This is a genomic window from Geoglobus acetivorans (genome assembly GCF_039641995.1).
Lineage (GTDB): Archaea > Halobacteriota > Archaeoglobi > Archaeoglobales > Archaeoglobaceae > Geoglobus > Geoglobus acetivorans.
In genome coordinates this window covers 170,058-225,207 of record NZ_CP087714.1, presented here as the reverse complement: position 1 = coordinate 225,207, position 55,150 = coordinate 170,058, and the positions used below count along the sequence as shown (strand labels likewise).

Here is a 55,150-nt window from a genome sequence, read left to right as displayed (position 1 = left end):
AGGCTGTGGAGAGAGACGTTGTTATCGATGCATGTATGCCGTATGTCGAGATGTTTGCAAGTGGAGAACTTGACAATCTTCAGGTGTTTTATGAGTGCATGACAGCTCTCAAATTAGTAAATACAACTCTGAAAGGTGATACAATGGACAAGATAATAGAGAGAATTTATGGGTTCGAAAGGGATGGATACTTTTGCATAGAAAAAGATTGCAACATTGTGGAAGCTCAAAAAGAGACGATGGAGTTCATAGAGGTGCTGAACTACCTGAACGCCGAGCCGAAAAACAAAGAGAGCTTGGTGGAGTGGCTGAAATCACAGCAAAATAGCGATGGCGGATTCGGATTGGACAACAAGTCGAACATTCTAAGCACGTATTTTGTTGTGAAGAGTCTCAAAATATTGGGTGAAACGCCAGAAAATCCCGATGGAGTTCTTGAATTTCTGGAAAGATGTAAGCGAAAGGTTGGTGGATTCAGTTTTACGGCAGAAGACGAAAAACCAACGATTATCACCACATACTATGGGGTGAAGACGGCAAGGCTAATTGAAGGTGGTGTAACTTGATGTTTGCAAAATCCTTTCGAACTCTGAATACTTTTTTGAAGTTTATAATGGCATTATTGACTAAAAACAGCATATCGATTCTTGTTCAGTGGTATCAAGATCTCTTTCGAGGATGGTATGACTCCTATGAAAGCCCTGTACACAGTAAATTTGACGATCAAGATTTCTGGGGACTGAAATCAATAGCATACAACGCTCCTATCATATCTATATCCGATCCAAAACAAGCAGTGAAAGACCTTGCTAGCTATTCAAGACAATATCGAGACGATTTGGATGCACTTATAAAAATCGATCCGGATACAGGTACACCATACATTATGCCGGAGGACATGGATCAAGTGAAACAAATAACCCAAGATCTTGTGAGAAAGACTGCAGGCTACGTGAAAGGGCTTATTGAGTATTACAACGAGAATGCTTACAGCACTCCATTGGGGGTAAGTAAATGAACAAGAGGATTAAAGTTGCATTATCTCTTCTTTTTTTAGTTTTCTTCATGGGATTTCTCTTTTCAGGATTTACTCTGGCTTTCGTAAACCTGCCAGCAGAATACGATTACAGGGTAATCTACGAGATTGACGGTGAAATCCCGCAAAACATCACGCTGATGCTGCCAGTCCCATACTTTGAAGGTGAGGTTGCGAGACTCAGACCTCCACCCGGGGTTAACGTTAGCTATGTGGAAACAGAATATGGAGAGATGCTGAAAGTGACAATTACAGTCAACAGCGAGATTGACAGGATGCACATGCTGCGCATTGCCCACTTTACCAGTCATGAAAAGACGATCGATGTTGTGAAGGTGAATGCAACCCTCTCTCCCCTCCTCCGAAAAGAGCTGCAATCAAGAAAAGAAACCAAAGACGGGTTTTCAGAGGCTTACAGAATAAAGGTTCCGGTATATGCAGAATTTGATGGGAATGCCAGTATCGAAATCCTTTACAATGATGATTCTGGCTTTCAGGCACTACCATTCTTTTTCCTCCCGCTCCCATGGGAGCCGAAATACGAGTGGAGGCCGTACATTGGCCACAAAAGCTTGAAGTTCAAAATAGTATCTAAGGGCTGGCAAATTGTGGAAGGAGTGGAGAGTTTGGGAATAAGGTACCAGAGGATGTGGTAGAACGAAGCAAATTAAGTGGGTGAGTGTGTTGCTGATTTTCGTAATGATGAGCATGGCAAGTCTTGCAATGGCTGCAAACACTGCAAAAATGAAGCCAGTAATGACAACAGAAAGAAATGAGTTACACAAGAACATAAACGTCATAAAAATTGACCCCAAAATTAAGAATGCAACGCCATACTGGATCATCATTGCTGCTGGCAACATAGAAAAAGGCAGAGCAGCAACCTTCAAGTACATCGATAGCAGTACAAATCTGACAAAAGAGGAGAAAGTTGAGCTGAAGAAGTTCGTTAAAGAACTGTGGAGGAAGTACCGCGTAAGGGCAATTAAGGATGGTAACGTAACTCTGATCACTCTGAACTCAAAAGCAGGGATAAACCTTACACATGAGGAGGAAGTTATGCTGGAAAAGGTTGCTCAGTCTGATAAAATATCTCGAATCGGTATTGATTCCTGTGGCCTTCTGCCTCCTCTACAGAAAGGCGAAAACCTTTCTCGTCTTCCTGCCTATGCCTGTAATTATGGGATATCTTTTCTGGATTGTGTGATGGGGTGAGCGGGTGAGATGTATGGGTCCTGAGAGCAAAGAGGTAATCTCTAAAGCACTGCCTGTTAGAGCGGATGTTTATAATGGTACACTAACAGTATACTACAGAAATGGTGAAAAGAAGGTGCTAACGTTCTATGGAGGATCTCCATGAAGAAGTTACTGCTACTTACTGCTCTAATTTTCTCAGCCATTTTGTTCTTCATTTTTTTAGAGCCCACAAGAGATATCAAAGCTAAAAGCGGGAATCAGGACATTGTATACGTAGGTAAAATAGCAGATGCCGCACACGTAACAGTGGGAAACGCCATCTGGACTGGTAAAGATATAATCCTCACAGATGTTTTCACAATCCGGAATGAAAACATGTCTATGAAGTTTCTGAAGTTTGACCCACAGCAGAACAGCACTGAAAAAATTTTGGAGCTTGATGGGCTGGGTGACCGCAAAGCTGCAGTTTGGACAGGGAAAGAGATTCTAATTTTTGGCGGTATTGTTACAGACAGCGCTGGCAGATATCTTCCGACAGATCTGATAGTGAGCTTTAATCCTGAGACATACGAGCTAAAAGTGCTGAATGTTACTCTCCCATATCCGGCAGCAGATATCTCGGCAGTGTGGACTGGAGAATACGCGTATCTCTTCATGAAAAGCAGAAACTCGGATACTCCAGAAGTCTGGAGGTTCGACCCGAAGAACAGCTTAATGGAGAAGCTTAATGTTGATTATCCAGAAGGTTTCGACAATCCCGGCTTCACAGTCCATTCAGCAGTCTGGTTTGATGGTAGCATATTTCTATTTTACAAAGACAGGATTGCCCGCTTCAATCCATCGGAGGGCTCGTTTGTGTGGCTTGAAACAAAGCTTCCAACAAAGCAACCTGACGCTTGGACAAGAGCAGCGGTAGCTACGGATGATGGGATTTACGTTATTGGGGGAAGCAATGGCTTCACAAACTTTACTGACGAAATCATCAGATTTGATCCGGAAACTGGAGATGCAAACGTGATGAAGTCCAGACTTCCCACTCCCAGGGGTGGAGCTGTCGCGGTTTGGGATGGCAGATACGTGTACGTCGTGGGAGGATGGAGTAGCAGAATGTATCTCAACGAAATATTGAGGTTCGATTACAGGAAAAGTGGTTAACAAATATTGCAATGGAATAGCATGTTTTTAGAAAATAAAAACAAAAATATATTCTCAAAACATAGTCAAAAAGTTTTTATTTCTATAAGGTTATAATATTAGATGGCAAAAACCAAGAGGTGTGCAGCATGAGGGGTTTGAGAGAACTGGTGGTTTTATGCCTCCTTAGTGTTGTATTTGTTGGAGGCTTTGCAATGACAACGTCAAGCGGCGGACCCTTAAAGGGGACAAAATCTGATGAATTTGAGAAAGTGAATAACCGCCTTCCAGTATACTACATAGGTAAAGACGTTGGAAAATACTTCAGTTCATCAACTGAGATAAAAGACCTTAGAAAAATTAAGGGAAAGCACATTCTTGTTGTTGATGGAGGGAAAGCAAGAAAATTGCCCGGAATAAGGGATTTTCTTCGTGAAGAAATCCTGTCAGGAATACCCGTAATCGTCGTGAATGGAAGTACCGAAATAGCAAAAAATCTGTTTGAGGGTCAGTTCAGCCCCCAGATTGTTGATGGCAGAAAACCTGATGGTAAAAAAATTGGAGAAGAGAAAGTGTACGGATTTATAATATATCAGATCAACAGGACTTTGTTTAGCAAAGTATTTGTTTCGACTGATCCAAGTTCCGCCATTGTAAAGGAGGCTTACTCTTGGGCTGAGGAGAACATACACCCATATGCAGGCGATTTTACGATTCAGACGTCACCCTACTGGAACCAAGTATATCAGCTTAATTACACAACAGGAAACGACTGGCAACCTTACGGGAGACTAAATGTGAGAACCCTGTATTACAAACTGTACAATGACGGTTCTGGAACTTATGACTGGTATAATGTACATGTTAGACAACAGTCTGTGCCAGGTGAATTGCTGTGGAACTCTGGATGGAAAACTGCGGACATGTACACATGGGTTGATGCCAATTACTATCGGAGCGGTTACTTCCTTTCAGACTACTCTCCAACCACGACATCGGGTGCCTCGACGGTTACCGTTTCAGTTGGTGTCACAGCTGGAACCGATGATGCACAGGTGTCAGCATCGCAGTCTTGGAGTTACACAATCCCTGATGTTGTGGTTTACGACCAGAGCGATTATTCTCAGGAACTGGCAAAATGGTGGCATAACGTTGATGAAGGAAAGGCCGTAGGGTCAAATACCTATCAAATTGAACCAGGAGCCACTATCAGAGTTCCAGATGGTGATCCAATGGACTGGAGAGAGCATTATGGTGTAAAATACGGTAAATTCAACATACTCTTTTGGACATATACCAATGAAGGGTATGTAGAGTTCAAAATATAGAATTAAAAATATTTTTTAATTATGTGATATTGGATAAGCAGATGGGAGGGGACGATATAATGGAAAGGTCTATGAATGTTGCGTCTGAAAAAGATGTGGTCAGTCTTACGGGATATACACCAACACAAGGTCCAAACAACGAAAGTGCTTCAGTTTCTGCCTACTTGACAGCCGGAGACTATTATTCTCTCCAGCTGCAAATCCACACAAAGGGGACTGTTACAGGATTACATGATGTGTCTAGTGGCGATTCTGGATTTAATGCGTGGCCACGTGCGTCAAATGTACACTGGCAGTACGCCAGAGTCATATATTGGTGAGGAGTGAGATGGTATGAATATCGGGGTAAGTGAAGTTCTACTATTCACTCAATTTTTTGTTTACGGCATCGTGTTCTATATTGCATACAAAATTTATAAAAAAATTAAATAGTATTCGAACAGGTGGAAACACATGTTGCCAATTACTTGGGTGTATCTTAATAGCTGGATGGACTACACTGCAATTGTTGGTGTCTCGTATGAATCCTATGACGAATTGGTGGATGGTAGACTGTACCAGCCGGTGGTCACTTCGACAAATCTTCCCAATCTGGCCTTAGAATATCAGCAATTCAATAACGATTTGGGTGGTCCAGCATGGCATTATCGCAGTAGTTTCTGGGTTATTGACAGTACCCACATGTACCTGAATGTTAAGACCAAAGTTGGAAGCACTGGTACATACAAGGCGTTAATGGGTGGTGGTCCGGGATACATTCCGTATGCATACCCGTATACGGCATATCTCTATGTGAATTGACATTCAATGGAGGTGAAGCTGTGTCTCTATTATTAAAATTTTTTTTTAAGAGCATCAAGACAGACGTTAAATCCGAATTGAAGTACTTGTTTCTGTCAATCATTGTCTTGTCCTTCTGGTTTTTTGTGGTGTCCATACCTTCCATAACTGCGTTTAGTGAGGTTGGCCCGTATCAGGTTGCCCAATTCGACTTGTTTGTAACCGGCCCCATAAGTGAAGAATTTGCAAAAAAGCTGGAAAATAGTGGGAATCTGGTAGTCAAAGGCAAGATAATTGGAGGAGTTGAAGTGTGTGGCCAATCGGGCAACTGTAGAAAGCTGGACCTGTTTATTGTGGACAATCTGACGAAAGCGCTTGAATTGACGGAAATAAATTCAGCATATCTCAAAGAAAGTATCGGAAATGGTGGTGCCATCATAGATGTGGCTACTGCAAACAAGCTGAATGTAGAACTGGGCAGTTATGTGACCATACGGGTGAAAAATGTGACAGAAAACGTAGAAATAACTGGTATACTGTTCCCAACTTCTGCATCCCGAAACAGAATAGTGGTGGATGAAAGGGCTGTTAAGAACATCTCAGATATGTTCGGGGGATATTCCTCTTTATGGGTTAAGCTGTCCAACAAAAGTGATAAGGGTGATGTGGCACTCATCGCTGACGAACTGTATTTCGTTGCAAAAAGGGCTGAAATTTTGGATAAAAAGAAAGCAGAACTTGACAATCTGGAAAATGCCACGATTATGAGAACCATGCGTTATGGTGGATTTCTGGTAATTCTCGCCATTCTTCTGCGGGACATTCAGTCCACATTTAACCTGAGGTCCGGGGACTTTGCAGTTCTGATCATGATGGGCGCATCCAGGAATTTTGTGTCTCTCCTTTTTACGGCGCTGACCGTTTTGAGATGGCTGCTGATCGTGCTGCCGGTTTCATATGTTCTGGCTAAGGCATACGTCGAAAATTTCGTGGGGCTCTTCATGCCGCTGGATGCCAGCTTTATAATTTCGGTTTTCCTGCTCGTGGTATTTTCTGTCATCGTATCTTATCTTGCATCCTACTGGCTTTTCAGAAATTTTGATCTGGCCAGAACTCTTTCGGAGGTGAGATGACGGTGCTTGTGACCACAGGAGTCTACAAAAGCTTTGGAAATCATGAAGTCCTGAAAGGCATTGACTTCAGGGTTGCTCCCGGAGAATTTGCAGCAATTTTTGCTCCATCGGGATCGGGTAAAACAACGCTCCTCAACATCCTTGCAACAGTTCTCAAACCGGATAAGGGAGATGTGAGGATAAACGGTAAAAGTGTCCTGAAAATATCAGAAAATGAACTGAATGCTTTGAGGAGGGATTACATAGGGTATGCCCACCAGTCCTGCAAGATGGTAAACTCATTAACTCTGGCGGATAATCTCGCACTGCCCTTATTAATCAAAGGTGCCCCTAAAAGTGAGAGTGTCAGAGCTGCGAATGAAATTGCCGGAAAGCTCGGTTTGACAAGCAGACTTGGAAAGTACCCCTTTCAGCTCAGTTTTGGTGAGCGGAAGAGGGCAGTTATAGCAATGGCCCTGTGCAAAAAGCCCAGGCTTGCAATTATTGACGAACCGACAGCGAATTTAGATGATTCAAATGGCAGGGTAGTTCTGGAATTGCTTGACGAATTCAGAAAGGGTAATGACGCTGCGGTGGTGGTGGCAACACACGATGAGCGTGTAAGGGAGTATGCTGATAGGGTGTATTTCCTGCATGAGGGTGGGCTGCACGCAGATGCTGAATGAGCGATGAATGTAAATTTCTACTTTAAACTTCTGATGAACTCCTCTTTCTCGATTTCTGCCAGCTTCAGGATTCCCAGGAGCGTTCCGGGCCTGAGCTCATCATGCAGTGGGACAACAGTGGTAATCTTCCTTCCACCGGCGTACTTAACTAAGGATACATGGCTACCTCTCTGCCTGCTGACTCTGAACCCGAATTTTTTTAGGCCCCTTCCCAAATCACATTTCAGCCAACCTTTGTAACTCCTTCTTTTCTCTAAAACCCAAAGCTACAACAATCCCAATCAAAAGGACATTCAGAGCTGCAAACTTATACACAGATCTCATCGTATATCTATGCAATTTCCTCAAACTGAATGATTTAGCGAGTTTAAAAACATCCTCAATCACAGATCTCACAGACTTAAAACTCTCCCATTTCCCCAACAAATTCATCAGCTTAGCCTTTAAACTTTTAAACAGCTTCATCTCCTTCTTCAAATTCCTGGAGCTGAAAATACTCAAAGGGTAGCTCAGCAAACCGTCAAGCCTTTCAACGTCAAAGTTAGAGCGAGGGAATATCAGAGGAACGACTCTGTACTCATTTAAGCCAATCAGGTAGTTCCTGTAGGCGTAAAAGCCTTTATCCATAATGATAACGTCTCCTTTTCTGGTTATTCTCCTCTTTCTAAGCTCTTCCATGACCTCTCTAAATATCCGTGCTTCATGCTTATTTGCTGGATGCAATAAGAACAGTAAAGGCTTCATGGAAGGATATTCCAGAACCAGAGTCAGTTTCATGCCAATAAACTTCCCTTTGGCTGAGTATCCCCATTTGTAGTCTTTTCCTTGCAGATCCTTCTGTTTAACACGCCTTCTGAACCAGTTTACGTCTACGCTCACGTCAGTGCAATCGATGATCATTCTGGTGTTTCTTGCCCTTTTCTTCGTTATTGAGTTGAGAATCCTGAGAATCATGTTTATGAATCCATTTAGGCTGAACTTGGAGAGGAAAGCGTAGACATAGCTTTCCTTTGACACCTCTTCCTCTTTTATTCCCATAAACTCCCTTAGTTCTTTTCTCTGCCTTATTTCTCTGATGACATGAGAGATTCTGGTTGAGAAGAACATTGAAGTTGTCACGATCTTCAACACAGGAATTGCTTTAAGGCTGGTGTATCTTGCCACTATTCTCTTCACTTTCCTTAAAGCGTAAAACTTCGTTTTACTGTCCTTCAGCTTTCGCTGAAGAAATCGAAAATGTTAAGTATTTTTGACAACAGCTTCCATCTGTAGTCGCTCTGGTCGACTACGAGGGGGATTTGCATTGAAACCACCGGAGGAGGCTTATGCCTCCTCCTACTTATGTTTTACGGTTTTTGGTAGGTTTGTTTCCTTTGAAGAGGTATTTTGCAATGTCTCTTTGTGTGGTAAGGCTGGATTGTCTGTTGTTTGTTGATTAGATAGATTAGAGAAGAGATTAGGCTGGAGGTTGTGTAAGGGCCCTAAATTTTTTGGTGAGAACTTTAATGACGTCTTCACCCGACAATCTCGGCAATTTCGACATTCAGCACACCTACGACATCCCGTCTTTCAAGCTCCTCCCTGATTTCCGGCATTTCCTCCAGATATAGCTCCACAGCCTCCTTTATGTTTTCAACTGCCTCCTCTATCGTCTTGCCCTGCGTCGTAACGCCTGTGAAGACTTCTGTGATGATGTACCACTCCTCTTCTCTCCAGACAATTACACTGAGTTTCATATTGAGAATATTGGCTCTGTAGTTTATAAATCCTGTTTCCGGAATTAGAGCGTTGCTAGGACATGAGCTGCAATGCAATTATTTATGGATGCCTTGGGTCTTTAAAAGATGCATTTTCCCAGCACACATCTTGTGTACTAAATAAACTTTATGACCATGTTTTGAGAATATTAAATTAGAAAAATAATTCTGAAAATATGGTCAGAATATTTTTATGTCTGAAAGTATAGTAATATTATGTGGGCGAAGGTGTGATGCGATGAGAGGAGCATTGGCGGTGTTGCTGGTTTTTGTAATGCTGGGAAGTTTAGCGAGCTCAGCAATTGCTACAAATACAAACGCAAATGAAAAACTAAAACTCCCAGAAGAACTTACAAAAGAGGAATTGATGCAGCTATACAGGAAATACAACATAACAGAGAACGACATTAAGTTCGCCAAAGGGGAGCTGCCACACTACTTGGAAGGAACGATTTTGTATGGCAAGGTTGTAACGATGGGAAAAGTGATCAAAGAAGGTAACAAAATCACTGTACAGAACTGGATTGATCCTAAATTTTACAGATGGTCCATAGATAACGGATATAGAGTCGTGAACGCTACTGATTACTTTGAAATAGAAGAGAAGGCAAGAAAGGAATATATCAGGAAGTATGGTATAGACCCTATGAATCCAAAGGTTGACATTGTGAATGGTGTTCCGCTACCAAAAGAATACGTAGCAGAGTTAATTAAAAGTGGAAAACTGGATATGAAGTTGAGCGGAGCTGGACAACTGGCATCAAGCAGTCCAGAGGGGCCTTACGCAAAATATGGCAAGTTGTATCTCTGGATTTATGGAGCAACTGATGACGGTCATAAACCTCTTCAACCTTATTTGATTGAAACTCTCGGTGCTTACTTCCGATTTAGACAGTTCGGTCCTAGCGATCTCTATTACTATCATATATCAGACTACTGGGATGCAAGCGATGTTTCGCCATACGATAATTCTTCAAAACTTCTTGATGATCTCAAACAGGATACAGACTGGGTCAGATATTACCACAATGATGGTGACCCAGTAAACGACATCGTTATTGGATGGGTCAAGTATGCAGACCATAATGGAATGGCTTATAGGAATGGGTCTTTCAGCGTTGCTGCAACTCAGGCAGCTGGTGAAGACTGGCCTCATGACAGCATCGCTCAGCATGAAATACCCCACAATTTTAACGCACCTGATCGGGGAACTTGGTGGTGGGAACATCCTGAATGCATTATGAATTATGGATGGGCGTATCTTGGAACGGATAAATGGGATACTGAGGACTGGTGGATAGTCTATGGCAACATAAACGGACTGTGGGAGTAGAGGGTGTGAAGAGATGAGCAAGCTCAAGTTCATATCGTCAATATTTTTATTCTTTTTAGCTGGAGTACTTTCTTTTGTTATTGGTCTGGCAATAGCTGAAACCAGACCGCCATTTGAAGCGAGAAGTGAAATAAATGTGCCAGTTCTGATCTGGTTTGCCATCACAATCCTCTCATTCATCAAGCTCAAAGTGAGTCTTAGCAGGAAAATTGTTTATGCTGTAACATCATTCTCAGGGTTGCTTGTTGCTTTCTTCCTCTGGCTTGCCCTGATAGCTTTTCCTGCTCACGACGTGGTTTTTCTGAGCATACACAAACTTGACTACGAACCGGGAAGCTACTTTGTACTGACTGAAGATGACTTGAACAGATACCCTGAATTGCGAAAAGCTCTGGAGATGATGAGAGAGAAAGGGGAAGAAAGTATAATATATTCCCTCCCGAAAGACAGAGGTAACGAAATCTTCGGATACCTGAATAAGAGACAGAAAGACGCATTAATAGGAAATCCCGCCTCATACTCCCTATACGCCATCCGGTTCAAGTATGAAGGAGAGTTTTACGGAGTTGACTTGATGGTAACGTAGTGTGCTGGTTCAAGTTTTATGAGCTTGATATATAATCGACAGAAAACGATAATCCATTGCCTACCAATATCAAAATATGGGGGTTAAAATTGTGGAACAGAAAAATCTGTTAAAGTCGTTAGGGTGTAAGGAAAATGAAGCAGATGAAGTCAGAAAGTTTGAAAAGAGGCTTTAAAATAACGATCGGGTTAATTTTGATTTTATTCTTACTCCCGATGGTATCTGGCAAAAGCTTATCAGAATCCATTTCTGGAATTTTGAGCATAACTTCGATACTTTTTGCAACGCTATTTCTCTCATTGCATTTAGAAGATAGAATAAAATTTGGAATAGAAAGAGGTAGATATTTCTGGCTTTATTTACTTCTCCTGTCAGTACTTGGCGTTTTGATTGCCGTTAATCTGCTAATGGGAGTTAAACTCGAGAATCTGATAAAACTCGCCACTTTCTCTTTACTGATAATCCTTGCCACAGCAGTTACACCAATCTTGCTCAGATGGGTTCGTTTCGAAAAAAAGGCGGATCTCAGTTTTAAAGACGTAGTTAAGCTTACTGGTGTAGCTTTACTTCTTGCCCTGCTTGTAGGTGGGGTGGTGGTATTATTAAAGCTTTCAAGTTATGTGCTGTGAGGATAATACGTGACACGCCTTTTTTAGAAACTAAATATTAAAAGGGATGGGATATAGGTGGTGTAGAGTTTCACTGCTTTAGATACTGCCGTTGGGAAAGATACTGCAACGCTTTTCACGACATTTCTTAAGTCAGTTATATATTTTTAATTCGGAACTAAAGTTTTTAGCCATTAACTTAAGAGTTTAGTTGATAGCTAAATAGTTTAATTAGTAATTAAAATATTTAGATAGTAAATAAACGAAAATAATAAATATGTTTGATGTTCAATGCCTTCTGAGGTGACGCGGTGAAAAGAGCCGTGGCGGTGTTGCTGGTTTTTGTGATGCTGAGCAGCGTAGTGAGTCCGGCAATGGCAGACAAACCAAAAGTAACAGAGCAAAAACCTGTTAAAACGATTGGTTTTGCAAAACTAAAGCCAGTTAAGCCACCAAAAGTAATAAAACCAGCTAAAAAGCTTAAACCAACAGAAGGGGACTGGAAATTCGTAAAGGATGTTATGTACGATCTAACAGAAAAAGAAAAGAATAGAATAATCAATGAAGCAAAAAAGATATACGAGGGAAATTCAAAATTATCCAAAAAGGAACAAACCAAAATTTTGCAGACCATAGCGTACTACATAACTATAGCAACAGAATCTTCAGGGGATGTTGGAATTCTATGGAGTTATGATACTCATGAAGACCTGTCTTACACTGCTGGAGACAATTTGAATTATGTGACGAGTGCTCATAAAAACACCTTAAAAAGTTATGCTACTTGGGCTGACGATCATAGAGAGGAGCCAACTGAATTTAACGTTACCCAAAACAGACATAGTTGGGTAATTGGAGACATTCCAGTTCCAGGATACGATAATTACGGCCCAGATTCTTTGGAGTTATATTTAAACAGAGCTAGAAACCAATTCGAGCAGGGAAATGTCGAGGAGGCATACGTATACATTGGAAAAGCCCTACACTACATTGAGGATTTAGGAAATCCTTTTCACACCTCGTCGGTTTATGGCCAAGCCCACCATATAGGATACGAAAGTTGGGTTAGCAATCACTGGAGCGAGTTAAAGTCGGCGATGTACGTTAATGAATACTACATTATCACAGATCCAAGCGAAGATGCAAAAAACTTTGCAGCTTTCTCACATCAATACTTGCAGCAGATCTGCGACATAATGAACACGCCAGGATGGGAAAACAACCAGCAATTAAATGAACAATTGAAGAGCATTACGAGAACGCTAATAAGTGAAACCATGAAATATACAATGGGTATGATCGTTTACGCTACCAAGTTTGAATCGCCTGATACTGCTGGTTCTAATTATGTTCCAATCTATGACCATCAGACTTCCTACGTCAACATAAATGATGTTGCCTGCAGCGATCAGGTTTTGGCAATTGTAGAGATAGACCACACTTATCCGGCAGATTTGTCGAAGACAGCAGGTTTGAGCTGTTGAACGAGAACATCTGGGGTATAAGTCTGGCGAAGTTTGAAGGTGATGAGGCCATACTTCTGTACGGTCCGAAGAGCATGTATCTGCTGGATCTTGGCGGTAAAGGGGTTGTGAAGCTCTACGAGGCGAAAGAGGGGTATTGTCTTACTCCCGTAGAAGTGAGCGACGGTGATGGTGATGGACGGGATGAAGTTTTTGCTGCACTTCACAACGAAACCGAGAGCCTTTTCACCGAGCTTGAATACGTGAACGGCAGGCTGTGGGAGAAGCTGGAAGTCCAGATAAACGCCAAAGTTTTCTCGATACTGTCCTTGGGCAGCAGAGACTTCCTGCTCGGATCGAGTGCTGGGCTATACCTTCTTAAATTACCAAAATGAAAAAAGGGTGTTGCTGGCATCAAATTCCTATCAAAATCTCCATCAGCCTCAGCCCATCGACCCTCCCCAGCTTCCCCCTCTTGCACTCCTTCTCCGTGAACCTGCTGACGTCGTCTCTTTTACCATCCCTGATCACGAACGGCACCTCCTCGGCCACATGAGTTCTCAACTTCACCGGCGTTGGGTGATCGGGGATGAGCATTATCTTCGTCTCGTCCAGATCGAGCCTGTCCAGCAAGTAGCCAACAATCTTCTCGTCGTACATCATTATTGCCTCGACCTTCTTCTCTGCCTCACCCTCATGCCCGACCTCGTCTATCCCTTCAGTGTGAAGCACGACAACGTCGTGGCTCTTTAGCGCCTTCAGCGTCGCCCTCGCGAGTCCTCTGTAATTGGTGTCCACGTATGCAGTCACCCCCGGCACATCTATGACCTCCATGCCCATCGCCTTTCCAACGCCTTTCAACAAGTCTACCTCGCTTATCATCGCCCCCCTCAGGCCGTACTTCTCCACAAACTCTGGAAACTCCGGCCTCTTTCCACCGCTCCACGGCCATATCATGTTCGCCCTGCTCCCAATTTCTGCAAGAACTTCCACGCTCCACTCCATCAGCTCGTTGAGCAGCCTGGCTAAATGGCCGTTTGAGGGAAGGTACTTCTCGTATCTCTCACCCATGATGTCATGGGGAGGGTAGGTTTTTGGAATCTCATCGAAATCCTTGTGGAGCGCAAGTATTCCCCTGAAGCTCACGCCATGGTGGAAGCTGACGAAATCGTACTCGCACTCTTTGTTTAGAGTTTCAAATGCCCTCCTCGCCTCCTCGTCTCCAATCCTGTTCCCGCTGTAGTCCACCATCACGCCGTTCTCCACATACACAAGATTGCACCTGAAGAATGTCCTGCCCTCGACGCCCATCGCCACTGCCTCTATCGGCCCCCTGCCGGTGTAGTACCTCCTCGGATCAACTCCGAGGATCGTCATGTTGGCTATGTCGCTCCCCGGCTCGAAACCATCCGGGATGGTCTTTGCCACACCGCAGACACCCTCTCTCGCAAGATAGTTCATGTTCTCGGGATCAGCATAGTCCAAGGGCGTTTTGTGCCCGAGGCTCTCCACCTCCCAATCAGCAAGCCCGTCGGGAATGAGGATGAGGTGCTTCATCCACTACCTCCCCAGAATCATTGTTCTGAATGTGTTCGCAGCCCTCGCGGTGCTGTTTGCAATCTCTCCTAACTTGACAACAATCTCGTTCAGAAGTATGAGGTCGAGAACATTCTCCGATTCAGAATTGAAGATTTTTCTGTGCAGTCTGATCTGTATTTTGTCGCATCTGTGTTCAAGCTCCTCTATTGCCGGGACATGGTCAAGAGCTTCGTTTATCTCTTTCTTTGAGAACGACGACTCAATGAGGCCTTTGAAGTGACCTACAAGTTTTTCATACTCCTTTACAGTCTCCCTCACTCTGGAGAGCAGTTCGAACAGCAATTCCCAGATTTCTTCATTGGCAGAGAGTATCTTGTATGAAATCATGTGGGTTACGTGTTCGCAGTTATCAATAATCTGATCCTGCATTTTCAGAAAGTTCAGCAGATCCTGCCGGTCAACAGGCATTAACAGTGATTTCGTAACATTCGCCCTGATCTCCTGCTTAATCAGGTCAGCCTGATACTCCATGCTGTCTATCTCTTTTTCAAGTTCTCTCACCTTATCGCATTCACCATTTTTACTGAACCTGAACTGCTCCATGAGCTTTTCAACCGCCCTGTCACAGAGTTCAGCGTGCCTGTGAAGGTCCTCGAATGGAGAATATCCAAATACATCTGCGACACTTCTCACAAACCTCATAAGAACACCACCATCAGGGTGTAGAACACTATCGCCAGACCTGCCGCCACAGGAACTGTAAGTAGCCATGAGGCTATAATTCTTTTCACCACCGAGAGGTCGATGCTTGCAATACCTCCTGCAAGACCCACACCTATGACACTCCCCACAAGAGTGTGTGTTGTCGATATGGGCATGCCGAGTGTGGAGGCCATTATGACAGTGGTGGCAGTCGCGAATTCCGCCGAAAACCCTCTCGTGTACGTGAGCTCTGTAATCCTTTCACCGACAGTCATTATCACCCTGTACCCCCATGTCGCAATTCCGATGGTTATTCCAATACCTCCGAGCATCAGTATCCATGCGGGGGTTTCTGTGCCAAGATACCCCAGAGCAGCAGCCATTGGACCGGTGGCGTTGGCAACGTCGTTGCTTCCATGCGCAAATGCCATATAACCTGCAGTAAGAACCTGAAGATACCTGAAAACATGTTCCACAGACTCGTTGCTGAACCTTGAAAGAAGAGAGATTTTTATAATCGTGAAAAGCAGAAAGGCGATTACCGCACCCGCAATTGGAGAGATAATCCAGCTGAGTACGATTCTATAAAGGGCGCCCCACTGTATGTCTTCAAGCCTTATGTAATCCTGACTTACCGCAGCGAGTCCAAAGCCAACCATCGCCCCCACAATTGAGTGGGTGGTGGATACGGGGAGATGGAAGTAGGTCGCCACGGTGATCCATATGCTTGCTGCAAGAATGGCCGAAAGGGCGCCGATAACAACAAGATTGCTATTGAGAGCATCGATGGGGACTATGCCTTTTGCGATGGTATGTGTAACCCTCTTTCCGTACAGAAACGCTCCAAGAAACTCAAGAATACCTGCCATTATTATGATCTGCCTGAGCGTTAGCGCTTTACTTCCGTACGACGTCGCCATGGAGTTTGCGGCGTCGTTTGCCCCGATATTCCAGGCCATGTAAAGGCCAACAGCTATTGTAAGCCAGATAAACACGTCCGTCATGGGCTCACCTTCTCCGCCTCAAGAACCTTTTTCACGCTATCTGGAATGGGCACTTTCCTATTCTCTTTCAGATCCAACCAGACCTGAATCGTTCTGGCTCTGAGAACCTCCCGTCCAGTTTTCTTCTCCCTTATCGTGTATACAAATTCCCAGCTCGTGTTACCAATCTCGCCCACACCCATTTCAACCACAGCAGTTTCTCCAAGGAACATTGGAGAAATGAAGTCGATTTCAAGGTGTCTCAGCACAAAGGTGGGTTCGATGTCTCCAAACTTCTCTCTAAAAAATTTAACTCTTGCAGTCTCAAGAAATCTGGCAAAAACGGCGTTGTTAACGTGCCCGTAGGCATCAAGGTCTCCGAACCAGATCTCAATCTCGAACTTCAATTCAGTATCACCTCTGAGATCAGTTCCGCTGCACTTAGCTTACTGACCTGTCTCTCCACAGTATCAGTTGAAATGACCTCAGAGATTCCAGCAGAATACAGTTTGTTCAGAGCGTTTGAGGCAAGGACTGCATGCACACAGGCAGCTTCGACGCCTTCAGCATTTCCCATGAGCTGTTTTGCTGCAGTAACCATCGTGCCCCCTGTGGAGATGATGTCATCAACTATCACGACCTTCCTGCCCCCAACATCCAGATTTTTTGGCTGTATCACAACATTTTCGGCATCAATCCTGGTTTTTTCGAGATAATCAAAATCACAGCCCGCCACCTGTGCAGCAACCTTAACCCTCGAGAGCGAACCCCTGTCCGGCGAGAGCATAACAACGTCCCTTTCCAGGTAATGCTCTCCAATCAGAGGCATAGCATCGACCTCAACAAGCTTTCTGAAGTGGTTTTTCGCCTCGTTGCTGTGGATGTTCACCGTTATTACCCTCTCAGCATAGCTCTCAATCAGCCTCGCAATCGCCCTTATGCTGACGGCCTCGCCTTCAAGAAACGCCCTGTCCTGTCTGGCATACCCCATGTACGGGATTACTGCAATGACTTCTTTCTCAGAAAGAGCTTCGAAAATCAGGAGAAGATAAATCAGATCCTCATTTGAATTTATACTGTTCACAACAACATATCTGTCATCGGATGCATCGTTTACCCTGACGTAGAGTTCTCCATCAGGAAACTTTCTGTATGTTGTGTCAGCGATATCAATTTTTGCCGCCTCAGACAGTCTCTTTGCAAGCAATGGAGAAGATGGGCCTGCAATGAGTTTCATATCCTTCCGTACATTCAAGGAGTTAAGTTTTTTTCTATAATTTTCCCACTCTCAAAACCTCGACATCTATCATGCCCCTGTGTATCGCTGTGGCAATCAGTACACCGCTGATCCCCATATCCCTGGCAATCTCCAGGTCCTCATAGCTGGAAAAACCACCTCCCGTCAGCACATCATGATCTGAGATCCTGAGAGCATCCTCAACTACTGAGAAATCGAACTTCATGGTTCCCACACTGTGAATGGGCAGAACGAGAACCCCCGAGAGCCTGAACGAATTGAGGTATTCGAGCACCTCTCTGACATTCCGGAATTTTCCGCTTCTGTCGAGCAGCCCGGATTTTATGTCAATGCTCACGATGTAGTTGCCATTTTCAAGTCCCATGAGATTAAAAGTTTCTGTACCGATGACAGGGGTGAAGGGCAGGTTTTTCACCTCATCCAAAGTCCTGTAACCCTGATCAGCAATCAGTTTAACCGGCATGTTGGAAATTCCAGAAACTATGTCCGAATTGTCTCCTCTGCTCTCAATTCTGTCGAGATCCGCCACATAGACATTTTTGGGCTTCAAAATCTCAAGAATTTTCAAAGGGTCGCTCGTGTTAACTGCGCAGCTTACTTTCTCGACCTCGACGTACTCATCCCTTCTTCCCGCCTTGCCTGCAACTGCCCTGCCATTCTTGATGTCCATCACGAAATAAATGTCCATGGAAAATTTTCAACATCTATATATACTGCTTTATCTCATGTGTTGCGATGAAGGTGCTCGTATCACCCATGAATCTTGAGGAGGCGTTGGAATCCTTAAAGGGAGGTGCAGACATAATAGATGTAAAAAACCCTGCTGAGGGGTCCCTCGGGGCGAATTTTCCGTGGGTTATCCGGAGTGTTAAGGATCTGGTCGAAGAACACGGAAAGCTCCTGAGCGCCACTGTGGGAGATCTCGATTTCAAGCCAGGAACTGCAAGCCTTGCGGCTCTGGGGGCAGCAGTTGCCGGGGCAGATTACATAAAGGTCGGGCTTTACGGAGTTAAGAGTTCAGAACAGGTTTACAAGATGATGGAGAAGGTCGTAAAGGCAGTTAAGGATTACAACCCCTCAGCATACGTTGTTGCGGCAGCATACGCTGATCACTCGAGAGTGGGATCTGTTTCACCTCTTGCTATTGCCGAGCCTGCATCCAATGCCGGATGCGATGGAATAATGGTCGATACGGCAATAAAAGACGGCAAAAACCTGTTTGAGTTCATGAGCAGAGAAGATCTGGAGAAGTTCATCGATTCTGCAAGGGACAGCGGACTGTTCTGTGCGCTTGCTGGCACACTTTCCTGGGAACACATAGACATTCTGAAGGACCTCCGCCCTGATATAATTGGCGTCAGAACAATGGTGTGTGAGAGCGGAAGAAACTCAAAGATAAAAAGTGAACTCGTATCAAAGCTCATGCAGGCAGTGAGATAGAACAAAGTTGCGTGAGTGCTTTTTCCCCTTCTTTTGGCCCTTTTACAAAGAGCAGATCTCCCGCCTCGATTTTTGTTGACGCTCTTGGCTTGGTTATCCATCTGTTGCCTCTTTTAATTGCAAGCACGTGCATTCCGGTGTTGGTTTCAACTTTCGCCTCTCCAAGAGTCTTTCCATCAAGCTCGCAGCCTTTAAGGACTTCAACAACCGCTATAATCTCATCACTCTCAAGCATTGCGGTTTTGAAAATCGGGTGTATTTCAAGCTGATTAACAACAATTCCGGCAATGTCCTTTGCGGCATCTGCAATAACCTCCGAAGAGTATGCGATCTCTATGAGGGACATCAGAATCTTTATTTCGTCATCACCTTCCGCATTTTTCGCTGCCTGAAGAGTCCACTTCAGCAATTCCATCTTCAGATTGTCTATCTTCTCTTCAAGATAGTATACCTCCTGAGCAATATCCTCGTTGTAAAAGATTATGGACGAGTAGCCCAGATCTACCGACAGTTCGGAGAGGTCCTTTATCTCGATCAGAATGCTCACAGTCTTTTCAAGCCGTTTATCCTTGATCTCAGAGCTTTCCATGTGAATCTCCTTGTTGCTTGCAAGTCTGAAGAAGTCCTTAACTCCCGAAATGTCGCCTCTCGCAAAAAGCACATCCCCTCTTCGTATTTTTACATCTCTGTCCGGGTCAAATATCCAGTCAAATCCCCTTTTTATGGCTATCACTTTCATGCCGGTAATGCTGTGAAGCCGTATTTCTCCGAGTGTTCTGTCTGCTATTTCTGAATCCTCAGAAACCACTGCCCTGACGAGAGTTTCCTCGCTTTCCAGCAGAATTTCGTTGATCATTTCCTTGGGTAGCTTGAAACCCCTCAAAACCAGAGTGGCAATATCTCCTGCAGATTCGCCGATTTTCTGTGCTGCTGAGGCTATGTGCAGGACGGATGATACCAGCTCTGCCTCCTCTGCCCTTCTTCCTGCAAGAATTGAAACTACCCTGAGCTGCCTGATCAGATCGCTTATCTTTCCTTCGAGATCGAGAACCTCCTCGGCAATATCTTCGTTATCGAACAGAATAGCGGAATATGCCAGGTCAACCATCAGTTCGGTGGTGTCTTTAATTTCAACGAGCAACTCCTTTACGGTTTTGGGCATTTGGGAATAACTTGATTCTGGATTTATTTAAGCTTTTGCATGGCTCTGGCCATATTCAGGAGAACGAGCAGAAAAAGTGAAAAGGTGAAATTTCCATTTTCAATCGTGGGCAGCACTGTCCACAGGTTCAGATTTAACCACCGCACTGATCGAGTCTCATTCCCATGCAAACTGCACCGTCTTCCGCAAATTCATTACAATCAAACACTCCGTCAAATCGTGTTTTGTATGGAATCCTGCAATGCAATGGGTGGTCTGAAATCTTCTTCAGAAGATACACATGCAGAATTTGAGCGAATCAGAATTTTTTTAACCTCAACAGGATAAAATTGATAAAATCTTAAATATTATCGGCGTTTAATTCCTGTGATGAAAACACCATGCGAACTCTATGCCTCAAAGATAGTCCCCGCAATCAGAGGAGAGCTTGCAAGAGAACTGGTGGGGCGAGGACACAAAAAGAAAGATGTAGCCAAGATGCTGGGGATCACCGTTGCAGCAGTAAGCCAGTACGTTCACAGAAATAGGGGGGTGGCTGAAAATGAGTACATCAAGAGCAAGATAAAAGAAATTGCTGACGCGATTGAGGAAGGCACGATGACTGAAGAGGAGAAGTCCTCCTTGCTGTGCGAGATTTGCAGCATATTCAGAAGGGAGGTTGATGTTAAGCAGATATAAGGCTGGCCTGACTCCGAAGCTTGGCTTTTTAACAGGACGGTTAAGCACTCTCGGCATTCGTCCAAATCACCTTTCTGTACTGGGTTTTCTGTTCGGCATCACATCGGCATTGCTGCTGATTTATGGCATGCGTTTTCCCGGTGTGTTCTTTTTGATACTGAGCGGCTTAATGGACGCTCTCGATGGAGCACTTGCAAGGAATGAAAATCTCAAGACAGAGTTCGGTGGATTTCTGGATTCTGTTCTTGACAGATACGTGGATATAGCCATAATTATTGGGGCAGGAGTTTACTCGGGACACATTTTGCTTGCGACAATAGCCATGGCAGGGGCGCTGCTCGTGAGCTACACCAGAGCGAGAGCCGAGGCAATAATAGAAAAATGCGATGTGGGATTTGCGGAAAGGGGTGAGAGGACCATAATCCTGATTATCGGCCTTCTCACAGGATATGTTTACCATGCTCTCCTTCTGATAGCCATTCTTGCTCACATCACCGCAGTTCAGAGGATATACCACACCTATTCTCAGAGCAGATAATAACTTTCAATCCCCAGGATTATAAGCAGCGAACCCATAACGATGTTCCTGCTAACCTTCTCAATATTTCTGAAAACCAGACCGGTAAGGATGAGTGTAAAAAGCGGATAAATGCTGAGAAACGGCTCCACAACACTTACAGGGTAGCTTATCAGTGCCCTGTACCTCAGGTAATGTCCCGCACCCACAAAAATTCCTGCCAGAATGAAGTATCTCTCCCCGCCCTTCCGTTCAAACCTGAAAACAGAAGGCAGAATTGCCGTGGATGCCACATACCCAACTGCACTCCCAAAAACAGGGTCTGGACGTATTTGCATCCCGTATTTCACAACACCAGACGAGAGGGCAGTAATGAATCCCGTAACAACCGCAAGAACAATGCCCCTTCGATCCCTGACTCCTGCTGGAGAGGATATGAGCCAGATTCCCACAAATATCAGTGCAGACATCATGAGCACTTTGAATGTGACGCTCTCTCCCAGCATTATGCCTATGAGCGAGGCAAAGAAGACTCTCGTGGCAGACAGGCTGCCTGCACTATTGGCCCCAATCCTGCTGATAGCGTTGTAAAACGCCACTCTCGCTATGAAAAAGTGCAGTAGGCCCGCAACAACCATAACTCCGATAAAAAGCCAGTTAAAAACGACTCTGCCGTACGAGAGGATGGTGAAAATTACCGACGTGGTAAGGAGGCTTATGAACGCCCCGTAGTTTGCGTCGCCATAAGAGACTCCCTTCTTTATGCAGATCTGATGAAGGCTGAAAAGCAGAGCAATCAGAATCAGATCAATCATTCTCCATCATTCTTTCAGGGCAGTAATCAGCTTGACGTTTATCACTCCCTTTGTTGCCGAAACTCTATCCACAAGCCTCCTTATGTCACTCATATCTCCTCTAACCATGACCATCTCCAGACACATTTCGTGGCTGAGGTGGATGTGGATCGAACTGGTTATTATTTCATGAAAGTCGTGCTGAAGAGCAACAATTGCATCGTTTATGCCCTTCACACTGTGATTGTACAGAATGTTGACCACCCCGACGGCCTCCCCTTCTTCCCTTTCCATCCACTTGTACTCAAGGATGTAATTCCTTATGGCGTCTCTTATCGCCTCACTTCTTGAAGAATATCCTCTGTTCAGGATTATTGAATCAAATTCCTCAAGCAGGTTGCGGGGCAGACTGACACCAATCCTGGTGATGTTTTCTTCCATGGGGAATAAATACCCGGAGAAATATAAAAGCTTAGCCCAAATGGGACTGTTTGTAGCGGAGAGCCGAAGAAACAGAACCGAATTAAAATAAAAGCTTGATGTTTAAAAATTCCGGAAAACCCGGCACCATTCACTCAAGATTGTTGTATGCTTCCATCACGGCATTAACAATTTTGTCTCTCGCCTCTTTGCTGGTCGGGTGAAAGATGTCCTGATAGCTTCCATCCTTACCCTTCCTGCTCGGCATGCTCACCCAGAGCCCGTTTTCGCCCTCAATAACTTTCAGGCCCTTAACCACAAATTCTCCATCCAGACTCACAGATGCGTAGGCCTTAACGGCTCCTTCTCCTTTCGATTTGTATATTCTAACTTCTGTTATTTCTACCAACTTCAACTCCTCCTGGTTTGCTGTTCCTTCTCCTTCTCCACGCCATTATTTAAACTTTTTGTTCTTTTATTCGCAAGCTCCACGAGATCTACGACCACAATCCTTCCCTCGCCTGCCTGATTCAGGTGAAGCTTGCAGAACGGGCAGCAGGACACAATATATTCTGCCCCGGTTTCGAGAGCCTCTTCGATCCTTCTCTCACCAATATCGTTTGCAAGGTCTTTGAACTGGGATTTGACTCCACCTCCCGCTCCACAGCACAGCGCATTCTCTCTGTTGTGTTCCATCTCAGCTATTTCAAGCCCCATTTCCCGTAGAACCAGTCTTGGCACCTCGTAAACGCCCATGTGTCTGCCAAGATGACACGGATCGTGATACGTGATCTTCTCGCCTTTCTTTTCAAACACGATCTTCCCCGCCATGAGAAGGTCATGTATTAACTGAGAGGTGTGCATGACCTCAAAATCCCACTCATACCCGAGTTCTTCAGCAATTTTCGGATAATCTCTTTTCAGAGTTCTGTAACATCCCGAACATGTGGCAAGTATTCTTTTAACACCCCTCTTCTTCCATTCCTCGTAGTTCTTCCTGAAAAACTCGTAAGCAATATCTCTCTGACCGGTTCTCAAAAAGGGCGAACCGCAGCAGTATTCATCCTCTCCAGCATACGTAAAATCAATATTCATTTTTAAGAGAAACTCCACAGTATTTTCCGCAAGTTCGTGCATTCTGTAGCTTGCGGTACAGCCTGCAAAGTAGATGGTGTCTGATTTGCCTTTAAAGCTGTATTTCGAGGCCCATTTAGCTCGTTCCCCCCTCTCCTCTCCGTATGGATTCCAGTTTTTTTCAGCCACATCTCTGAGCTTTTTGTGAACCGGCAATGGGGCTTTTCCCGCTTCAACAAACTCGGCTCTTGCCATCTCCAGCACATCCACGAGAGGGATGGATGTCTGACATACAGTCTCACAGGCCCCACAGGTGGTGCACCTGTAAAAATCCTCGACAGCAGTACTATCAGGCTCAATTTCCCCTTTCAGCACCCCTCTGAGCAGATAGATCCTTCCCCTCGGCGATACGCTCTCCCACTTTATCGCCTGATATGCGGGGCAGACCCTGCAGTAATGGCACTGAACGCAAACGAAAGCCTCATCCTCAATGAGTCTGCTGGTGATTTTCATGAGAACACCTCCGCCAGGGCCATAATGAAGGGCATGAATCCTTCAGGAAAAACCTTTAAAGGGTTGAGGAGATTTTCAGGGTCTATTTTCTTCTTGTACCTCCTCAATTCGTCAAACGGTGCGTAGAGCATGGGGGATTCTTTGCTGAGGTAAAGACCCGAAGAGTAACTTTTTCCACCAAGTTTTTTCGCTATTTTCAGGGCTTTGATACTGAACCTCCATTTCAGAGCATATCCCGTTTTCCTCTCGTCGTAAGGCAAGAAAGAGAGGACCGAGCACATACCATTGTTCAGAAACCACACCTCACTCCCCGCACCAAACCCGGAGATTTTCGAAAGGTATTCTCCAAGTCTGTTTCCGGGTATGAGGACTTCAGCAGGAATTATCCCCGGCCCCAGTCTTTTAATCCTCATCGGATAAAATCTGGTCTCCCAGATCTCCTCGCCGAGGGCTTCATCTCCATTCATACTCTCTGTCGTGGCTATGACGAGAGTATCTTTTTCAGGAATCTGATCATCGAAAACCTGATTTTTCATTTTCACATACTCTCTGCTGAGAAATAAAGCTGAATAATGGTCTCCAGAATGGGCGAGCTTTGCAGCCCTGCCGGCATCCACGTGAAAAGCGTAGTATCTGAGATCTTCCAGATCTTTAACCTTTACCCACGCTTTTGTGATTATGCCAGTCGTTCCTTCAAGCCCGGCGTAGAACTCTATACTCCCTGTCTCCTTTATTCCTTCAAAGTCCGCAACTCTCAGCCTTTCAACGTTTTCGGCTATGCTTCCATACTTCAGGCTCCCCACTCCATATCCATTCTGGGCAATCCACCCTCCAACCGTGGAAGAAGGGGCACTTGTTGGGTAAACTCTGAGAGTGAGACCCTTTCTGTTCAGCTTCTCCTCAACATCCCACCACACGGCACCGGGTTCAGCAATGAGGAGTTTCTTTTCCTCATCAATCTCAAACCCATCCATTCTCGAGAAATCAACAACATAGCCACCTTTGACAGGAATTGTCCCGCCGTATCCCGATGTAGCCGAACCTCTCGGAATCACCGGTTTTTTACTGGTTTTTGACAGCTTTAAAATCTCAGCGACGTCTTCATCACACTCTGGCTGAAAAATCCCATCAGCTTTTTTAAAGAATCTCGAAATTAGCGGCGGAGCAGAGATGTCGTGGGAGTAAAGATACCTTTCAACATGATCGTCCCTGTATGGAATATTCTTGAGCATATTCCATTCTCGGCTGATAAAATTAAAAGTATTGTGTGGGTTTGCTACATCATCGAAACCGGTATTTCGATGACAGCTTCTCCATCCTTGAAGATCGTTATGTCTCCCCCGCTGCCTGACACAACAATTGCTATGCTTTTTGTGGATTTGGTTATTGACGCACAGGCAATATGCCTTCCACCGAGACCGTATTTCAGAGATATCTCGCCCTCAATATCGAGATACCTTCCGGCGGAGAGAATTATTCCATTTGAGTCGAGAACGAAGACTCCATCAAGCTGAGCAAACTCCATAATGCTCTCCCAGTTGTCTGGATTTTTCACGTCTCTTTTTTCAGGAGGATGTCCCTCGTACGGGTTGATGACAATCTGCCTCGACCTCTTAAGGACATTTTCAGGGTCCCCTATGACGAATGCTGTGCCGATTTTCTTTCCTTCCCTGCCCTTAAATGCAATTGTGAGTGCAACACCAAGAGCCGACCTCAGCGCCTCAGGGTGTACATATTCCGAGCATTCCTTTAATATTCTGCTCAGCTTGCTCTCCCCATCTATAACAAACGCCCCCTTGAGGTTGGGGAGATACACACAGACTATGGCTTTTGAGTCATAGCCCCTCGCCTCAAGATATGCCTCAACGAATTCGGATATTCCGGGGATCGTCATTATGCTTTCCGTCAGCCCGCATGAGCTTGTAACTGCAAATGTGTTTTTAACCGCCTCTATATAGCTTCTTGGAGCTTTTATAACCTCAATATCGTCAAATTCAATGTCTGCATCAGATACAAGTATGACCTTGCCTATCTCATATTTTCTGGCAAGGTCTCTCACAAAATCAATGAGGAGATTTAACATGGTAATTTATTGTTTGCAGGACATTAATATATTGCGATTACGGGGGATGTTTGGACAACAGAGATCTGGCGACATTATCCAGAATGTCCTGTCAAATACCTGTACCAACCCTTCGTTTAAAGCCTGTCTTAAATCCACAGAAATACCGTGTCTCTGGATTCGAAAGATTTATTTGATACATACTGACAAGGTTGGCGGGGGGTAGCATGAGCGAGTTGCTCGTTTACATGAATGGCGAGTTCGTTCCGGAAAGTCAGGCAAAGGTGAGTGTCTTTGATCACGGTTTTCTGTATGGAGACGGAGTTTTTGAGGGAATAAGAGCATATAACGGAAAAGTTTTCAAACTCCACGAACATATTGACCGGCTTTACGACTGTGCGAGGGTCATTGATTTAAAAATTCCCCTGAGCAAGGAAGAGTTTGCTGAGGCAGTTCTCGAAACGCTGAGAAGGAACAATTTGAGAGATGCGTACATAAGACCGATCGTGACGAGAGGTGCCGGAGACCTCGGTCTGGATCCGAGAAAGTGCCCCAATCCAAATGTGATAATTATAACAAAGCCATGGGGAAAGCTCTACGGAGATCTGTATGAAAAGGGCCTGAAGGCCATTACAGTGGCAATAAGAAGAAATGCAATAGATTCATTGCCACCAAACATCAAGTCCCTGAACTACCTGAACAACATCCTCGCCAAGATTGAGGCAAACGCCAAGGGCGGAGATGAGGCCATATTCCTCGACCACAATGGATACATCTCGGAGGGGAGTGGAGACAACATCTTCATTGTGAAGAACGGCACGATTACAACTCCTCCAACCCTAAACAACCTGAAGGGCATAACAAGACAGGTTGTAATAGAGCTGATCAATGAGCTGGAAATCCCGTTCAGAGAGGCAAATATCGGACTGTTTGACCTGTATTCGGCTGATGAGATTTTCGTTACTGGCACTGCTGCGGAGATAGCACCCGTAACATATATAGACGGCAGGACTGTTGGTGACGGTAAGCCCGGAAAAATTACTAAAATGCTGATGGAAAAGTTCAGAGAGAGAACAGAAAAAGAGGGGGTTGAAATATACAGATGATTGTAACACTTGTCGTCGAGCTGGAAGACAAACCCGGACAGCTCTTGAGAGTTATTGAGCCGATTTCCCGTCTCGGAGGGAACATAATCAGCATAGTCCACGACAGACACAGAATTTCGCCGCTTAAGCGAATACCGGTGGAATTCGTGATCGACATCGACTCCGACAGATTCGACGAGGTTATTGGCAGAATCAGAGAGTCAGGGATATATATCCGGAGCTTCAACGAAGTGAGGCTTAAGGCGACTGCAAGCGTTCTGCTGATCGGACACATAATCCACACCGACCTGAGCGACACGGTGAACAGAATAGACGGTTCAGGGTTTGCAGAGGTCGTGGAGATGCACATAACGATGCCAAAACTGAACGCTCCATCGACAGCCCTTATCACAATTTCGGCAAAGGGCAAGAAAGAGCTGAAGGAAGCAATACAGATCCTCAAGGGGGTGTGCTCTGATAAGAACATCACAGTTATAGAACCTTTAAACGAGGATGCGTATGATTAGGGTGGCGATTTTTGGCTTTGGAAACGTGGGAAGAGGTGTTGCAAGGGCGCTAACAAACAACAGAGAGCTTATCGAGAAAAAAATAGGCAAATTCGAAGTTGTTGCCATAGCTGATTCAAAAAGCTCGATTCATGGAGATGTTGATCTAAAATATGCCGTGGAATACAAACTCAGACATGGAAGGCTGCCCAGCGATGTGAAAGCTGATGAGCTTATGGAAAATGTGGAATTTGATCTTCTGATTGACACAACACCAACAGACGTGTTTACAGGTGAGCCGGGATTGAGCTACATCAAACAGGCCCTCAGCATGGGGAAGGATGTGATAACGTCAAACAAAGGTCCCCTCGTTGTTGCTTTCAGAGAGCTGTTCAGGCTTGCCGAGAAGAACGAGGCAAGGATTGGCTACGAGGCAACCGTAGGGGGAGCGATGCCAGTTGTGAAACTCATACAGAGAGAGCTTGCAGGCAATCAGATTTTCAGGTTGAGGGGGATTCTTAACGGCACGACCAATTACATACTCTCCAGAATGGAGAGGGAAAAAATGCCATATTCTCAGATCCTGAGTGAAGCACAGGAGCTTGGAATTGCCGAGGCAAATCCCGAGTATGACGTAAAGGGATATGATGCGGGGGCGAAACTCGTAATTCTTGCAAACACGGCATTTTCCTTCGATGCAAAGTTCAGCAGTGTGAAGATAGTGGGCATAGAGGACATAACTCCTGAGGCATTTGAGGTTGCGGGCGAGAAAGGGTACACGATACGGCTTGTTGCCGAAGCGGACAGCAGGGGCAAACTTGAGGTCTCACCGAGGCTTATTAAGATGACCAACCCACTTGCAATATACGGCACTCTGAACGCCCTCCTTGTGGAGACGGATCTCGCTGGAGAGGTCTTCGTCATCGGAAAGGGTGCAGGGGACAGGGAAACTGCAAGCGCAATAGTCTCCGACATGGTAGATATTTATGGAAGAGATAACGGCCATTAAATTTCTCATAGGCCTTGGAATACTGATTTACGCAAGCAGGCTGGACTGGAGAAGCAGAATAATCCCCAACAGGGTGTGGAAGGTATTTCTCGCTGCACTCCTACCATTTGCGTTCCTGGAGCTTGTACTTTACCCGCATCCCCGACTCGAACTCTATCTTGCCCTTTTTCAGGCGGTTTTTGTCATCCTGATATCATACGTTTTTTACTGCCTCGGATTTTATGGCGGAGCGGATGCGAAGGCCCTGATGGCAATCTCGGTTGCATTCCCATTCTACCCGTCATTCTCTGTGTTCCCAGTCCTGATGAAGGGGTTTTCTTTTGCGTTCTCAACCCTTGCCAATGCGGTCATATTTGCTCCCCTGTTCGTCCTCTATTTCCTTATCCGCAACCTTCTGAAAGAAGGATTGAATGAATTCAGGAAATACCCGTTCTACTATTTCATAGGGAAGAGAGTGGATGCGGAGTCCATTCCCGAGCATCACGCCCTGCTGGAATTCGTAAACGAGAAGGGAGAGTTCATGAGGGTGAGAAGGGGGGTGGAACCAGACAGAGCGGCGATCAAGGCCCTCAAAAAAGCAAAAATAGAAGGAAAGGTCGAAAAAGTCTGGGTTACTCCACAAATACCGTTCATAATTTTTATTACAGTCGGTTATGTTATTGCTTTCTTTCTGGGAGATGTTCTCACTTATCTGATCACTCGATTACTTTAAGCCGAAGATGCTTTCTTTCCTAAAATCGAAGAAAATGGCTTCATCCATCTCATCTCTCAACCTCAGCTCGTTTGAGTTATCAACCCCGCCAATAACCTCTGCACACAGCCCGTGATTCCTGAACACCTCAAGAACCCTGTCCGGATTTCCGGTAGAAACAACAAACCCGCAGGCAGGATAGGTTTTGAGCCACTGAATCAGAGGGACGTTTTCAGGGAGGGGCAATCTCCTCAGGTCAACGTAACCTCCTTTACCACTTGACTCCAGCATCATTGCCACAGTGCCCAGAATTCCGGCATTGCTTATGTCTTTCCCGGCATTAACAAGTTGTTTTTCAGCAAGCTCAACCATTGAATCCAGCTGGTGTATCAGCACCTCGCCCGGCTTGTTCGTGGAGTCAAAATTCAGGGGGAGAAGTCTGTGAGGGCTACCCTCAAGATCGACAGCGGCAATAATGCAATCCCCAGCTCTTGCTCCATTTGATCTGATTATCCTTCCTTTCTTCGCAATCCCGAGCATTGCAACATCCACAGAATTCTGACTTGCATCCGGATGGACGTGGCCCTTCACAATCTTCACGCCAAACTTTTTCACAGCATCTCTCATTCCCCTCTTAATTTCAAGCAGGCTTTTTTCATCTCTCGCCGAAACGACATTTACTGCCATAACTGGCCTGGCACCCATTGCGTAGATATCGTGGATGTTCACGAGTATTGAAACAAAACCTCCCCAGTACAGGTCTGCCTCCAACACCCTGTGCCAGATTCCGTCGGCGGTGATCACCACCTCATAATCCCCAAGCTCAAAGTACCCTGCATCCTCTCCAAAGAAATCTGATGTGAGGTCTCTGAAAAGTCCTGCATGCCTTTTTCTGATTATGCCTGGAAAGTCTTTCAGCTCGTCGATTATCTGCAGGAGGTCGGTTTTGTTATCCTCCATCAAAACCAGAACCTGTTTTTAATCAAATAGCTTTTTCGGAGGAGTTATGTTCAGAGTGGAATTCGATGCGAGGAGATGCGGTGGAGCGGGAGAGTGTATTGATGTGTGCGACCAGGGTGTCTGGGAGTGGAGAATGGTCGAGTTCAGCTTCTTTGGAAGGAAATTCAAAAAACCGATGCCATTCCCTGTAAATCAGGAGAAGTGCGTTGGATGCAGGAAATGCGAGAAAATCTGCCCGACAAAATGCGTCAGTATCGTGAGGGAAGCGTAAAATTTCAATACGACTTTTTCAAAAACACCATTCATGAGGTTTATTTTTGTAGAGGCATCTCTTGAAACAATTCCTGAAGAAATTTCCAAGCACCCCACAATCATGCGTGACGCCAGAAGGAGAAAAAAGAGTCCCGGAGCCATGATTCTTGATGATTCCAGACATCATCAGGCCATGAAAAATATTGAAAATCGAGAAAAGAGGGGCAGACCGGACATAATCCATCAGTGTCTGCTGGCGGTGCTGGATTCCGCCCTTGAACCTGAAATCTACGTTCACACAATCAAAGGCGAGGTCATTATGGTAAATTGCAGGACGAGAATTCCCAGAAACTACAACCGGTTTGTGGGCCTGATGGAAGACCTGTTCAGGAAAAGAATGATTTCCTCCAGAGGAGAGATCCTTATGAGTTTTACAGACCTCTCCCTGTCAGAACTTCTCACCGAAAATACTGTGGTCCTGAGAGAGGGCCATGACCGGAAAGCGTTGCTTGAGAGAGGAATTGAAAATATAACAGTTTGTGTGGGAGCATTTCCTCATGGTGAATTCGAAAAAGAAACTCTCAAAATCTTCGAATGTGCAGAAGCGAGATTTGCCGGATTCGGAGATAAACCCAAAACGAGCCTTTATGCCACATACAAGGCGATCTGCATGCTTGAATCAGCTTGCGGTCTCTGAACCCGAGAGTAAACCTTATTATTTCCTGAAGAGCATTAGGAACATGAAGTTCATCGCCTTTTCGGACACCCATGACAGCATTGCCGCCATAGATGATCTGATCTCGGAGATAAAAAATGAGAAGGTTGACTTTTTTGTGCATGCCGGAGATGTGATTTCCCCATTCGCATTGAAAAGGTTTTCAGAGATTGAAAAACTGTACATAGCCTTCGGAAACAACGACGGTGACAGGAACAAGCTGACCGAAATCGCACTGGGAATGGGATGGGTTGCAGGAGAAGTTGTTTTTGCAGAGGACATTGCAGTATATCACGGCACGAATCCGGACTTGCTGAAGATTCTGGAGAAGAAATGCAATATCGTGGTTACCGGCCACACCCATGAGGCGAGAGTAGTCAGAGATGGCAGCACGCTTGTGATAAACCCCGGGGAGTCCTGTGGATACCTGACAGGAAAAAGAAGCTATGCGATCTACGAAGACGGGGAGGTTAACATAATGGAATTCTAAAAATCTTCGGCTTTAAATCCCAGATTTTTTCCTTAACTATGCGCTTTTCTACTTAGAACTTCAAAAGTATAACACTGTTAAATAAAAAATATGGGCGGATTTGAGCAAAATTTCGACACTTCTGCAACCTATTTATATAACCTGAGAGAATAAACAACTTCTAACGCTGAAAAAGGTGATGCTCATGGACGATGATATGCTTAGAGTCGTCAATCTTGGCGTAAAGGTTGGAGATAAAAGAGTTCTGGAAAACATAAACCTGTACATAAAGAAGGGAGAAACGCTGGCGCTTTTTGGGCCAAACGGCAGCGGAAAATCCACATTAATGAACACAGTGATAGGAAATCCAAACTACCGCGTGTTCGATGGCAGGATCGTGTTCAAGGGCAAGGACATAACTGACAAAGACACAGACTACAGGGCAAATCTCGGGATGGGTATTGCTTTCCAAACCCCACCGGCTATAAATGGGGTCAAGCTGATCGATGTTCTGAAAAAGATTGCTGAGAAGAGGGGAATTCCTGGGGATAGAATTTACGAATATGCTGAATATCTGAACATGAGCGATTTTCTGGACAGAGACATAAACAGAGGCTTTTCGGGAGGTGAGGTGAAGAGGAGCGAACTGCTCCAGCTTCTTGTAATGGATCCGGACTTTATCATGCTTGATGAACCTGACAGCGGCGTGGATATAGAGAATGTTGCTCTCGTCGGAGAGGTCATAAGAAAGCTCCTGCAGAGAGATGTTCCAAAAGAAGAGCGGAGAAAATCGGGGATTATAATTACCCATACCGGCAACATTCTCGATTATGTCGATGCGGATTACGGTGTAATTCTGTATAAGGGCAAGCTCGCCTGCATCGGCAATCCGTATGAAATCCTCGATGATGTCAGAAAATACGGGTATGAGGGGTGTGTGAAAAAATGTCTGAGAGAATTCCAGAACTTGAATCAGAACAAGTAAAAAAGAGACTTGAGAGTGTTGGGATAGAGCTTGAAAGTGATAGAAGGAGTGCAACATTTGTTCAGATTGACCAGGAGAGTGTGATCTCCAGGAGCTTTTTTGAAGGCGTGGAGATAATGAGCATAAGAGACGCCCTGGAAAAATACGACTGGCTCAAAGACTATTTCTGGAAAGCTGTCAAAAAAGATCAGGACGACTATACAAGAGAGGTCGATTCCTCTGACGTTAATGGTTACTTTATCCGAGCCAAAAAAGGAGTCAGAGTTCAGTTTCCTGTAGAGGCATGCCTTTACCTTAGGACACAGGGACACAAACAGAAAGTTCACAACATAATCATAGCAGAGGAGGGGAGCGAGCTTAACATAATTTCCGGCTGCACTTCCCACCCGGGGGTTGCTGCCGGCCTGCACATCGGGATATCGGAGTTCTTCGTTAAAAAGGGCGCCAGACTTACCTTCACGATGATACATAGCTGGGAAAGCGATATAGAGGTGAGGCCAAGAAGTGCCGCAATTGTTGAAGAGAACGGCACATTCATAAGTAACTACGTCCTCATGAACCCCGTCAGACTCGTTCAGATGTATCCCACAGCATTCCTGAATGGCAGAAACTCAAGAGCGATTTTCAGCAGCATTGTAGTTGGGCTTGAAGGCTCCAATGTGGATATTGGAAGCAGAGCCGTGCTGAACGGTGAAAACAGCAGTGCTGAGATCATTTCGAGGGCCATCAGCAGAGGAGGGAGAATTGTTGCGAGGGGCAGTCTTGTCGGTAATGCTCCTGAGGTGAAGGGACACCTTGAATGCAAGGGACTCATGCTCTCCCAGAACGGAAGCATTGTTGCGATCCCGGAACTTGAAGCAAACTATCCCGACGTTGAGCTGAGTCACGAGGCAGCGATAGGAAAAATTGCCGAGGAGGAGATTTTTTACCTGATGGCAAGGGGATTTTCGAGAGATGAGGCCACATCCGCCATTATAAGAGGGTTTCTTGATCTCGAGATTAAGGACATTCCGGAGATGCTGAAAGCGGAAATCGACAAGGCTATAAGTCTCGTCGAAAAAGACCTTTTATGAATTGGAGAATCCTTTCACTTATTTTTCTCACTGCACTCGTTCTGGCCTGTACAACTCAGATTGATGCAGATATAAGAAAAAATTACGATGATGCCCTGAAAACATTCAATGCCTTCAGAAACACCGATCTCAATCCTGAACTGAAGATCGTTGATACTGAATGGGTAATAGAAAAATGGGGAAACTATGACCAAAAAGACGAGATTTTTTACAAGGCCATGCTGCTCCTTCCAGCAAACTACAGCTTCAAAAAAGCCAAAGAACATGATCTGTCGAGTTTTGTTGCATTCACCTGGGAAGGGAAGATATATGTCGTGAAAGACAACTTTAACGAGGAAACGTTCAGGAGAACGGTTTACCATGAACTTGAGCACCTCTATCAGGAGAGGTTTAACATAACTTCCGATGGAACTTTCGATGGTGAAAAGGCAAAAGCTTCAACCATTGAAGGAGATGCAAAGTTAATTTCCAGAGTGCTTGCCCGAGAAAACTACACAAAGGAGTCCCTGAGCGAGGTTGATGAAAAGAACGCATATTTTCTGCTGGGCTATGCGCCCTACCTTTTCGGGTACAATCTGGCCATCGAGGTGTTCAACAGAACGAACGATACCGTTTCTCTGTTAGAGAGACCTCCAACCACAATGGAACAGGTGATCCATCCTGAGAAGTATTTCGCAAAAGAGGGTTTTGAGAGAGTTTACCTTGGAGACAACCAGAACAGGCTCGGAGAGCTTTTCGTGCTGTTTTTCCTCGCAGCTCACACCGACGATTCCATAGCGTGGGTTGCGGCAGAAGGCTGGAACGGAGATGCATACACCCTGAATGACACTGGCTGGCAGTGGAAGATATCCTTTGACAGCGAAAAAGATGCGGTAGAGTTTTATTATGCAGTTAACAACATGCTAAAAATACTCGGAAACTTTGAGGATGGCTATTACACCATAGAAGGGAAATATCTGCCGCAAAAAATAAAGGTTGAACTGGATGGAAATTATGTAACCCTGACATCGCATTTCCTGGAGGTATGAAACGATGTGGAGCATACTCAGAGCGTTGAGGGAGGCCCCTGAGGTCCTCATCGAATCTCAGAAAAAAAGAGGAGAAAGTATTGAGATCATCGAAGAAGCAATTGACCTGGATAGAAAGTGGAGAGAAGAACTTTACAGGCTGAACCAGCTCAGAAGAGAAAGAAACCAGCTCTCCACCCAGGTAAAGAAGGCACAGGGTGAGGAGAAGAAAAAGCTCATCGAAGAGGCGAAAAAAATATCCGAGCTCGTGAAAAAAGGCGAAGAAGAGCTTAAGAGAATTGAAGATGAGCTTGACAGAGTTCTGCTTTCAATACCTAACATAGTCCACGAGTCTGTTCCCGTTGGAGAAGATGATACTGAAAATGTTCCCGTAAAATTCTGGGGAAAAGCGAGAGTTTTCAGAGAACATCTCGATGCTTTCCTCCGGCAGAGTGAGGGCAAGGCAGAGTATGAGGTGATAGACAAACCGGTCGTAGGGCATGCCGATGCCGTAGAGCAGTTTGGCTGGGCAGATATTGAGAGGGCAGCCAAGGTTGCCGGTTCGCGCTTTTTCTATCTGCTTGACGATCTTGTCTGGCTTGACCTCGCTCTGATCACGTACGCAATCGATTTCCTGAAAAAGAAAGGGTTTACCATCATCAATCCCCCGTACATGATGAATTCAAAAGCCTATTCTGGCGTAACTGCCTTCAGTGACTTTGAAGAGGTGCTGTACAAGATTGAGGACGAAGACTTGTACCTCATCGCCACCTCCGAACACCCGATTGCAGGAATGCACATGAACGAGACTCTCGGGGAGGATGAGCTGCCCCTGCTCTATGCTGGCGTTTCGCCCTGCTTCAGAAAAGAAGCTGGAGCACATGGAAAGGACACAAAAGGAATATTCAGGGTTCATCAGTTCCACAAGGTAGAACAGTTCATCTACTGTTTGCCAGAAGAAAGCTGGGACTGGCACGGGAAGCTCCTTGAAAACGTTGAGGCAATCTGGCAGGGTCTGGGTATACCGTACAGGATAGTGAACATCTGCACTGGTGATCTGGGCATAGTTGCTGCCAAGAAATACGATCTCGAGGCCTGGATGCCAGCTCAGGGCAAATACAGGGAGATGGTCTCATGCTCTAACTGCACGGACTGGCAGAGCTACAGGCTGAACATAAGGTTTGCAGAGAAAAGAGGAATGCCATCCAAAGGCTTCGTCCATACCCTGAACTCCACGGCCATAGCCACAACCCGTGCCATAACCGCAATAATCGAGAACTTCCAGCTTGAGGATGGCAGAGTGGAGATACCAAAAGTGCTGAGGAAATATCTCGAACCGATCGAAAGCGCTCCCAAAGACTTCATAGAACCGAAAAGAAGATAATACTCCACCTTTTTCGTACTGAGAAGTTCTCAGGCAGTTTGCAGAGTCGAAGCAGGAACAGGAAAAACCCGGGATCATCACCTTCGAATATCGAACCAGTACAATTCATCCACCGCAAAATTAAATAATGTTGAGAACAAATTAAACATACGTGGAGACACAGATAAGTGAGCTGGACGAACTTCTTGTAGAGCTGATTGAAAGGGTTGCAGGGGAGCTGGGAGTCATAATCTATTCTCTTGGGATTGAAGGCGAATTCACAGATGAACAGCTGTCTCAGGAGCTTGGAGTGGAAATAAACGATGTGAGGAGAGTTCTGTTTGCCCTGTATGAGATCGGGCTTGCAAGTTACAGGAGAACAAGGGACGAAGAGACGGGCTGGATGGAATATTACTGGAAAATCAGCTACGACAGGGAAAGAGATGTGCTTAGAAAGGAGCTGGAAAAAACAAGAGAGAAACTTGACGCAAAACTCGAGATTGAAGACGGGAGCGTATATTATATCTGCGTGAACGGCTGTGTGAAGGTCAGCTATGAAGAGGCGATGGAATTTGGGTTTTCATGCCCGAAATGCAGGGACATGCTCGAATTCCTGGACAGTTCCGGAGCGATAGAGCAGATCAGAGAAGAGCTTGAAAAAATAAACAGACTCATCGGATTGCTCAGCTGATTCCCAGTTTCCTGAACATATTTCTTGCGGCAAGAACAAGGGGGTCCCACACCGGAGATTTGGGGGGATAGAACGGGAAATCCGCAAAGAAAAAGTCTTCGACAGTTGCTTTTTTGTAGAGGAGCGCAGAGGCTCCATAAATCCTCTTGGAAACCCCTTTTCCAATGGCCTGGACTCCAAGAACCCTGTGCGTCTTTGCATCCGCAACCATCTTGAGCGTTATGTTCCCCTCCCCCGGTATATACTTCGCCCTGCTTCTCGTGGTGATGGTAACAGAGACCGCATCATAACCATGTCTTACAGCCTCCTTTTCACTCAAACCAGCTTTCCCTATCTCAAGGTCGTAGAATGACGTGATCTGACTCTTCATGGCTCCCGGAAACTTCATGCGAATTCCTGCAATATTCGAGCCAGCAACATAACCCATTTTGTTCGCAGGAGCTGCCAGAGGTATCCAGTCCGGTTTCCCGGTAATGATGTTGGTCGTCTCGGCACAATCTCCGACAGCATAAACGCCATTCTTGCTTGTCTCCATGTACTCGTTCGTCTTTATCGCTCCGCTCTGTCCCATTTCGATGCCATACTCCAGAGCGAGCTTTACATTGGGTTCGACACCTATTGCGAGTATGACGAGGTCTGCCCGGTATTCATCTGCGCTGGTAACCACCTTTTCGACTCTCCCGCTCCCACTGATTTCAAGTACTCTCTCCCCGAGTCTCAGGTTGACCCTCTGACGCATCTCACCCAATAGTATGTCAGAAATCTCATGATCGTAGCCCGGCATTGGATGTGATTCCTGCTCTATCACCGTAATTCGTTTCTTCCTCGAGAGAGCATCTGCCACCTCAACGCCTATGTATCCGCTTCCGATTATCACGATGTTATCGTACTTCGACGCTATTTCCCTTATGATCGGCGCCCTTTCTATGCCACTCACACAGAGAACTCCATCAAGCTCCATGCACCTGACATTCAGTCTTTTTGCCTTTGCCCCAGTTGCAAAAACAAGCCGGTCCCACTCATATTCCTGTACTTTTCCCCTTTCAAGGACCTCTACTCTGCCGTCCTCCACCTTAACAACTTCTGAATTGAGGTGCACATTAATTCCTCTTTTTTCCCTGAAGAAGTTCACATCGTAGGCGCATAGTTCCGAAATAGACTCAACCATTCCCGACAGGTAAAAGGGTATCCCACACGGAGCGTGACTCACGTAGGATGTTTTTTCAAAAACGTCCACTCTCCAGTCCGGCCTCAATCTCTTAATTCTCGAGGCCGCAGCCATTCCTCCGGCTCCACCGCCAATAATCGCAACCTTTACATCTTCTTCGGGAATCATTCAACTGTCATGATTTATATGTATTTATAAACTTAACGAAAAGTGAAATTAATCAATCTCACCTTTAAAGAGCACCCCTTCACGCTCCAGAACCTTTATAGCGTTTTCGATGTCGTCCACCCTCAGGATTATCAGCGCCCTGTGCTTTTCTGACGTGAAAGCGTAAACGTATTCTATGTTGACACCCGCATCCCCAAGCACCTTAGCTATCTTGTAAAGACTTCCCGGCTCATCCGCCACCTCCACCGCAAGAACCTCCGTCAGCGAAACGGTGAATCCAGCTTCCCTTAACACCTGATAAGCGAGATCCGTGTTATCCACCACCATTCTGATGATCCCGAAGTCTCCCGCTTCGGCGATTGTGAAGGCCCTTATGTTAACGTTATTCTGAAAAAGCTTCCCGGTTATTGTTGCGAGCTTTCCGGGCTTATTTTCTGCAAAAACTGAGAGCTGTTTTATTACCCTCTCCTCCCTCATGAAAGGGGATATGCGGAGAAAAATAAAAGCTTTGTCATGCAATGTCCTTGGAGGTGTCTATCTGCACTCCCTCGCTGATGTAGTATCTGAACGTCTCGTCTATCGGCTTCATCTTTCTCATCTTCGGAATCCCAAGCCTGTTGACCATCTTGTCCCCGGCCTTTTCCGAGTCGATGTCAAAAACCACGTCAGAGAGATTTATCACCATGTTCTCTATCTCCTTCGGATGGCTGCCCTTTATCATGTAGCAGTACGCCACAGCATTGAGGTTCTTCGTCGTATGGTAGATTTTGTTCACAAGCCACTCCTTTAATCCCGGAGGTACGTGAAGGTTGAGGAAAAAAGATAGGTTGTCGAAGATTATGGCACATTCGTCAGTATCGATCGACGACAGCTTTTCATCAATGAAATCAAAAATGTCCCTGTCTCTGTACTGGTCCTCGACGATAAATCCTCCTGTATCGGAGAGATAGTAACGGCTGTAAACGTCAATAAAATTCACATTTCTGACTTCAAGAGCCAGACTTTCCATATCCTCAAGTATGAACTTGGGTAATCTTGATGTTGTGAAGTAATACGAAACTGTGCTGCTTGCAAACTGATAAAGAAAGGCTTCAGGCATGCTTATGGGGTTTGCATAAACGCAGACCATAGAGCCAGCTGGGACGCCTCCACCAAGTCTTTTATCCAGCAGTGTTATTCCGGTGGAAAGAATTTTCACACAGCTATTTTCAACCGCAAAGAATATAAATTAAACGGATAGGCCGCATGAGGCAATTCTGGCCGTGAAAGTTTCACCCCGAAATTCTTCAAGGACTCCTGAATCGTCCATTGCGAAAACGGTCTTTCCGAGCATGACCATGCCGGCCTTCCCACCTGCACTCTCCACAGCTTCAATTGCGTCAATCACGTCCTCATCTGCGAGCCCACTCTCGACTGCAAACTTTTTCGACAGCTCGAAAACGCAATCCATCAGTGGCTTCTTCAAAAAATCTTTCAGAAGGCTCTTTCCGAGTCTGTTGATGTTCTTTCGCTTTATCTCATCCGAGAGTATGTCTCTCGTGGGGAGCGTCCCCATGACAAGGAACTTTACGTCTGCCCTATGGAGATATCTCACCACCTTTGCCCTTGACGGGCAGCCCGGACTTATCCTCACAACGATGCCGCCATGACTCTGGGTTACGACATCCCCGAGACCCGTCAGATTTACTACCTCTGCCTCATGTGCCAGATCTGCAAGCTCCAGAAACGAATGGCCCAGATTTTTTCCCATGCTGACTTCAATGGCTGTTGCCAGAGCGCTGGCACCACTGACTCCGAACCCAGACGAAATGGGAACATCTGAAAAAAGTTCCACACCACGTCCACCAAGTTTTTCAAGAACGTAGCTGACGGTTGGAAAGTCCACCCTCTCCCCATTCAGATACACACCTTCCTTTTCCGATATTTCAGCCCTGACCCCCTTGTCTATCGTGAACCCCACACCATAAGACCCGGTAGTCTCCGGGGAATCCGAAATTTTTGATGAAAAAAATGCGGTGATGCTTGCGGAAACAAACGTCATAAGCAGTCCTGAACGAAGTACTCGACTATTCTCTCCGCCACTTCCTGTTTCCTGCCCTCAAGCCAAACCTTTCTGTCGGGAGTTATGACGAGGACTCTCGTATCCTCTGTTCCCATACCTCTCTCCAGAACATCGTTTGCAACTATCATTTCTGCCCTGTCGGTTTTCATCTTGTCTATGGCTATTCTCTCAAGTTCCTCATCATCAATACCCGTTTCAGCTTTGAAAGCTATGACCTTTCCATCGAAAACCTTCCTCACCTCTCTAAGAACCTTGGGCGCTATTTCCAGTTCGAGAATGAGCTTCTCATCGGATTTAATTTTGCTCTCCTTTCTTGGCGTGGTAAAGTCAGCGGCTGCCGCTGCGGATACAAAAACGTCTGCATTCTCAATTGCTTTCAGACTTTCTGAAAGCATATCTCCCACCGAGACAACCTTTCTCACTGTAAAGTCAGGTAAATCAAATTCAGGGGGTCTGGACGTGATCAGATCAATTTTTGCTCCCCTTCTCCAGAACTCGAGAGCGATCTCATATCCAAACTTTCCGCTGCTCCTGTTGGTAATGTACCTTATCGGATCGAGAAACTCCATTGTCGGGCCCGAAGTAACCACAATCTTCATGCCTTCGAGATCTTTTCTGTGGAGCTTTCTTTCAACCTGAAGACAGATCTTTTCGATCTCGGCAAACTTTGCCTTTCCCTCTTCGTATTTTGGCTCCACAAATTCAATACCCATTTTTTTGAGTTTTTCAATTGCCTCTCTGACAGAAGGGTGATTCATCATCGTCTCATGCATCGCCGGAGCTATCATAACGGGTTTTCCGGTCCCTATCGCTGTTGTGGCCATTGTGGTTACAGGAGTGTCGTCGATTCCTGCCGCAATTTTGGCAATCGTATTTGCGGTTGCGGGAGCTATGAGGAAAAGATCCGCAGTTCCTCCCTCTCCAAAGAATTCCACATGCTCTATTGCGCCCGTGATCTCCGTTATAACTCTGTTGTCGGTTGCAAATTCCAGAGCGTACGGATGTATTATGTTTTTAGCAGCCCCACTCATCACTGCATGAACTTCAGCCCCTCTCCTCACAAGCTCTCTCGCAAGTTTGACAGCCTCGATTGCGGCGATGCTTCCAGTAACTCCAAGAACGATCTTTTTGCCTGTCAGTTTTCCGCTTTTACTCCCCTTTATTCTTTCGAGATGCATAGGTTCACCCTTCGCTTAGCTCCTTTCTCAATCCGTTTATAAAGGCTTCCGTATTGCCCTTTTCGATGACCCTTCGATAATACGGTCGTTTCAACAACGCTTCAACGGCCCTCAATTTCTCTTCAAGCTCTGCTCTCACACGCTCATCAACTTTCCTGACGATGATATCCTCTTCAGCAATTATCCCTCCCAGTTCCTCCCGGTACAGCTTTCTTTCAGGCTCAGTGGTTCTTCTCTTCTCAATTATTCTGCTCAGAGCCTGATGCCACGATTCCACCCATGGCTCCCATGAAACATTCTCCTTGGTGTAATAGCTCTCCCGCCTGACCCCTATGAGATCATACGGACAGGCATTCTCGCAGGCTCCGCAGTAAATGCAGTGATCCTCATTGAAGTGAACCCTCCCCTTGTCCTCAGAAACGTACCACACCCTGTTGTGCTGGCATATCTTAATGCACGCTCCACATCCCACCGGATCGCAGCGATACATTCTCGGCTCGTAAAGGAATAATTCCCCTTCCATGGGCTTCGTGGTTTTTATGGCATCGTAGGGGCAGACAACCTCACAGTATGCGCAGTTGGAGCATTTTTCATTATCAACAGAAATGATGGCAAGCTTTTCAAGCCTGAACTCGATTCTTCTCCCATCCTCGACTTTTATCGCCTCTTCAGGACACACATCTTCACAAAGCACGCAGTAATCGCATGTAGATTCGTCAAGCAGAATATCCTCATAGGGCATCGGATTGGTTGGGCCTGGTTCTCGCTCAACCATCTTGAAAACCGGACAGAATTCAGCACAGATCCCGCACAGGTTGCATTTTTCCCTGTCTATGATCACCTTGCCATTTACACCTTCATTTTTTTCCGAAATCGCATCTCTCGTTATCTTTATCTCCCTCGTAATGGCATCCTCCGGACACACCCTGTAACAGAGTGTGCAGTCCATGCACTTCCCGTAATCAATCTCGGTGAATCCGACAGGAGAGAGAGGAAGATCCTCTTTTTCGACTTTATTTCCATTTACGTAGAATTCATAGGCATTGAACGGGCAGAATGCATAGCATATCCCGCAGTACGCACATTTTGTGTGATCTATGGTTACTGGAGGCATTTCAAGCCCTATGGCTATGTCATGCACGGGACCAAGCTCAATCGCATTTACGGGGCAGGCATAAACACATATCCCGCATCCGTTGCAGATTTTGTAATCATAAACAAGCTCCCTGACCTCCTTTCCCGCTCTCTGGATGTACTTGAATTTGGTTTCTCCAGCCATGTCTATGTCACGCTCAACATCAACCATCTCTGTTCACCTCACTTTCAATTGGCCCAATCTCCTTCAGGGTCTCCACAAACCTGCTGATGTCCTCCGCAATCCCTCCTGCCTCTCCAGCTGAGTGCCAGCTTGTCGTTACCCTTTCAGGATTTATTCCAACCTCTCTGAGCGCCTCCCTGATGGCATTAACTCTGTCCTGTGCATGATAGTTGCCGACCTTGAAATGGCACTCTCCCGGCCTGCATCCCGATATCATGATCCCGTCTATGCCGTTCTTCAACGCCCTCAAGATCCATTCAGGATCGACTCTGCCGGAACAGAGGGTTCTGATGACTCTCACATTTGGCTCATACTGCACCTTCGTTGTTCCCGCAAGGTCAAGGGCACCATAGCTGCAGAAATGGCATGCAAACATGAGAATTAAGGGTTCAGCACTCTTTTCTTCAGCCAGCGCATCTATGGCCGAGATTATGGATTTTTCGTTGAAAAATCCCATGTCTATCGCATCTGCAGGACATGAAGCGACGCACACCCCGCACATAACACACGAATTCGGATCGATCCTTGCTTTCTTGCCCTCCATGAATGCAGCGCTGAAGTTGCACACGCTGACACAGAGTCCGCACCCAATGCATTTGTCAGGATTCACATAAGCATTGTAAGGGTCAAATTCTGCCTGACCGCTCACGATCAGCTCCATCGCTTTTGCAGCAGCAAGGCCTGCCGAGGCGACACTGTCCTGAATGTCCTTCGGACCGCTTGCAGTGCCTGCAAGAAATATGCCCTTCACATCGGTTTCTGCCGGCCTGAGTTTTGGATGCGCCACCTCGTAAAACCCGTCCTCCCCAACAGATATTCCGAGCTTTCTCGCAACCTCGGTGTTGCCCTCCATCCCTATCGACAGAACCACGAGGTCGAATTCCTCCTCAACAACCTCTCCAAGCAGTGTATTCTCATAACTCAGAATCAGGCTGCCATCATTCGTTTCATAAATTTCTCCAACCCTGCCCCGGATGAACCTGATGCCTTTCTCCTGCGTTCTTGCATAAAATTCTTCGTACATTCTTCCGTAAGCTCTGATGTCAATATAAAATACAGTAACCTCTGAATCAGGATAACGCTCCTTTATGGCAAATGCGTTCTTTAAACTCGACATGCAGCAAACTCTTGAGCAGTATCTGTTGGTTTTCTCGTCTCTGCTACCAACACACTGAATGAATGCGATTTTCTTGGGGATACTCGAATCTGAAGGTCTCAAAAGTTCGCCCAGTGTGGGTCCGGAGGCTGAGAGCAATCTTTCCAGTTCGAGTGAGGTGATGACGTTTCTGTATATGCCATACCCGTATTCTTCCTTCCTCCGGGCGTCAAACGGCCTGAAGCCCGTGGCAACAATAACCGCCCCAACCTCAATTTCGATCTCCTCTGGATTCTGGCTGAAATCTATTGCCTCAGGCTCACATGCTTTCTCACATAGCCTGCATCCAATGCAGTGCTGCCAGTCTATTGCAGCATAGAGCGGTGTTGATTGAGGTATAGGCAGGTAAATTGCCTTTCTCGTCCCGATAGTATAATCGAACTCGTTTGGAACCTCTACCGGACATACAGAGCTGCAGTCATCAATGCATCCCTTGCACTTGCCTTCATCAACATATCGCGGGTGTCTTATAACTTTGAGCCTGAAGTTGCCCACGTGTCCCTCAAAATCCTTAAGCTCAGCGTTGGTTATCACCTCGATATTCTCATGGTTCAGGGCTTCACTCATTTTCGGCGCGAGAATGCAGATCGAGCAGTCGTTTGTGGGGAAGACCTCATTAAGGGTCGCCATGTGACCGCCAATGGTCGGGGCTTTCTCTATCAGGTAAACCTGTATTCCAGCATCGGCTATGTTCAGGGCAGCCTCAATCCCGGCAACTCCACCCCCAATAACAGCCACAGCCTGCTTCACTTCAGTATGTCTTCTTGAAAGGGGTTCGAGCGCCCTCGCACTTGCAACTGCCATTCGAATAAGGTCTTTTGCCTTGGCCGTTGCTGCTTTGGGCCTTTCCTGGTGGACCCATGAACACTGTTCTCTTATATTCGCCATCACAACCATGTAGGGATTCAGGCCAGCCCGCATTGCAGCCCTTCTGAATGTAACCTCGTGCAGCTTTGGACTGCACGCTGCAACCACAATCGCATCGAGGTTGAACTCCCTTATGGCCTGAATTATCTCCTCCTGGCCGCTATCAGAGCAGCTGTATTTTATGTCATTCACATAAACGACATCCGGAAGATTTTTCACGTATTCAACGACTTCATTAACGTCAACAACCCTTGCGATATTTAGACCGCAGTGACACACAAATACGCCGATCTTCATACAGTCACCATGATGTGATCTTTTGTAATTGATAGTAAGAAGCTAATTTTTAATCTTTCTTGTATTTGACAGCATTTTTCAAAACTCTTATTAACAATTTTTTCCAGATGAAATCGTGGAACTGCTCGCTCTTTCGATATTCGGAATTGACAAACCCGGAATAGTTTTCAGAATTACTGATCTGCTTGCCAGAGCCAATGTAAACATAGTGGATATTGAGCAGAATGTTCTGCAGGGTATTTTCACAATGTTTATCGTTGGTGACGCCACCAGGGCGGAGTTGAGTATAGACGAGCTTAAAGCCGAACTTGACAGAATTTCCCGTGAAATTGGGGTCCATTACCATCTCTCTCCATTCGAGAGAATCAGGATTGGGGGGAAAAACAGATACATCGTTACAGTCATTGGAAAAGATAGGGTCGGCATAGTCAGGGATGTTTCAGAAATACTGTTCTCCTACGGGGCCAACATAGAGAGGACATCACTGACGGCAAGAGATCAGCTAATATCCATCTCAATAGTGGTGGATATGGGCGAGGCCGATGTTCAGGAAGTAAAAAACAAGCTGAAAGAGGAGATTGAAAAGACGGGACTAGATGTCGTCATACAGCCATACAGCGTTGCAAAGGAAGAGAAAAAGCTGATCGTCTTCGACATGGACTCCACCCTTATAGACATGGAAATCATCGATGAGCTTGCAAAGGTTGCAGGGGTGGAGGGGGAGGTCAAAAAGCTGACAGAAAAGGCAATGAGTGGTGAGATCGATTTTGAAACTGCTTTAAGAGAGAGAGTAAAGCTGCTTGCGGGGTTGCCAGTGGAGGTGATGGAAAAAATTTACGAAAACATAAGGCTCACAGAGGGGGCCAAAGAGCTGATAGAATCTCTTAAAAAGGCGGGCTACAAGGTTGCTCTTGTCAGCGGTGGTTTCACATACTTCACAGATAAGCTGAAAAACGAGCTGGGGCTTGACTATGCCTTTGGAAACGAGCTTGAAATCGAGAACGGAAAGCTTACAGGAAAAATAAAGGGTAAAATCATCAACGCTGAGGAAAAGGCGAGAATTATCGAGGAGATTGCGAGAAAAGAGGGAATAAAAAAAGAGAACATCGTCGCAATAGGGGATGGCGCAAACGACAGAATTATGATCGAGAAGGCTGGACTTGGTATTGCATTCAATGCAAAACAGGCTCTAAAGGAGGTCGCAGACGGTCTCATAAGCAAAGAAAACCTCATTGGACTCGCAAGCATTCTGAAGTTACCGGCTGAATTCAGAAAGAGAGTTTAGCGTTTTGCTTTAGCTGCCCGGACATTTACCACTTTTTCGCATTTGACCCTCTGCCCAATTTTAGAGTAAATTAAATATATTTGTCAGTTTACGTTATGCCATGGCAAAACATAAGGTCCTGGTAGTGGGCCTCTTGCTTCTTGCAGTGCTGTTTTTCGGCTGTGCCGGAGAGAAGCAGGAGGCTCCAAAAGCGGAAGTGAAAACGATAACAATCGGAGTCACGGACAAAATTACAGAACTTGATCCAGCCAACGCCTACGACTTTTACACCTGGGAGGTAATGAACAACATCATGGGCGGACTGATGAGATACAAACCCGGAACGACCGAGCTTGAGCCCTTCTTGGCCGAAAGCTATGAGGTGCAGGATGGTGGCAAGGTATACATCTTCCACCTGAGGAAGGACCTGAAGTTCGCTGACGGCACACCATGCACGGCAGAAGATGTCGTCAGGAGCATAAAGAGAGTAATGGAACTCCAGGGAGATCCATCATGGCTTGTTACAGAGTTCGTCGATAAGGTTGAGGCTGTGGATGACTACACTGTAAAATTCACGCTGAAGGAGCCGATCTCGTATTTCCTAGCACTTACTGCAACACCACCCTACTTCCCCGTGCACCCCAACTACAAGCCTGATGCAATCGATCCTGACCAGACTGCAGGTGGAGTAGGCCCGTACAAGATAGCAAGCTGGGTCAGAGATCAGGAACTGATTCTCGAAACGAACGAGAACTTCTTCGGAGAGAAGCCAAAGGTTGACAGGATTGTGGTGAAATTCTACAAGGATGCAACAACCCTGAGGCTTGCTCTCGAAAAGGGAGAGATCGATATCGCCTGGAGAACCCTATCACCTGTCGACATCCAGTCCCTGAAGGGCAAGGAGGGATTGCAGGTTATTGAGGCCCCCGGTGGTTTCATCAGATACCTGGTCCTCAACGCAAACAAGGACACAGAGTACCCAACCAAGGACAAACTCGTGAGACAGGCAATAGCTGCAGCAATAGACAGGCAGGAAATTATTGACAAGGTGTTCATGGGCACGATGGAGCCGCTCTACTCACTCGTTCCAAACGGAATGTGGAGCCACATTGACGCATTCAAGGACAAGTACGGCGATGGCAACATTGAACTCGCCAAGCAGCTTCTCAGCCAGGCTGGCTACAGCGAGAGCAACAAGCTCAAGCTCGAACTCTGGTGGACCCCAACACACTACGGAGATACCGAGAAGGATGTAGCTCAGATCCTAAAGGCTCAGCTTGAGAAGACGGGAATGATCGAAGTCGAGCTTAAGAGCGCAGAGTGGTCCACTTACACCGACTATGCGAGAAAGTCCGCAATGATGCTCTCGCTCTTCGGATGGTACCCAGACTATCTCGATCCCGATGACTATACTGCACCATTCCTCAAGAGCACAGCCAACAACTGGCTCGGATATCCGTATGCCGATGAAGAGATGGACAAGCTGATTGAGAAAGCTTCGAAGGCAACGTCAACGCAGGAAAGAGAGGAGCTTTACAAACAGATTCAGGAGAAGCTTGCAGAGGATGCGCCAATAATACCACTGGTTCAGGGCAAACTGACAGTTGTGGCAAAGAGCAACATTCAGGGCATCACCCTCGACCCGACAATGATCTTCAGGTACTACCTGCTTGACATATCCTAAATTTTTTATTATTTTTTATTAACAAATAGCTTTTTATGTTGCCTTTTTGAATCAGAGCCATGTCCTCCCTCAAAGCATATATAGTAACGAGGACGCTGATGGTAATCCCCACCGTTCTTATCCTTCTGACTCTTGTTTTCTTTATCATGAGGATCCTGCCAGGGGATCCGATTTCAGCCATGGTCGGTCAGAAGGTGCCTGCAGAAGTCCTCGAAAGGATGAGAGAAGAGGCAGGGTTGAACAAGCCTCTCGTGATCCAGTACATAGACTATCTGAAAGGCGTGTTCACGGGAGACCTCGGCAATTCCATGATCTGGGGAAGAAGGCCTGTCATGGAGGAAATAATGGACCGTTTTCCAGCAACACTCGAGCTGACAATATTCGGATTCACAATAAGTGTGCTTCTCGGCGTACTGACGGGTTCAATCGCGGCATTCAGGAGAGGTAGCAAAGCCGACACAGGAATGAGAATATACAGCGTTGTTGCATACACGCTCTTCATCCCGTGGTTTGGAATGCTTCTCCAGATGTTTTTTGGCGTTTACCTGAAAATCCTGCCTATAGGCGGGAGAATAACTCCCGGTCTCGCTCCGGACCACATTACTGGTCTTTATGTCCTTGATTCGATTCTCACCCTCAATCTTGAGTCCCTGGAGACCTCACTTCTGTACCTCTTCCTCCCATCCATGACCCTCGGCATTGTTCTGTCGGGAGCATACACAAGAATTCTGAGAAACAACCTGATAGATGTGCTGAGCCAGGACTTCATTGTCGCATACAGGGCAAGAGGAGTCAGAGAGTGGAAGGTCGTTAAGCATGCGATGAAAAATGCGTTTATACCCGTTGTAACACTGATGGGCTTGCAGTTCGCAATACTGCTTGCAGGAGCTGTGCTTACGGAATCGACATTTTCATGGCCTGGTATGGGCACATTCCTGCTTGAAAGAATTGAATACAGAGACTACAACGCAGTTCAGGGGGCAATTGTATTCTATGCGGTGTTTGTTGCCCTGATAAGCCTGATAGTGGATGTCATTTACGCACTGCTTGACCCCAGAATTAGGTACTGAGGTGGTGAAATGGAGGCAAAAAATCTCGCCAGGGTGATCTTCGGATTCATACCCAAGTACGAAGGCAGGTACATGGTCATAGCGGGGCTCGCAATAGTTCTCTCAATCGTGTTCATGGCAGTGTTCGCAGACCTGATCGCCCCCTACGACCCCGTACAGATGACCAACGATGTGCTTCAGCCGCCAAGTGCCAAGCACCTTATGGGCACTGACAACCTCGGTAGGGACGTCTTTTCGAGAATAATTCACGGCTCAAGGATCGTCCTCATGGTTGTGTTCACTGCAGGTTTGTTTTCCATGATCATAGGTGTCCCTCTCGGTCTGATATCCGGATATTATGGAGGAAAGCTCGACCGGGCTCTTTCCATGATCATGGATTCCATGTATGCCTTCCCGAGTCTGATTCTGGCAATTGCAATCGCAGCTGTCCTCGGCCCAAGCGTTATTAATGCGGTAATCGCAATTTCGGTGGTTTACGTCCCGACATACTTCAGAATGATCAGGGGGCAGGTGTTGAGCCTGAAGACGAGGCTGTTTGTTGAAGCCGCAAAAACCATAGGGGCGAACGATGCGAGAATTCTCAGAAAGTACATTCTGCCCAACATAGTTCCTACTCTTGTCGTCGTGTTCTCTCTGAATATTGCCGATGCAATTCTGACTGAAGCGGGTCTGAGCTTCCTGGGCTTTATCGTCAGCGCTCCCACACCGGACTGGGGATTTGAACTGGGGTCCGGAAGACCCTACCTGCCGGCAGGTTACTGGTGGATGATCACGTTCCCCGGACTTATGGTCATGCTCCTATCACTGGGTTTCGCCCTGATTGGAGAAGGTCTCAGCGAAGTTTACGCTCCGAGGAGGGAGAGATGATGCTCATAGAGATCAAAAATCTGGAGACCCATTTCATCTCGAGAAAAGGAGTCGTAAAGGCAGTTGACCGGGTTACGATGTCGTTCGATTCCGGAGAATTCATATCTGTTGTTGGTGAAAGTGGCTGTGGAAAATCGACACTCGCATACTCAATAATGCGCTTGATCTCCCCCCCCCGGGAGAATAACAGGAGGTGCTGTCAGATTTGACGGTAGAGACCTACTCAGTCTCAGCGAGGAAGCGATGAGAGACCTCAGGGGGAAGGAAATCGGGATGGTGTTCCAGGACCCGATGACCAGCCTCGATCCTCTCGAGAGAATAGGCGACCAGATGATTGAAACAATTCTTGCCCACAAAGACATGGATAGAAACGATGCCAGAGAGCTTGCCGGAGACATGCTTGAAAAGGTCGGATTGCCCAGGAACAGGCTAAATTACTATCCGCACCAGCTTTCAGGTGGGCAGAGGCAGCGAATCATGATCGCCATGGCTGTGATGCTCAATCCCAAGCTCCTGATAGCCGACGAGCCGACAACAGCACTGGACGTTATAGTTCAGGAAAAGATTATGGATTTGCTGGATGATCTCAAAAGTGAGGGAAAGGCAATAATGCTCATAACGCACGACTTCGCCCTTGCATCTGAGAGGAGCGATAGAATTGCTGTGATGTACGCCGGATGGCTCGTGGAATACGGCAGTGCAGAAAAGCTCGTGAACGAGCCACTGCATCCCTACTCAAAAGGACTTATTCAGTCTGTTCCGGACCTCTGGATAGACAGAGAAATCAAACCTCTCCCCGGCTCACCTCCCGACCTCTCGAATCCTCCCGAAGGATGCAGGTTCAGACCGAGATGCAGGTTTGCAAAGGAGGTCTGCAGGAAAGAGCCACCCAGCACGGTTGTGGACGGCAGGGTTGTGAAGTGCTGGCTTTACGAGGTGGGAGAATGATCCAAGTAAAAAATCTGAAGAAATACTACCCGGTTCAGAAATCGGCCATTGAAGCCATGCTTTCGAGGAAGAGAGAGTACATCAGGGCAGTTGATGGGATATCCTTCAGCATGGGGAAAGGAGAAGTCCTTTCGCTTGTTGGTGAAAGTGGTTGCGGTAAAACGACAACCGGGAGAATGATTGTCGGGCTTGAAAACCCGACAGAAGGCAGCATATTCTACGCCGGAAAAGATATTACCCTGCTGAAAGGCGGAGAGTACAGGGCAATAAGGAGAAAAATCCAGATGATATTCCAGGATCCCTATGCATCCCTCAATCCAAGAATGAGGATAGGGGATCACCTCATTGACCCTCTGCTCATTCATGGACTGGCAGAGAAAAATGAGGCAGTAGAAATTGCCATGAAGATGCTGGACAGGGTTGGACTTCCAGGAGAAGAATTTTACAGCAGAATGCCGCACCAGCTTTCAGGTGGGCAGAGGCAGCGAGTCGTGATTGCGAGAGCGATGATTCTGAAACCTGAGTTTGTTGTTGCTGATGAAGCAGTTTCCATGATTGACGTCAGTCTGAGAGCGTCAATCCTTCAGCTTCTGATGGAGTTCAAGAGAGACTACGACCTGAGCATGCTGTTCATCACTCACGATATATCAGTAGGCAAGATCGTAAGCGACAGGATTGCAGTGATGTATCTGGGCAAGATCGTCGAGATCGGGGATATTGACGAGGTCATCCACAACCCGAGGCACCCATACACGGCTGCTCTGCTGTCATCAGTCCCAAGCTTCGTCAGGCGAAGGGATAGAGTGGACATAAAGGGCGACATTGCCAACCCGATAGACATACCCAAGGGCTGCAGGTTCCATCCACGCTGCCCGTTTGCGAAGGACAAATGCAGAAAGGAGGAACCGGAGATTACCGAAGGAAAACATGGCTTTGCCTGTCACTATCCCCTCGACATAGCTTTTTAATACTCCAACACAAAATCTCTTTTTGCTGTGAAGCTGATAATCTTCGACCTTGACGGTACCTTGGTGGAATTCAACATTCCGGTTGACAGAATAAAAAGCGTTCTCGGAATAAATGGACCCATTCTTGAGGAGATCATCAGAAGTGAAAAAGGCAGGGAAATGCTGAAGGTTCTGGAAAGCTATGAACTTGAGTGTGCAAAAAAATCAAGGCTTTATCCCGGTGTGAAAGATCTTCTTGAGTATCTTGACAGGAGAGGTGTTTACACCGCCCTGTACACAAGAAACTCAATGAAAAGTGTGAGGGTAAATCTCGAAAGGCACGGGCTCGAATTCGATTTTGTGTTTACGAGAGAGGATGACATCAAACCCTCTCCCCTGCCCGTGATTTACGCCATGGAAGATGTTGGGGTGGACAAAAGTGAGACGGCCATGGTTGGAGATTACATATATGACTATCTCACTGCCAGAAACGCCGGTATTGAATTCTGGTTCTTTGAAAACGGGCGAAATAGTGACCTTGCAGAAAGGTTCCGGTTCACGCCAGATTTCACATTCAGGTCCCATGCAGATCTCTTGAAAACCCTGGAGAGGAGGTTCAATGAGCATTGATAGAATTCTCGACGTTATGGAAGACGAGGCAAAGAGGCGAAATGCACCGGTTTACACGCTGAAAGAGAGGACATCCGACCCATTTAAAGTGCTTATTTCCGCAATACTCTCCACAAGAACAAGAGACGAACAGACCGTGAGTGTTGCAGACAGGCTGTTTCAGAGGGTGAGTGATTTTTCAGACCTGAAAAACATGGAAATCCGTGAACTCGAAGACCTCCTGAAAGGTGTTGGGTTTTACAGAAACAAGGCCAAAATTCTGAAAAAGCTTGCTGAAGAGCTTGACGGAAAAGAGATACCCTCAACACTTGAAGGTCTCCTGAAGCTCCCTGGTGTTGGGAGAAAGGTTGCAAATATCGTCCTTTCTGAGGTCTTCGGCGTCGAAACCATAGCCGTCGACACACATGTCCACAGAATTGCCAACAGAATCGGCATTGTTGAAACAAAAACCCCCGAGGAAACAGAAATCGAGCTTAAGAAGAGGATTCCTGAAAAGCTCTGGAGAAAAGTGAACAGGGCATTTGTGGGTTACGGTCAGACGGTATGCAAACCTCTCAGGCCCCTGTGCGATGAGTGCAGGATTTCCATTCACTGCAGATATTATCGAAAAGAGAAAAATATATCTCCGAGAGCCGATTGAATATAACATGGGATTTGATAGTATATCTAAGGAACTCGTAAAGGAGGATAAGGTTCGAATTCTTGAAAGTTTGATGGATAAACCCTGCAGTTTCAGAGAGATTCTCAATATTAACGGCTACGCTCCTTCCACACTATCAAGAACCCTCACAATTTTTGAAGACGAGGGTCTTGTGAGAAGGGAGGGCGAGAAATACTGTCTTACCGGAGCGGGACTGGCATTTCTGAAAGTTATTGACGTTATAAAGGCAGTATATGAATTCAAAGACGACATTAACGGTGTTCCAGAGTTTGTTGAGCTTCTTCCACCAGGGTTCCTGGCGGGAATACACAATCTGAGAAGAGCGGAGGTAATGGACATTGAAAGTGCGCTGAAGCTCGGTGTTGAAAGAATTGCTGAAGCGAAGGAGTACGGCCTTTATGTTGACAAGGTCATAAGCTACGACGTTTACAAACTAATGGTGGAGAAAAACCTGCAGGGTGTGGAAGAAAGAGTCATCTCAAACCGCGAAACCCTCTATGGTAGAGGTTCCACTTTCAGAAAAGTTCTCCAGGATATGGACCTCACAAAAGACGAATACGAACTGGTAAAACGCAAGGTACACGTGAAGGTTTTCGACACTCCGATACAGCTTGGAGTTATCGATGGTGAGTTTGCGATTCTGCAGTTAAATGACAGGGTTGACAGGTTCTATGTTTCTGAGGACAAGAGATTCATAACATGGTGCGAGTACCTGTTCACGTACCTCCTGGGACAATGCAGAGGATGCCCAGTTCAATAAAATAGTTGATGAAGTTATGGCTGAGAAAGGATTTTCCTGAAATTTTCTTCAACCTTTTTTTCCACCTCCTTGTAAAGACTGTTACCCCTGGAGTCTATTCCAACTATGCATGGTCCAAAATTCTCCACCTCAAAAACCCAGGCGGCTTCAGGCATCCCAAGATCCTTCCAGTAAACGTCCCTGACTGTTTTTACGGTCTGTGCTGCAAGCGCCCCTGCCCCTCCGGTGTACGCAAGATACACTCCCTTGCCCTTCAGAGCGTTTACAACATCCTCGTTCATGCCACCCTTGCCGACAATAACCATTCTGTCAACCTTCTCAAGAACCCTTGGTGTCAGAGGATTCATTCTGGCAGAGGTGGTTGGGCCGGCGGAGATCGTCCTGTATTTTCCACCATCCTCTACAATTATGGGACCACAGTGATAGATTACCACGTCTTCAATCCTGAATGGCAGCTCCCTCCCCTCATCAAAGTACTCCAGCATTCTGACATGGGCCTCATCTCTTGCTGTAATCATTGTGCCGGTTATGTAAACCACGTCACCGACTTTCAGATTCAGAATCTCGTTCTTACCAATCGGAGTCTTTAACCAGTGTTCCGCCATCACCATCACCTCAGTACAGCTGAAGCTCTTCTGTTTGCCCAGCACTGGATGTTTACCGCTACCGGTAAAGATGCGGTGTGGCAGTACCCGGTTTCAACCAGCACTGCCAGAGCGGTTGTTTTTCCACCAAGTCCACCCGGACCGATACCGAGGCTGTTTATTTTCTCCAGCAACCCCCTCTCAAATTCGTCCATGCTGGTAACGTTTCTGAGAAGAGCTTTTTTGGCAAGTTTTGCTGCCCCATCAAAGGTGGTGCCAATCCCTACTCCGACAATTATGGGCGGGCAGGGTTTTCCCCCAGCGTTCTTCACAACCTCGATTATGAACCTCTCCACGTTACCGACCTGACTGGGAAGGAGCATCTTCAGGGCGGAGACGTTCTCACTTCCGGCACCCTTGGGCATTACCGTGAGTTTGAGAGTATCTCCCTCCACAACATCCACCGTTATCAGAGGCACATGAGGGCCGATGTTTGTTCCCGGATTCTCTCTCGTGAGCGGATGAACGGCATTCGGTCTGAGTGGAACCTCTT

Annotated in this window: 65 protein-coding genes and 1 pseudogene (2 of these 66 only partly in view); 40 read left to right on the top strand and 26 right to left on the bottom strand. The window is 46.1% G+C overall.

The window, feature by feature from the left end; genetic code table 11:
• The 11 genes from LPQ35_RS01300 to LPQ35_RS01250 all read left to right on the top strand — a co-directional run.
• Positions 1-566, top strand: partial view of a prenyltransferase/squalene oxidase repeat-containing protein gene (locus tag LPQ35_RS01300; protein WP_193806575.1) — the 3' portion only. The gene continues 1,192 nt to the left of window position 1, outside the view; only the last 566 of its 1,758 coding nucleotides appear in the window; the start codon falls outside the window, past its left edge; the stop codon is at positions 564-566.
• Complete coding sequence (locus LPQ35_RS01295; protein WP_193806577.1) at positions 566-1,018, top strand: hypothetical protein; 453 nt, start codon at positions 566-568, stop codon at positions 1,016-1,018. The genes LPQ35_RS01300 and LPQ35_RS01295 overlap by 1 nt, the downstream gene beginning before the upstream one ends.
• On the top strand, positions 1,015-1,692 hold the full coding sequence (locus LPQ35_RS01290; protein WP_193806578.1) for a hypothetical protein: 678 nt from the start codon (positions 1,015-1,017) through the stop codon (positions 1,690-1,692). Before LPQ35_RS01295 ends, LPQ35_RS01290 begins: the two co-directional genes overlap by 4 nt.
• A gap of 28 nt (positions 1,693-1,720) precedes the next feature.
• A complete protein-coding gene (locus LPQ35_RS01285) occupies positions 1,721-2,251 on the top strand; it encodes a hypothetical protein (protein WP_193806579.1) in 531 nt (176 codons plus the stop codon).
• A gap of 13 nt (positions 2,252-2,264) precedes the next feature.
• A complete protein-coding gene (locus tag LPQ35_RS01280) occupies positions 2,265-2,396 on the top strand; it encodes a hypothetical protein (protein ID WP_318249201.1) in 132 nt (43 codons plus the stop codon).
• A complete protein-coding gene (locus LPQ35_RS01275) occupies positions 2,393-3,388 on the top strand; it encodes a hypothetical protein (protein WP_193806722.1) in 996 nt (331 codons plus the stop codon). Before LPQ35_RS01280 ends, LPQ35_RS01275 begins: the two co-directional genes overlap by 4 nt.
• Positions 3,389-3,516: 128 nt before the next feature.
• On the top strand, positions 3,517-4,695 hold the full coding sequence (locus LPQ35_RS01270; RefSeq protein WP_193806580.1) for a hypothetical protein: 1,179 nt from the start codon (positions 3,517-3,519) through the stop codon (positions 4,693-4,695).
• 41 nt (positions 4,696-4,736) lie between these two features.
• Positions 4,737-5,015: a hypothetical protein gene (locus LPQ35_RS01265; protein WP_193806581.1), complete on the top strand. Its 279-nt coding sequence runs from the start codon at positions 4,737-4,739 to the stop codon at positions 5,013-5,015.
• A gap of 133 nt (positions 5,016-5,148) precedes the next feature.
• Positions 5,149-5,496, top strand: a complete 348-nt coding sequence (locus LPQ35_RS01260) for a hypothetical protein (RefSeq protein WP_193806582.1) — start codon at positions 5,149-5,151, stop codon at positions 5,494-5,496.
• Positions 5,497-5,573: 77 nt separating this feature from the next.
• Complete coding sequence (locus tag LPQ35_RS01255; RefSeq protein ID WP_193806584.1) at positions 5,574-6,608, top strand: hypothetical protein; 1,035 nt, start codon at positions 5,574-5,576, stop codon at positions 6,606-6,608.
• Entirely contained in the window at positions 6,605-7,273 is a 669-nt protein-coding gene (locus tag LPQ35_RS01250) for an ATP-binding cassette domain-containing protein (RefSeq protein ID WP_193806585.1), read from the top strand. Before LPQ35_RS01255 ends, LPQ35_RS01250 begins: the two co-directional genes overlap by 4 nt.
• A gap of 17 nt (positions 7,274-7,290) precedes the next feature.
• Here LPQ35_RS01250 and LPQ35_RS01245 read toward each other — a convergent pair whose 3' ends face one another.
• The 3 genes from LPQ35_RS01245 to LPQ35_RS01235 form a co-directional block, all read right to left on the bottom strand.
• Entirely contained in the window at positions 7,291-7,488 is a 198-nt protein-coding gene (locus tag LPQ35_RS01245; protein ID WP_203218944.1) for a type II toxin-antitoxin system HicA family toxin, read from the bottom strand.
• A 1-nt stretch (position 7,489) separates the two neighbouring features.
• On the bottom strand, positions 7,490-8,449 hold the full coding sequence (locus LPQ35_RS01240) for a transposase (protein ID WP_193806586.1): 960 nt from the start codon (positions 8,447-8,449) through the stop codon (positions 7,490-7,492).
• 338 nt (positions 8,450-8,787) lie between these two features.
• A complete protein-coding gene (locus LPQ35_RS01235; RefSeq protein WP_048093006.1) occupies positions 8,788-9,009 on the bottom strand; it encodes a type II toxin-antitoxin system HicB family antitoxin in 222 nt (73 codons plus the stop codon).
• Positions 9,010-9,268: 259 nt separating this feature from the next.
• On the opposite strand from LPQ35_RS01235, the gene LPQ35_RS01230 reads away from it, so the two are divergent.
• The 5 genes from LPQ35_RS01230 (at position 9,269) to LPQ35_RS01210 (ending at position 13,415) form a co-directional block, all read left to right on the top strand.
• Positions 9,269-10,363 (top strand): hypothetical protein, encoded by a 1,095-nt coding sequence (locus LPQ35_RS01230; protein ID WP_193806587.1) that lies wholly within the window; start codon positions 9,269-9,271, stop codon positions 10,361-10,363.
• 13 nt (positions 10,364-10,376) lie between these two features.
• Entirely contained in the window at positions 10,377-10,949 is a 573-nt protein-coding gene (locus tag LPQ35_RS01225) for a hypothetical protein (protein WP_193806588.1), read from the top strand.
• 134 nt (positions 10,950-11,083) lie between these two features.
• Positions 11,084-11,578: a hypothetical protein gene (locus tag LPQ35_RS01220; RefSeq protein WP_193806589.1), complete on the top strand. Its 495-nt coding sequence runs from the start codon at positions 11,084-11,086 to the stop codon at positions 11,576-11,578.
• Between the two features lie 290 nt (positions 11,579-11,868).
• Positions 11,869-13,041 carry a hypothetical protein gene (locus LPQ35_RS01215; RefSeq protein WP_193806590.1) on the top strand — a complete coding sequence of 391 codons (1,173 nt, stop codon included), beginning with the start codon at positions 11,869-11,871 and terminating at the stop codon, positions 13,039-13,041.
• A complete protein-coding gene (locus LPQ35_RS01210) occupies positions 13,038-13,415 on the top strand; it encodes a hypothetical protein (protein WP_193806591.1) in 378 nt (125 codons plus the stop codon). Before LPQ35_RS01215 ends, LPQ35_RS01210 begins: the two co-directional genes overlap by 4 nt.
• Before the next feature lie 19 nt (positions 13,416-13,434).
• On the opposite strand, the gene LPQ35_RS01205 is transcribed toward LPQ35_RS01210, so the two are convergent.
• Genes LPQ35_RS01205 through LPQ35_RS01180 form a run of 6 tightly spaced genes read right to left on the bottom strand, consistent with a single transcriptional unit; the run spans position 13,435 to position 18,190 of the window.
• Positions 13,435-14,577 carry a cofactor-independent phosphoglycerate mutase gene (locus LPQ35_RS01205; protein ID WP_193806592.1) on the bottom strand — a complete coding sequence of 381 codons (1,143 nt, stop codon included), beginning with the start codon at positions 14,575-14,577 and terminating at the stop codon, positions 13,435-13,437.
• Positions 14,578-14,580: 3 nt separating this feature from the next.
• The gene (locus LPQ35_RS01200; RefSeq protein ID WP_193806594.1) at positions 14,581-15,261 is read right to left on the bottom strand and encodes a TIGR00153 family protein; all 681 of its coding nucleotides are present in this window, start codon (positions 15,259-15,261) and stop codon (positions 14,581-14,583) included.
• Complete coding sequence (locus LPQ35_RS01195) at positions 15,258-16,265, bottom strand: inorganic phosphate transporter (protein ID WP_203218945.1); 1,008 nt, start codon at positions 16,263-16,265, stop codon at positions 15,258-15,260. The genes LPQ35_RS01200 and LPQ35_RS01195 overlap by 4 nt, the downstream gene beginning before the upstream one ends.
• A complete protein-coding gene (locus tag LPQ35_RS01190) occupies positions 16,262-16,651 on the bottom strand; it encodes a thioesterase family protein (protein WP_193806596.1) in 390 nt (129 codons plus the stop codon). The genes LPQ35_RS01195 and LPQ35_RS01190 overlap by 4 nt, the downstream gene beginning before the upstream one ends.
• Positions 16,648-17,481, bottom strand: coding sequence for a ribose-phosphate diphosphokinase (locus LPQ35_RS01185; RefSeq protein WP_193806599.1), 834 nt, complete (start codon positions 17,479-17,481; stop codon positions 16,648-16,650). Before LPQ35_RS01185 ends, LPQ35_RS01190 begins: the two co-directional genes overlap by 4 nt.
• 34 nt (positions 17,482-17,515) lie before the next feature.
• The gene (locus LPQ35_RS01180) at positions 17,516-18,190 is read right to left on the bottom strand and encodes a HisA/HisF family protein (RefSeq protein WP_193806601.1); all 675 of its coding nucleotides are present in this window, start codon (positions 18,188-18,190) and stop codon (positions 17,516-17,518) included.
• 47 nt (positions 18,191-18,237) lie between these two features.
• Here LPQ35_RS01180 and LPQ35_RS01175 point away from each other — a divergent pair, with 47 nt between their 5' ends.
• Positions 18,238-18,942 carry a (5-formylfuran-3-yl)methyl phosphate synthase gene (locus LPQ35_RS01175; protein ID WP_193806603.1) on the top strand — a complete coding sequence of 235 codons (705 nt, stop codon included), beginning with the start codon at positions 18,238-18,240 and terminating at the stop codon, positions 18,940-18,942.
• Here LPQ35_RS01175 and LPQ35_RS01170 read toward each other — a convergent pair.
• Positions 18,923-20,104 (bottom strand): TrkA C-terminal domain-containing protein, encoded by a 1,182-nt coding sequence (locus tag LPQ35_RS01170; protein WP_193806605.1) that lies wholly within the window; start codon positions 20,102-20,104, stop codon positions 18,923-18,925. The genes LPQ35_RS01175 and LPQ35_RS01170 overlap by 20 nt on opposite strands.
• A gap of 369 nt (positions 20,105-20,473) precedes the next feature.
• On the opposite strand from LPQ35_RS01170, the gene LPQ35_RS01165 reads away from it, so the two are divergent.
• Positions 20,474-20,782: an XRE family transcriptional regulator gene (locus LPQ35_RS01165; protein WP_346297658.1), complete on the top strand. Its 309-nt coding sequence runs from the start codon at positions 20,474-20,476 to the stop codon at positions 20,780-20,782.
• A complete protein-coding gene (locus LPQ35_RS01160) occupies positions 20,766-21,320 on the top strand; it encodes a CDP-alcohol phosphatidyltransferase family protein (protein ID WP_193806609.1) in 555 nt (184 codons plus the stop codon). The genes LPQ35_RS01165 and LPQ35_RS01160 overlap by 17 nt, the downstream gene beginning before the upstream one ends.
• On the opposite strand, the gene LPQ35_RS01155 is transcribed toward LPQ35_RS01160, so the two are convergent.
• The 6 genes from LPQ35_RS01155 to LPQ35_RS01130 all read right to left on the bottom strand — a co-directional run bounded on the left by LPQ35_RS01155 (position 21,308) and on the right by LPQ35_RS01130 (position 26,183).
• On the bottom strand, positions 21,308-22,114 hold the full coding sequence (locus LPQ35_RS01155) for an EamA family transporter (RefSeq protein WP_193806611.1): 807 nt from the start codon (positions 22,112-22,114) through the stop codon (positions 21,308-21,310). The two genes, LPQ35_RS01160 and LPQ35_RS01155, sit on opposite strands and share 13 nt — an antisense overlap.
• A 6-nt stretch (positions 22,115-22,120) precedes the next feature.
• Entirely contained in the window at positions 22,121-22,534 is a 414-nt protein-coding gene (gene nikR / locus LPQ35_RS01150; protein WP_193806613.1) for a nickel-responsive transcriptional regulator NikR, read from the bottom strand.
• A gap of 130 nt (positions 22,535-22,664) precedes the next feature.
• Positions 22,665-22,922 carry a septation protein SpoVG family protein gene (locus tag LPQ35_RS01145; protein WP_193806615.1) on the bottom strand — a complete coding sequence of 86 codons (258 nt, stop codon included), beginning with the start codon at positions 22,920-22,922 and terminating at the stop codon, positions 22,665-22,667.
• A 2-nt stretch (positions 22,923-22,924) separates the two neighbouring features.
• Positions 22,925-24,100 carry a heterodisulfide reductase-related iron-sulfur binding cluster gene (locus tag LPQ35_RS01140; protein WP_193806618.1) on the bottom strand — a complete coding sequence of 392 codons (1,176 nt, stop codon included), beginning with the start codon at positions 24,098-24,100 and terminating at the stop codon, positions 22,925-22,927.
• On the bottom strand, positions 24,097-25,332 hold the full coding sequence (locus LPQ35_RS01135) for an FAD-binding protein (protein ID WP_193806620.1): 1,236 nt from the start codon (positions 25,330-25,332) through the stop codon (positions 24,097-24,099). Before LPQ35_RS01135 ends, LPQ35_RS01140 begins: the two co-directional genes overlap by 4 nt.
• A 44-nt stretch (positions 25,333-25,376) precedes the next feature.
• Positions 25,377-26,183 (bottom strand): diadenylate cyclase, encoded by an 807-nt coding sequence (locus LPQ35_RS01130; RefSeq protein WP_193806622.1) that lies wholly within the window; start codon positions 26,181-26,183, stop codon positions 25,377-25,379.
• 206 nt (positions 26,184-26,389) lie between these two features.
• On the opposite strand from LPQ35_RS01130, the gene ilvE reads away from it, so the two are divergent.
• From ilvE to LPQ35_RS01110, 4 genes are read left to right on the top strand one after another with little or no spacing between them, the layout of a single operon-like run.
• Positions 26,390-27,268: a branched-chain-amino-acid transaminase gene (ilvE, locus tag LPQ35_RS01125; protein ID WP_193806625.1), complete on the top strand. Its 879-nt coding sequence runs from the start codon at positions 26,390-26,392 to the stop codon at positions 27,266-27,268.
• On the top strand, positions 27,265-27,774 hold the full coding sequence (locus tag LPQ35_RS01120; RefSeq protein WP_193806627.1) for an ACT domain-containing protein: 510 nt from the start codon (positions 27,265-27,267) through the stop codon (positions 27,772-27,774). The genes ilvE and LPQ35_RS01120 overlap by 4 nt, the downstream gene beginning before the upstream one ends.
• Entirely contained in the window at positions 27,767-28,762 is a 996-nt protein-coding gene (locus LPQ35_RS01115) for a homoserine dehydrogenase (RefSeq protein WP_193806630.1), read from the top strand. The genes LPQ35_RS01120 and LPQ35_RS01115 overlap by 8 nt, the downstream gene beginning before the upstream one ends.
• Positions 28,740-29,474, top strand: coding sequence for an A24 family peptidase C-terminal domain-containing protein (locus LPQ35_RS01110; RefSeq protein WP_193806632.1), 735 nt, complete (start codon positions 28,740-28,742; stop codon positions 29,472-29,474). The genes LPQ35_RS01115 and LPQ35_RS01110 overlap by 23 nt, the downstream gene beginning before the upstream one ends.
• Here the strand turns inward: LPQ35_RS01110 and LPQ35_RS01105 are convergent.
• Positions 29,466-30,413, bottom strand: a complete 948-nt coding sequence (locus tag LPQ35_RS01105; RefSeq protein WP_193806635.1) for an AIR synthase related protein — start codon at positions 30,411-30,413, stop codon at positions 29,466-29,468. The genes LPQ35_RS01110 and LPQ35_RS01105 overlap by 9 nt on opposite strands.
• A gap of 46 nt (positions 30,414-30,459) precedes the next feature.
• Between LPQ35_RS01105 and LPQ35_RS01100 the strand changes: the two genes are divergently transcribed.
• The 8 genes from LPQ35_RS01100 (at position 30,460) to tfe (ending at position 36,968) form a co-directional block, all read left to right on the top strand.
• The gene (locus LPQ35_RS01100) at positions 30,460-30,684 is read left to right on the top strand and encodes a 4Fe-4S dicluster domain-containing protein (RefSeq protein WP_193806637.1); all 225 of its coding nucleotides are present in this window, start codon (positions 30,460-30,462) and stop codon (positions 30,682-30,684) included.
• Between the two features lie 33 nt (positions 30,685-30,717).
• The gene (locus tag LPQ35_RS01095; RefSeq protein WP_193806638.1) at positions 30,718-31,362 is read left to right on the top strand and encodes a 16S rRNA methyltransferase; all 645 of its coding nucleotides are present in this window, start codon (positions 30,718-30,720) and stop codon (positions 31,360-31,362) included.
• A 43-nt stretch (positions 31,363-31,405) separates the two neighbouring features.
• Positions 31,406-31,870, top strand: coding sequence for a YfcE family phosphodiesterase (locus LPQ35_RS01090; RefSeq protein WP_193806639.1), 465 nt, complete (start codon positions 31,406-31,408; stop codon positions 31,868-31,870).
• Between the two features lie 184 nt (positions 31,871-32,054).
• Complete coding sequence (locus tag LPQ35_RS01085) at positions 32,055-32,834, top strand: ABC transporter ATP-binding protein (RefSeq protein ID WP_346297657.1); 780 nt, start codon at positions 32,055-32,057, stop codon at positions 32,832-32,834.
• A complete protein-coding gene (locus LPQ35_RS01080; protein WP_193806640.1) occupies positions 32,795-33,907 on the top strand; it encodes a SufD family Fe-S cluster assembly protein in 1,113 nt (370 codons plus the stop codon). The genes LPQ35_RS01085 and LPQ35_RS01080 overlap by 40 nt, the downstream gene beginning before the upstream one ends.
• Positions 33,904-34,935, top strand: coding sequence for a hypothetical protein (locus LPQ35_RS01075; RefSeq protein WP_193806641.1), 1,032 nt, complete (start codon positions 33,904-33,906; stop codon positions 34,933-34,935). Before LPQ35_RS01080 ends, LPQ35_RS01075 begins: the two co-directional genes overlap by 4 nt.
• Before the next feature lie 4 nt (positions 34,936-34,939).
• Positions 34,940-36,298: a serine--tRNA ligase gene (gene serS / locus LPQ35_RS01070; protein ID WP_193806642.1), complete on the top strand. Its 1,359-nt coding sequence runs from the start codon at positions 34,940-34,942 to the stop codon at positions 36,296-36,298.
• Positions 36,299-36,449: 151 nt separating this feature from the next.
• Positions 36,450-36,968: a transcription factor E gene (gene tfe / locus LPQ35_RS01065; protein WP_193806643.1), complete on the top strand. Its 519-nt coding sequence runs from the start codon at positions 36,450-36,452 to the stop codon at positions 36,966-36,968.
• Here tfe and LPQ35_RS01060 read toward each other — a convergent pair.
• From LPQ35_RS01060 to hdrA2, 7 genes are read right to left on the bottom strand one after another with little or no spacing between them, the layout of a single operon-like run.
• Positions 36,961-38,304 (bottom strand): FAD-dependent oxidoreductase, encoded by a 1,344-nt coding sequence (locus LPQ35_RS01060; RefSeq protein WP_193806645.1) that lies wholly within the window; start codon positions 38,302-38,304, stop codon positions 36,961-36,963. The two genes, tfe and LPQ35_RS01060, sit on opposite strands and share 8 nt — an antisense overlap.
• Before the next feature lie 48 nt (positions 38,305-38,352).
• Positions 38,353-38,781, bottom strand: coding sequence for an ACT domain-containing protein (locus LPQ35_RS01055; RefSeq protein WP_193806647.1), 429 nt, complete (start codon positions 38,779-38,781; stop codon positions 38,353-38,355).
• A gap of 34 nt (positions 38,782-38,815) precedes the next feature.
• A complete protein-coding gene (locus tag LPQ35_RS01050) occupies positions 38,816-39,502 on the bottom strand; it encodes a DUF7125 family protein (RefSeq protein ID WP_193806649.1) in 687 nt (228 codons plus the stop codon).
• A gap of 30 nt (positions 39,503-39,532) precedes the next feature.
• Positions 39,533-40,345: a pantoate kinase gene (locus LPQ35_RS01045; RefSeq protein WP_193806651.1), complete on the bottom strand. Its 813-nt coding sequence runs from the start codon at positions 40,343-40,345 to the stop codon at positions 39,533-39,535.
• Positions 40,342-41,544: a bifunctional phosphopantothenoylcysteine decarboxylase/phosphopantothenate--cysteine ligase CoaBC gene (gene coaBC, locus LPQ35_RS01040; RefSeq protein ID WP_193806652.1), complete on the bottom strand. Its 1,203-nt coding sequence runs from the start codon at positions 41,542-41,544 to the stop codon at positions 40,342-40,344. Before coaBC ends, LPQ35_RS01045 begins: the two co-directional genes overlap by 4 nt.
• 4 nt (positions 41,545-41,548) lie before the next feature.
• Positions 41,549-42,850: a 4Fe-4S binding protein gene (locus LPQ35_RS01035; protein ID WP_193806653.1), complete on the bottom strand. Its 1,302-nt coding sequence runs from the start codon at positions 42,848-42,850 to the stop codon at positions 41,549-41,551.
• Positions 42,843-45,182 (bottom strand): CoB-CoM heterodisulfide reductase HdrA2, encoded by a 2,340-nt coding sequence (hdrA2, locus tag LPQ35_RS01030; RefSeq protein WP_193806654.1) that lies wholly within the window; start codon positions 45,180-45,182, stop codon positions 42,843-42,845. The genes LPQ35_RS01035 and hdrA2 overlap by 8 nt, the downstream gene beginning before the upstream one ends.
• A 115-nt stretch (positions 45,183-45,297) precedes the next feature.
• On the opposite strand from hdrA2, the gene serB reads away from it, so the two are divergent.
• From serB to LPQ35_RS00985, 9 genes and pseudogenes are all read left to right on the top strand, one after another.
• Positions 45,298-46,467 (top strand): phosphoserine phosphatase SerB, encoded by a 1,170-nt coding sequence (gene serB, locus LPQ35_RS01025; protein ID WP_193806655.1) that lies wholly within the window; start codon positions 45,298-45,300, stop codon positions 46,465-46,467.
• Between the two features lie 100 nt (positions 46,468-46,567).
• Positions 46,568-48,130 (top strand): ABC transporter substrate-binding protein, encoded by a 1,563-nt coding sequence (locus LPQ35_RS01020; protein WP_193806656.1) that lies wholly within the window; start codon positions 46,568-46,570, stop codon positions 48,128-48,130.
• Positions 48,131-48,189: 59 nt separating this feature from the next.
• Positions 48,190-49,200, top strand: coding sequence for an ABC transporter permease subunit (locus LPQ35_RS01015; RefSeq protein ID WP_193806658.1), 1,011 nt, complete (start codon positions 48,190-48,192; stop codon positions 49,198-49,200).
• A gap of 9 nt (positions 49,201-49,209) precedes the next feature.
• Complete coding sequence (locus LPQ35_RS01010) at positions 49,210-50,067, top strand: ABC transporter permease subunit (protein ID WP_193806661.1); 858 nt, start codon at positions 49,210-49,212, stop codon at positions 50,065-50,067.
• Positions 50,067-51,015 (top strand): annotated as a pseudogene (locus LPQ35_RS01005) (ABC transporter ATP-binding protein). The gene LPQ35_RS01010 and the pseudogene LPQ35_RS01005 overlap by 1 nt, the downstream one beginning before the upstream one ends.
• Positions 51,012-51,983 (top strand): oligopeptide/dipeptide ABC transporter ATP-binding protein, encoded by a 972-nt coding sequence (locus LPQ35_RS01000; protein WP_193806663.1) that lies wholly within the window; start codon positions 51,012-51,014, stop codon positions 51,981-51,983. Before LPQ35_RS01005 ends, LPQ35_RS01000 begins: the two are co-directional and overlap by 4 nt.
• A gap of 27 nt (positions 51,984-52,010) precedes the next feature.
• A complete protein-coding gene (locus tag LPQ35_RS00995; protein ID WP_193806665.1) occupies positions 52,011-52,592 on the top strand; it encodes an HAD-IA family hydrolase in 582 nt (193 codons plus the stop codon).
• Positions 52,582-53,232, top strand: a complete 651-nt coding sequence (locus tag LPQ35_RS00990; RefSeq protein ID WP_193806667.1) for an endonuclease III — start codon at positions 52,582-52,584, stop codon at positions 53,230-53,232. Before LPQ35_RS00995 ends, LPQ35_RS00990 begins: the two co-directional genes overlap by 11 nt.
• Positions 53,233-53,239: 7 nt before the next feature.
• Positions 53,240-54,013: an ArsR family transcriptional regulator gene (locus LPQ35_RS00985; RefSeq protein WP_193806668.1), complete on the top strand. Its 774-nt coding sequence runs from the start codon at positions 53,240-53,242 to the stop codon at positions 54,011-54,013.
• 14 nt (positions 54,014-54,027) lie between these two features.
• Here LPQ35_RS00985 and LPQ35_RS00980 read toward each other — a convergent pair whose 3' ends face one another.
• Both LPQ35_RS00980 and LPQ35_RS00975 read right to left on the bottom strand, forming a co-directional pair.
• Positions 54,028-54,618 carry a FumA C-terminus/TtdB family hydratase beta subunit gene (locus tag LPQ35_RS00980; RefSeq protein WP_193806669.1) on the bottom strand — a complete coding sequence of 197 codons (591 nt, stop codon included), beginning with the start codon at positions 54,616-54,618 and terminating at the stop codon, positions 54,028-54,030.
• A 5-nt stretch (positions 54,619-54,623) separates the two neighbouring features.
• Positions 54,624-55,150, bottom strand: partial view of a fumarate hydratase gene (locus LPQ35_RS00975; RefSeq protein WP_193806670.1) — the 3' portion only. 295 nt of this gene lie beyond the right edge of the window; the window shows 527 of its 822 coding nt (coding positions 296-822); its start codon lies off the right edge, out of view; its stop codon occupies positions 54,624-54,626.

Excerpts from the sequence above, each read along its gene's own strand:
- LPQ35_RS01295 (WP_193806577.1), top strand. The coding sequence starts at position 566 with ATGTTTGCAAAATCCTTTCGAACTCTGAATACTTTTTTGAAGTTTATA.
- LPQ35_RS01290 (WP_193806578.1), top strand. The coding sequence starts at position 1,015 with ATGAACAAGAGGATTAAAGTTGCATTATCTCTTCTTTTTTTAGTTTTC.
- LPQ35_RS01280 (WP_318249201.1), top strand. The coding sequence starts at position 2,265 with ATGGGTCCTGAGAGCAAAGAGGTAATCTCTAAAGCACTGCCTGTTAGA.
- LPQ35_RS01275 (WP_193806722.1), top strand. The coding sequence starts at position 2,393 with ATGAAGAAGTTACTGCTACTTACTGCTCTAATTTTCTCAGCCATTTTG.
- LPQ35_RS01270 (WP_193806580.1), top strand. The coding sequence starts at position 3,517 with ATGAGGGGTTTGAGAGAACTGGTGGTTTTATGCCTCCTTAGTGTTGTA.
- LPQ35_RS01265 (WP_193806581.1), top strand. The coding sequence starts at position 4,737 with ATGGGAGGGGACGATATAATGGAAAGGTCTATGAATGTTGCGTCTGAA.
- LPQ35_RS01260 (WP_193806582.1), top strand. The coding sequence starts at position 5,149 with ATGTTGCCAATTACTTGGGTGTATCTTAATAGCTGGATGGACTACACT.
- LPQ35_RS01250 (WP_193806585.1), top strand. The coding sequence starts at position 6,605 with ATGACGGTGCTTGTGACCACAGGAGTCTACAAAAGCTTTGGAAATCAT.
- LPQ35_RS01235 (WP_048093006.1), bottom strand. The coding sequence starts at position 9,009 with ATGAAACTCAGTGTAATTGTCTGGAGAGAAGAGGAGTGGTACATCATC.
- LPQ35_RS01230 (WP_193806587.1), top strand. The coding sequence starts at position 9,269 with ATGAGAGGAGCATTGGCGGTGTTGCTGGTTTTTGTAATGCTGGGAAGT.
- LPQ35_RS01225 (WP_193806588.1), top strand. The coding sequence starts at position 10,377 with ATGAGCAAGCTCAAGTTCATATCGTCAATATTTTTATTCTTTTTAGCT.
- LPQ35_RS01220 (WP_193806589.1), top strand. The coding sequence starts at position 11,084 with ATGAAGCAGATGAAGTCAGAAAGTTTGAAAAGAGGCTTTAAAATAACG.
- LPQ35_RS01205 (WP_193806592.1), bottom strand. The coding sequence starts at position 14,577 with ATGAAGCACCTCATCCTCATTCCCGACGGGCTTGCTGATTGGGAGGTG.
- LPQ35_RS01200 (WP_193806594.1), bottom strand. The coding sequence starts at position 15,261 with ATGAGGTTTGTGAGAAGTGTCGCAGATGTATTTGGATATTCTCCATTC.
- LPQ35_RS01195 (WP_203218945.1), bottom strand. The coding sequence starts at position 16,265 with ATGACGGACGTGTTTATCTGGCTTACAATAGCTGTTGGCCTTTACATG.
- LPQ35_RS01185 (WP_193806599.1), bottom strand. The coding sequence starts at position 17,481 with ATGAAACTCATTGCAGGCCCATCTTCTCCATTGCTTGCAAAGAGACTG.
- LPQ35_RS01180 (WP_193806601.1), bottom strand. The coding sequence starts at position 18,190 with ATGGACATTTATTTCGTGATGGACATCAAGAATGGCAGGGCAGTTGCA.
- LPQ35_RS01175 (WP_193806603.1), top strand. The coding sequence starts at position 18,238 with ATGAAGGTGCTCGTATCACCCATGAATCTTGAGGAGGCGTTGGAATCC.
- LPQ35_RS01170 (WP_193806605.1), bottom strand. The coding sequence starts at position 20,104 with ATGCCCAAAACCGTAAAGGAGTTGCTCGTTGAAATTAAAGACACCACC.
- LPQ35_RS01165 (WP_346297658.1), top strand. The coding sequence starts at position 20,474 with ATGAAAACACCATGCGAACTCTATGCCTCAAAGATAGTCCCCGCAATC.
- LPQ35_RS01160 (WP_193806609.1), top strand. The coding sequence starts at position 20,766 with ATGTTAAGCAGATATAAGGCTGGCCTGACTCCGAAGCTTGGCTTTTTA.
- LPQ35_RS01155 (WP_193806611.1), bottom strand. The coding sequence starts at position 22,114 with ATGATTGATCTGATTCTGATTGCTCTGCTTTTCAGCCTTCATCAGATC.
- nikR (WP_193806613.1), bottom strand. The coding sequence starts at position 22,534 with ATGGAAGAAAACATCACCAGGATTGGTGTCAGTCTGCCCCGCAACCTG.
- LPQ35_RS01140 (WP_193806618.1), bottom strand. The coding sequence starts at position 24,100 with ATGAAAATCACCAGCAGACTCATTGAGGATGAGGCTTTCGTTTGCGTT.
- LPQ35_RS01135 (WP_193806620.1), bottom strand. The coding sequence starts at position 25,332 with ATGCTCAAGAATATTCCATACAGGGACGATCATGTTGAAAGGTATCTT.
- LPQ35_RS01130 (WP_193806622.1), bottom strand. The coding sequence starts at position 26,183 with ATGTTAAATCTCCTCATTGATTTTGTGAGAGACCTTGCCAGAAAATAT.
- ilvE (WP_193806625.1), top strand. The coding sequence starts at position 26,390 with ATGAGCGAGTTGCTCGTTTACATGAATGGCGAGTTCGTTCCGGAAAGT.
- LPQ35_RS01120 (WP_193806627.1), top strand. The coding sequence starts at position 27,265 with ATGATTGTAACACTTGTCGTCGAGCTGGAAGACAAACCCGGACAGCTC.
- LPQ35_RS01115 (WP_193806630.1), top strand. The coding sequence starts at position 27,767 with ATGATTAGGGTGGCGATTTTTGGCTTTGGAAACGTGGGAAGAGGTGTT.
- LPQ35_RS01110 (WP_193806632.1), top strand. The coding sequence starts at position 28,740 with ATGGAAGAGATAACGGCCATTAAATTTCTCATAGGCCTTGGAATACTG.
- LPQ35_RS01105 (WP_193806635.1), bottom strand. The coding sequence starts at position 30,413 with ATGGAGGATAACAAAACCGACCTCCTGCAGATAATCGACGAGCTGAAA.
- LPQ35_RS01100 (WP_193806637.1), top strand. The coding sequence starts at position 30,460 with ATGTTCAGAGTGGAATTCGATGCGAGGAGATGCGGTGGAGCGGGAGAG.
- LPQ35_RS01095 (WP_193806638.1), top strand. The coding sequence starts at position 30,718 with ATGAGGTTTATTTTTGTAGAGGCATCTCTTGAAACAATTCCTGAAGAA.
- LPQ35_RS01090 (WP_193806639.1), top strand. The coding sequence starts at position 31,406 with ATGAAGTTCATCGCCTTTTCGGACACCCATGACAGCATTGCCGCCATA.
- LPQ35_RS01085 (WP_346297657.1), top strand. The coding sequence starts at position 32,055 with ATGGACGATGATATGCTTAGAGTCGTCAATCTTGGCGTAAAGGTTGGA.
- LPQ35_RS01080 (WP_193806640.1), top strand. The coding sequence starts at position 32,795 with ATGTCTGAGAGAATTCCAGAACTTGAATCAGAACAAGTAAAAAAGAGA.
- LPQ35_RS01075 (WP_193806641.1), top strand. The coding sequence starts at position 33,904 with ATGAATTGGAGAATCCTTTCACTTATTTTTCTCACTGCACTCGTTCTG.
- serS (WP_193806642.1), top strand. The coding sequence starts at position 34,940 with ATGTGGAGCATACTCAGAGCGTTGAGGGAGGCCCCTGAGGTCCTCATC.
- LPQ35_RS01060 (WP_193806645.1), bottom strand. The coding sequence starts at position 38,304 with ATGATTCCCGAAGAAGATGTAAAGGTTGCGATTATTGGCGGTGGAGCC.
- LPQ35_RS01055 (WP_193806647.1), bottom strand. The coding sequence starts at position 38,781 with ATGAGGGAGGAGAGGGTAATAAAACAGCTCTCAGTTTTTGCAGAAAAT.
- LPQ35_RS01045 (WP_193806651.1), bottom strand. The coding sequence starts at position 40,345 with ATGACGTTTGTTTCCGCAAGCATCACCGCATTTTTTTCATCAAAAATT.
- coaBC (WP_193806652.1), bottom strand. The coding sequence starts at position 41,544 with ATGCATCTCGAAAGAATAAAGGGGAGTAAAAGCGGAAAACTGACAGGC.
- LPQ35_RS01035 (WP_193806653.1), bottom strand. The coding sequence starts at position 42,850 with ATGGTTGATGTTGAGCGTGACATAGACATGGCTGGAGAAACCAAATTC.
- hdrA2 (WP_193806654.1), bottom strand. The coding sequence starts at position 45,182 with ATGAAGATCGGCGTATTTGTGTGTCACTGCGGTCTAAATATCGCAAGG.
- LPQ35_RS01020 (WP_193806656.1), top strand. The coding sequence starts at position 46,568 with ATGGCAAAACATAAGGTCCTGGTAGTGGGCCTCTTGCTTCTTGCAGTG.
- LPQ35_RS01015 (WP_193806658.1), top strand. The coding sequence starts at position 48,190 with ATGTCCTCCCTCAAAGCATATATAGTAACGAGGACGCTGATGGTAATC.
- LPQ35_RS01010 (WP_193806661.1), top strand. The coding sequence starts at position 49,210 with ATGGAGGCAAAAAATCTCGCCAGGGTGATCTTCGGATTCATACCCAAG.
- LPQ35_RS01000 (WP_193806663.1), top strand. The coding sequence starts at position 51,012 with ATGATCCAAGTAAAAAATCTGAAGAAATACTACCCGGTTCAGAAATCG.
- LPQ35_RS00990 (WP_193806667.1), top strand. The coding sequence starts at position 52,582 with ATGAGCATTGATAGAATTCTCGACGTTATGGAAGACGAGGCAAAGAGG.
- LPQ35_RS00985 (WP_193806668.1), top strand. The coding sequence starts at position 53,240 with ATGGGATTTGATAGTATATCTAAGGAACTCGTAAAGGAGGATAAGGTT.
- LPQ35_RS00980 (WP_193806669.1), bottom strand. The coding sequence starts at position 54,618 with ATGGCGGAACACTGGTTAAAGACTCCGATTGGTAAGAACGAGATTCTG.